Below are 55,576 nucleotides of genomic sequence, written 5' to 3' on the forward strand. Positions count from 1 at the left end.
CTGTCCAAGCTCTGGCGCAATGCCGCGCTGCTGCTGCTGGCCGTGGCCGTGGCGCTGGGGGCGGCCGTGTCCATGAACCGGGAGCTGGCGCCGCTGATGCGCAACAACGTGCACCTGCGCTACATGATGAACCCCATCGCGACGCTGTACTCCACGGGCTCGCTGTTCATCAAGCCGCTGTTCAAGCGCAGCGGCAAGCTCATCTCCATCACCGCCGGCACCGCGCTGGGCACGAGCTACGCGGCGCAGGCCAAGCCGCCGCTGTTCGTGCTGGTGGTGGGCGAGACGGCGCGCGCCGACCACTTCGCGCTGAACGGCTACGCCCGCGACACCACGCCCGAGCTCGCCAGGCGCGGGGTGCTGAGCTACCGCGACGTGCACTCCTGCGGCACCAACACGCTGGCCTCGGTGCCGTGCATGTTCTCGCCGCTGGGCAAGCAGGGCTACGAGTCGCGCAACGACGACTACGAGACCCTGGTCGACGTGCTGCAGGCCGCCGGGCTGGCCGTGTTCTGGCTCGACAACCAGGCCGGCTGCAAGGGCGTGTGCGCGCGCATCCCGAATGCATCGGCCTTCGACGGGCTCGACGCGGCCACCAAGAAGGCGCTGTGCGACGGCGACGAGTGCCTGGACGACGTGATGCTCAAGGGCCTGGACGAGCGCATTGCCGCGCTGCCCGCCGAGCGCCGCGCCAAAGGCGTGGTGCTGGTCATGCACCAGATGGGCAGCCATGGGCCGGCCTACTACAAGCGCTCCGCACCCGACGTGAAGCGCTTCCAGCCCGAGTGCAAGACCAATGCGCTGGCCGAGTGCGGCCATGCCGAGCTGCTCAACGTGTACGACAACTCGATCGTGCAGACCGACCGCTTCCTGGGCCAGACCATCGACTGGCTCAAGGCCCAGTCCAAGAGCTACGACCCGGCGCTGCTGTACGTGAGCGACCACGGCGAGTCGCTCGGCGAGTACGGGCTGTTCCTGCACGGCGTGCCGTACAGCTTCGCGCCCGAGGCGCAGAAGCACGTGCCCATGGTCACGTGGTTCAGCGACGGCATGAACGCGCGGCGCAAGCTCTCGCGCTCGTGCATGGAGGCGGGGCTGGACGCACCGCTCACGCACGACAACCTGTACCACACGGTGCTGGGCGTGATGGACGTGACCACGCCCACCTACAAGCCCGCGCTGGACGCGCTGGCCGCCTGCCGCGCCAAGGGTTGAGCAGGGCCTTGGGCGCTCGGTCCCCCGAGCGCTCGGGCCATGGGGTACCGGCTACTTCTTCTCGCGGGGCAGCCGCCCCATCAGGAAGAACTCGTGGTTCGGCTGCATGCCGCTGAAGCTCGCCAGGCGGTTGCTCAGGCCGAAGAAGGCGGTGATGGCCGCGATGTCCCAGATGTCCTCGTCGTCGAAGCCGTGCGCGTGCAGCGGCGCGAAGTCGCTGTCGTCGATCTCGTGCGAGCGGTCGCAGACCTTCATCGCAAAGTCGAGCATGGCGCGCTGGCGCGGCGTGATGTCGGCCTTGCGGTAGTTCACCGCCACCTGGTCGGCCACCAGCGGCTTCTTCTCGTAGATGCGCAACAGCGCGCCGTGCGCCACCACGCAGTACAGGCACTGGTTGGCCGCGCTGGTGGTGGTGACGATCATCTCGCGGTCGCCCTTGGTGAGCGAGCCTTCTTCCTTGAGCATCAGCGCGTCGTGGTACGCGAAGAAGGCGCGCCATTCGGCCGGGCGGCGCGCCAGGCCCAGGAACACGTTGGGCACGAAGCCCGCCTTCTCCTGCACGGCAAGGATCGCGGTGCGGATGTCCTCGGGCAGGTTCTCGAGTTCGGCGAGCGGGTAGCGGGTGGTCGTCGTCATGGCGTCTCCGGTCTGGTCGTTGATTCGTCGGTTGGCTGAAAGCGCCCTGAAAGCGGTCTGAAAGGCGCGAGGCGGCTTCCATCATAGGCAAGACACTTTCCTACAAGACACGGCGCGCGTGGTCGCGATGATGAAGGCTCGCACAACAACACGCGGCCCGCTGCCGCACACAACGCGATGAAAGACGTGTCGTATTCCGACCGGCGGGGATTCCTGCGCCGGTCCATCGCCATCGTGCCGGCCGCCACGGCCTTCGGCGCCGGTGGCGTCACCGGTGCCGCGCTGGCGCAGACCGCCGCCAAGGCGCCCGCTCCCGCAACCAGCCCCGGCACGCCCAACGCTCCTTACACACCCGTGTACTTCAACGCCACCGAGTGGGCCTTCGTGCAGGCCGCGGTCGCGCGGCTGATTCCGTCCGACGACGCGGGCCCCGGCGCCATCGAGGCGGGCGTGCCCGAGTTCATCGACCGGCAGATGGAAGGCGCCTTCGGCCATGCGGCCACCTGGTACATGCAGGGCCCGTTCATCGAGGTGTCGCCGCTGTTCGGCTACCAGAAGAAGATGCCGCCGCGCGAGGTGTACCGCGCGGGCATTGCCGCCACCGACGCCTACTGCCGCAAGCAGTTCGGCGACAAGCCCTTCGCGCAGCTCGCCGCGGCGCAGCAGGACGACGTGCTCAAGGGCCTGGAGGCCGGCAGCGTCATGCTCGACGGCGTGGGCGCCACCGACTTCTTCGGCTTCCTGTTGCAGAACACCAAGGAGGGCTACTTCAGCGACCCCATCCACGGCGGCAACAAGAACGCCGCGGCGTGGAAGATGATCGGCTTTCCCGGCGCGCGCGCCGACTACGCCGACTGGGTCGACCGGCCCGGCGTCAAGTACAACCTGCCGCCGGTGAGCATCGCCGGGCCGCAGGGCTGAGGGCGCGCACACCATGGCAAACATCAAGAAACCCGGTGTCGACGCGGTGCTGGTCGGCTTCGGCTGGACCGGCGCGATCATGGGCATGGAGCTCACCGCCGCCGGCCTGAAGGTGCTGGCGCTGGAGCGCGGCGAGAACCGCGACACGCAACCCGACTTCGCCTACCCGCGCATCACCGACGAGCTGAGCTACGGCATCCGCGGCAAGCTGTTCCAGAACCTCTCGCGCGAGACCGTGACCATCCGCCACACGCCGGCCGAGATCGCGGTGCCGTACCGGCAGCTCGCGTCCTTCCTGCCCGGCGACGGCGTGGGCGGCGCGGGCGTGCACTGGAACGGCCACCACTGGCGCGCGCTGCCGAGCGACCTGCGCATCCGCAGCCACTACGAAGAGCGCTACGGCAAGAAGTTCATTCCCGAAGGCATGACCATCCAGGACTTCGGCGTGAGCTACGACGAGCTGGAGCCGCACTTCGACCAGTTCGAGAAGATCTGCGGCACCTCGGGCAAGGCCGGCAACATCGGCGGGCAGATCCAGGCCGGCGGCAACCCGTTCGAAGGCGCGCGCGCCAACGAATTCCCGCTGCCGCCGCTGGCCTCCGTCAACAGCGCCCGGCTGTTCGAGAAGGCCGCGCGCGACCTGGGCTACCACCCGTTCCCGCAGGCCGCGGCCAATGCCTCGCGCGCCTACACCAACCCGCACGGCGCGCAGCTCGGGCCGTGCAACTTCTGCGGCTTCTGCGAGCGCTACGGCTGCTACATGTATTCGAAGGCCTCGCCGCAGACCACGCTGCTGCCGGTGCTGATGAAGCGGCCCAACTTCGAGCTGCGCACCAGGTCGCACGTGCTGCGCGTGAACATGTCGCCCGACGGCAAGCGCGCCACCGGCGTGACCTACGTGGACGCCGAAGGCAACGAGGTCGAGCAGCCCGCCGACCTGGTGGTGCTGTGCGCCTACCAGTTCCACAACGTGCGCCTGCTGCTGCTGTCGAACATCGGCAAGAAGTACGACCCGGCCACCGGCGAAGGCGTGGTGGGCCGCAACTACGCCTACCAGCTCAACGGCGGCGCCAGCCTGTTCTTCGACAAGGACCAGCCGATGAACCCCTTCGTCGGCGCGGGCGCCAGCGGCACCGTCATCGACGACTTCGACGGCGACAACTTCGACCACGGCCCGGCGGGCTTCGTGGGCGGCGCCAGCATCAACTGCATCAACACCGGCGGGCGCCCGATCCAGCAGCTGAGCCTGCCGCCCGGCACGCCGAGCTGGGGCGCGGGCTGGAAGAAGGCCGCGAAGGAAAACTACCTCTACCAGGCCGGCGTGGGCAGCCAGGGCTCGGTGATGGCCTACCGCGACAACTACCTCGACCTCGACCCGACCTACAAGGACGTGCACGGCCAGCCGCTGCTGCGCATGACCTTCGACTGGAAGGCCAACGACCTCGCGATGACGCAGTTCATCGGCACCAAGGTCGAGCAGATCGCCAGGGCCATGGGGCCCAAGCAGCTGAAGATGAACTTCCAGAAGGCCGGCGCTCACTACGACGTGCGCTACTACCAGTCGACCCACAACACCGGTGGCGCCCCCATGGGCACCGACCCCTCGACCAGCGCCGTGAACCGCTTCCTGCAGGTGTGGGACGTGCCCAACGTGTTCGTGATGGGCGCCAGCGCCTTCCCGCAGAACTTCGGCTACAACCCGACCGGCATGGTGGGTGCGCTGGCGTACTGGTCGGCCAAGGCCATCCGCGAGCAGTACCTGAAGAACCCGGGAGCGCTGGCATGAGCGCGCGACGCCTGTATGGCGGCGTGGCCGCGGCCGTGGTGCTGCTGTGCGCCGGGGCCTGGGCCGTGGCGCAGAAGGCCGAGGCACCGGCGGCCACACCCGCGGCGGCACCGGCGTCCGCGCCCGTGGCCAATGCAACGCCGGCAGCCGCGCCTGCCGCGCCTGCTGCCCCGGCCGACCCCGTATTGGAGCGCGGCCGCTACCTCGCGCGTGCCGGCGACTGCGTCAGCTGCCACACCGCGCCGGGCAAGCCCGCCTTCGGCGGCGGCCTGCCGATGAAGACGCCGTTCGGGACCATCGTGTCGACCAACATCACGCCCGACCCCGAGGCCGGCATCGGCGCCTACACCGAGGCCGAGTTCGCCCGCGCGCTGCGTGAAGGCGTGGCCCGCGACGGCCACCGCCTGTACCCCGCCATGCCGTACCCGTCGTTCGCCCGCGTGAACGACGAGGACATGCACGCGCTCTTCACCTTCTTTCGCGGCGGCGTGCAGCCTGTCGCGCAGAAGCCGCCGGCCACCGACCTGCCATGGCCCTTCAGCATGCGCGGACTGATGATCGGCTGGAACTGGCTCTACCTCGACAAGGGCGTGTACCAGAGCGACACCGCACGCAGCGCCGAGTGGAACCGCGGCGCCTACCTGGTGCAGGGCCTGGGCCATTGCGGCGACTGCCACACCCCGCGCAGCATGCTCGGCGGCGTGAAGGCGGCCAGCGACAGGAAGGGCGAGCTCTTTCTTTCCGGCGCGGTCATCGACGGCTGGTATGCGCAACCCCTGCGCCACACCGACCGCCCGACCATGGCGCAGTGGTCGTCCGAAGACATCGTGCAGTACCTGCAGACCGGGCGCACCAGCCACACCGCAGCATTCGGCGCGATGGTCGACGTGGTGCAGAACAGCACGCAGCACATGTCCACGCAGGACCTGCAGGCCGTGGCGGCGTACCTGCAGTCGCTGGGCATGAAGGACGATGCGAAGGGTGCGTCTTCCCCGTCGTCTCCGCCATCCCCGTCGTCCCCGTCGTCCCCGTCGTCTCCGCAATCCCCGGCCTCGCTGGTGGCGGCCGCGCCCAAGCACCCGACCGCGCTCGCGTTGCGCAACGGCACCGTCGAAGGCAACAGCGGCGCCATGGTCTACCTGAACAACTGCAACGCTTGCCACCGCTCCGACGGCACCGGCGCGGACAAGACCTTCCCGGCGCTGGCCGGCAACAGCGTGGTGAACGCGAAAGACCCGACCTCGCTGATCCGCCTGGTGCTCGCCGGCTCGGCCATGCCCAGCACCGCCAAGGCGCCATCGCCCATCGCCATGCCCGACTTCGGCTGGCGCCTGAGCGACGCCGACGTGGCCAGCGTGCTGAGTTTCGCGCGCTCGAGCTGGGGCAACCAGGGCGAGGCCGTGACGGCCGCGCAGGTGGCCAAGGTGCGCGACACGGTGAAGCCGGTGGTGGCGAAGAACCCCTGAGGCTGAGGCGCCCGAAGTACGGCGGAGCCCGACGGGGCCCGCCCGCTACTTCAGCGCCTTGCCCGCCGACGCGCCCAACGGCGTGTGCAACTGCGAGGCCACCCATGCGCCGGTGTTGTCGTCGCGCCCCTGCAGCAGGTAGCGCGTGTCGGCCTTGCCGTGGTTCTGCACCGCCAGCGCCGAGAACTTGCCGATGTCGGTCTTCGCATCGCGCAGGCGGTTCACGATCAGCACCTTCTTCGTGTCGGGGAAGTCGGCCATCATGTTCTGGTCGCCTTCGCTGTCGCCCGCCACGAAGCTCGGGCCGTAGCCGTACCTGGAGACCAGGAAGCGCCGGATGTTCTTCGTCTTGCCGGGCCCCTGCGTCTGGTCGTAGCCGCGGCGGAACTCGGGCTGGATCACGCCCTTGGCGTCGCGCTCCAGCTCCATCGCGAGCACGCGCTCGGGCGGGTTGTTGTAGCCGAAGGCCGGGTTCGAGGAGATCTCCTTGATCACGTCGACGAACGAGGCCGAGCACACCCACACGTCGAAGCCCGCGTTGCGGAAAGCCGCATAGAGCTGCTGCATTTCGGGCTGCAGGCGCAGGCCGTTCTTCCAGCTCACAGACACCACGCCCGCGCGGCCCGGCAGCGCGGCCGGCGAGGTCCACTTGACCTTGGCGACCGGCTCCTTCAGCTGCCACGCCACCGTGTCGGCCGTGAGCTTGCGCACCTGCGCCTCGGTCATGCCGACGAAGAGGTACGTCACCCACGGGTAGGCCGTGTCGTGGTCGAAGGTGTCGCCGATGGCTTCGTACAGGTAGCGCACCTTGGTGATGAAGGCGCCGTAGTGCGGGCTCATCGCCACCACCGCCAGCGACTGGTCGCCCTTCAGGCCCTTGTAGTTCTGGTACAGCCACGTGTAGCTGGCGACGATGTCGGGCACCACGCGGTCGATGTTCACGGCCTGGCCGGCCGCGTTGTTGTACGCGGGCAGGAAGTCTTTTTTCGGAATGTTCTTGCGCAGCGCCACCTCGAGCTGCGCGGGCGTGGCGCCGAAGACCAGGTTCTCGAGCTGGTAGATCAGCGAGGCTTCCTCGATGTCGAGGAAGACGCTGGTGTTGTCCCAGTCGAACACCACATACGGCGGCTTGGCCGCGTTGTAGCCGGGGCTGGCCTTGCCCTGGCTGGCGATCAGGCCTTCGATCTGCGCGCGGTTGAACGCGTCCCAGTGGCCCGCATCGAGGCCGGCGCCTTTACCGGACGAGAGGCTGGCGCAGCCGGCGGCGACGAGCGCGGCGGCCATGGGGGTGAGAAGGACGAGACGGCGTTGCATGCGTTCCCTGTAGTTGTGCGTTGTTGAAGAGAGCCACGGAGCGTATGCAACGCCTGTGACAGTTCCGCGCGGAACTACGCATCAGTCGTGCCAGCGCGCTCGGGAGTTGGCATGCGCGGATGCCGACCACAGCACACATGGCGCGTGACGGAAGCTGTATTTGTTGGCGTGAATCGCGACTGCGTGGAGTGCGCGGCGTCTGCAACGCCGGCGCTCTTATCTACAGTGAATGCCCTGTCACTCAAAGCGCCGGCAAGGGCGCAAGCAAGGAGCAACCACACAGCAGCTGCACGAATGAATGAAGAACCGCGTGCCTCGCGGCGGGTTGTCGGTGCTGCTCAAGCAACGATGCAGATGCGAGGTATCAAAGGCGACGGCCGGGGTGTAACTAGCACCCCGGCCGTCTAACCAAAGACGTGCAACAACCTCTAAAGGAACGCACAAAAATGGCTACCAAGACTATAGCCCGGCCTCGCTCGCCCGGACCTTCCCCCGACGGAACCGCAACGGACCCGGCGGACCTCCTCGAAAACACACTCGCCCAACTCGAATCCCTGCTGTGGGTCTGCCACGGCGAAGACATCGACTGGTGCAGCGGTGAAGGGCCCCGGCAACTGGACAACCTACTGTGGCTCGCAGCCGAACTGGCACGCAAGGCCGGCGAGCTGTTTCAGTTGAGCGAGAAGGCGCGACGCAAGGCGCCTGAAACCGGCCCCTGATTGACGGCCGGTTTGACAGGCCGTAGCGGTGCTCGCGGCCTGTCATTTGCGTCATCTCCCATCCGCGCCAAATGGTTCCACGCAAAGCGCGCGGATGGGTACCATCGGCCGGCACCTGACGTTCAGGGGTTCGCTTCGACGCAGTCATGAAAACACTTGGGAGAGATCGATGCCGCCGCTTTTTGACAAGCCGATCGGGCAGCTGGAACCTGATTCGCCATCTGCCTTGCACGACGTTCAGGAGGCGCTTCATGCGCACGCCGCGCGTATTGAAAGCGAGGACTGTTCGGGCACCGCGCTGCTCGTCGGTGCCGAGCTTCTTCGTTGGCACGAAGACATGCACTCGCACCCCACGCTCAAGCTGCTTGGAGGGTTCGTGGTGGACGACCCCGGCATAAGCAACCACCACGTCTTGCTGACCGCCGCGCCGCTCGCCGGCGCGGTTCTGTACCTGAATCACGACGGCGACACGCGTGTGGTCTTTGGGTCGGTTGAGGCGTTTCTTGAGGCGACCAGGCAAGCCCGGGCGAGGGGGGGCGATGTGGAGGAACTTCATCCTCGAATTTCTCCCTCCGCGACCGATCAGGAAGGCCTGACGGCGCTTATCAGGCGGTTGCTCGAATCGCCGGAGGACGAGGATCTTGCTGTGCAGGTTATTCCGTCGCTGGATTTGCTTGATCTGGATTTGCTGCGTGAATCGGCGACGCACGAAAATTTCTTCATTTCCGAGGCTGTTGCCATGGAAATAGAGAAACGGCCTGATGAGAAATTGCGCGAAATTGCAGTGCTGTGCGCGGAACACAAGCATCCGCAAGCAGCGAAGGCTGGAAAAAGAGCATTGGCCGTTGAGGAAAGACGGCGCTTTGAACATGCCGGGCCGTCGCAAAGCTAAGCACTTGGGCCTTCGGCCCATTCAATCGCCTCATTCGTTGCGCCGCTGTAGAAACAGGATTTGAAAAGATCGGCTGAACATGCCCCCATCTTATTTTTTCAAAAGACACATAATGAAGAAAATATTTGTTAAAAGAGCTCTGATTGGTGGATTTTTATTGCTGGCTGGAATGACCTCAATCGCTCAATCCTGGCGGTCAAGTGTTCTGGATCTAAGCTACAAAATCGGAAGACCTACTTTTCCTGCTGCCGCATATAAGAATATCGGTGTTGCCGAATTCAAGGCAGAAGTACGTAAATCTTTCCAGGACTCAGGGTTTTCTTTTGTTTCTTCGGAGGATCGGAAGGATGGCGCAACAATTTTTCAATTCAATTTGAATGTCGACCCGAAGATCGGCTTGAAGCCAAAAATTCTTGTGTCCACAGATGCGCTACTTGATGGCAAAAAAAGATGCAGCCCTTGCTTCCTGCGATTTGCAGAGGTCAGTAATGCGACGGAAATTAAGGAGCTGCCCTGGATGGCGCAATATGATCTGAGTACGCAGCTGGTGACAGCAATCGACAAAGCGTACGTCAATATCGAAGCCCGCGGGCTCAATAATTTGGATCCCGCGTTTGGCTTCAATTACATGGCGCAGTGGGAAGGTGAGAAAAACCTGTTCGGCAACTCCTACGTCGGTATGACCTTGCCGGCTCTCAAAGAGCGAATTTCTCAGGCCTTTCGAAATGCCGGCTTCGTACCCGTTGAACGCGACATCGATCCAAAGGCTCCAACGGTCGATTTGACTTTTATTTTTCCCATAGACCCGGCCAAGGAGGGTGGCGCGGTTTATGAGGTGAGCATCCGCAGTCAATACGATGCGGATGGGCATTGCTACCCCTGCGAGATCAGCGAGTACTACGACCCTTACCAGCAACTTCCTCCAGCGGGTTTGTCTGGCGTTTTGAACCGCGCAACCCTCGAGTCTCGATTTCAGGCTGCCAGAGATAAGGCATATGAAAGTATTCGGGTCGACCTCGAACGCTCCCTGCGGCCCCGCTCCGGGTTTTCAGTGCCAATGAAATCGGCACCCCTTGGATCGACTCGCCCGAAGCCTGTCCCCATGGTCGTGACGTGACAGCTCAGACGCAGCCCGTGTCCGGAAATATCGCGGTCGCATCGCTACGGCTGGAGCGTTGGCTCATCTTTGGCAATTTGTTTGCAGCGCTTTCAGCTGGTGCGCTGGCAGCATGGTCCGCCCCCATGATGCTGGCGATTCTTTATATCGATGTATGGCTGTTTGCCAACCCCCATGTCGTCGCAACCTACACGAGAATCCACGCAATCTCGTCAAGCATTAGAACTCACTGGGTATTGATTTTTGTCGCGCCCATGTTGATATTGGCAGGCCTGACCCTCATTGTTCTTGCATATGAAACGGCCGGGCTGTTTGCCCTTTATTTTGTGATGCAGGCGTTTCACGTTGCCCGCCAAAGCCATGGAATAGCGAAGCGCTTCGATCACCGGCTGCAGATGCCTTATCAAAGGCTGCCGTATTTTCTGATCTATATCTTCCCTGTGTGGGGATACCTGCATCGCAGCGCTCAGGCACCCACCAGTTTTCTGGGATATCCAATCTGGCTGGCTCCTGTCTCGCAGGAGTTGGTGCTTGGAATTTCAATTACGGCCGTCGTCTGTGCATTGTGGTGGCTTGCACGCCTGTGGTGCTGCAAAGGCACGGGGCCGGCAAACGAACTGTTCAACGGCTTTATATTTTCTCATCTATTGGTTTCGTTGGTGGCTTATGTCTGGATTGATGACATTACCGTTGGATGGTTGGTGGTCAATGTTTGGCACAACATTCAATATTTGATTTTTGCGTACCGCCAGCAGCAAAAGAATAGTGGAGTGAAATCAGAGCTCACTTCGACGCAGCGATATTCATCGATTGTTCGCCTGAAGCCTGCAGCAATATTCTTCGGGGTGTGTGCAATTTGCGGGGCTGTGTTGTACGCCATAGCCAGCAGCGTTGGCGAAAGCCTGCTTTGGCTGGGAATTCCTACCATTCTTATCGCGCACTTTGTTTTGAATTTCCATCATTATTTGGCGGACAGCTTGATATGGAAACGCCGTCGCGCTGGCGGCTCGAAGGCTGAAATTACGATGCGGGCTGAGACTCCTAAATTGTCGAGTGCGCGGCAGCGTTGATGGATCTGCCTAATTAAGGATCTTAGGAGAATTGCGGTGAAATTCGAACTTGACGATGGAGAGGAGCGGCACAAATAGGCGCCAGTGATGGCGGGCCACGAACGGCCATTCGCTGGCATCGTCTGATTCGCGATCCAAGACGGCTTTGGTCACCGCTTTGCCATTCGCGTGCTATGAATCCTGAAGCATGGAAGTGCTTCTAAAAGGGCTGTCCCTCGCGCGGGATACCTGTGACGGTGACAGGAGACGGCGCGCGTGTGGCTCGCTTGAAGATCGATGGCGAAATCCCGGTGTGCTCCTTGAAGAAACGGGAGAAGTTTCCCGGAGCGGAAAAGCCCAGGTCGAGCGCGACGTTCGTAAGCTCTCCTCCCTCGCTGACGCGTCGCATTGCCTCTTCGACACGCACCCCGCTCCAGAACACCTGCGGCGTTGTGTGCAACTGGTCGCGGAAGAGTGCGAAGAAATGCGCGCGTGACAGGCCGACCTTGGCAGCGATCTCGTCGATGGTTGTTTTCTCCGAGACATGCGCCCGCATGTGGGCAATGGCCGCGCGAAGACGGTGGTCCAGCATTACCCCGATACCACCCGCTGCGGGCGCTGCTTCTCCACCCGTCGTGGAGGCGGCGATGGCGGCCTCCAGCAGGCGCTCCACCTCCTTGTCGACCTGCTCGCGTCCAGCGCCAGCGGAGATCATCAGGTCCAGCACTCGCCAGCAAGAGCGCCGCAGCGCGTCGCGAATCGGCACGCGCGGAGAGGGAAACCGGAAGCTGCGGTCCTTTGCTTGACCAAGCTCGTCTAGCCAGTCCTTCTTGATCATGAAGACGATGAACAGGCTCGATCCGCTGTCGTCCAAGCGGACCATGTCGTGCGCCTCGAAGGCGTTCACTCCCAACGCCACGCTCTCGCTGTAAGGCACGACTTCCGTGCCGACGTGTGCGCAGGCACGCGCGCCGCCCAGCCAGAGGGCGAGCTGTGTTTCCGAATGCGCGTGCGACACCAGGTTCGCGCTCGCCTCCAGGACGATCGCTGTGCCAAACGCGCCTTCGTGGAGTGCATAGGCTTCCTGCATCTGTGTGCTTCATCGAGGTCGTTTCGTCGATTGTTCCTTTCCACGCACCCGACCGATATGGCGCATCGGGTAAGTCCTTAGAAGCACATCAGACGATTCGATACGCCGTCAGATCGGCCGATAAGCGCATCGGGCTTGCAATTTTTAAAGTTGGCGCACCGCTAAAACTCAGGAGCAAATCTTCATGCGCATCGCCACTTTCACGAGCGGAGGGCACCGCAAGGTCGGTCTCGTCTCCGCCGACGGCAAGACCGTCACCCCGCTGCAACTCACGCAGGCCCAAGCCGACAGCGGCGTGCTGACGCTGATCGAGTCCCTCGCCGAAGGCGGCTCGCTTCCGGACGCCGCCGGTCCCTCCGTCAATCTTGGCGATGTGGTGCTGGATGCGCCGCTTCCCAAGCCGCGCCGCAACCTCTGGTGCGTTGGGCGCAACTACCATGCGCACGCCAAGGAACTGTCGGCCTCGGTGTTCAAGGACAACGCGGCCAAGACCGACGAGTGGCCCATCGTTTTCACCAAGGTGCCCGAGTGCGTGGTGGGCCCGCACGACGATGTGCTCGTGCCCTCGGAGGTTTCCACGCAGATCGACTACGAAGCCGAGTTGGCCGTCGTTATCGGCAAGGGGGGCAAGAACATCACGCGCGCCGCCGCGATGTCACATGTGTTCGGCTACACGGTCGTCAATGACGTGACCGCGCGCGATGTGCAGATGCGCCATGGGCAGTGGGACATGGGCAAGTCTTTTGACACCTTCTGCCCTATGGGCCCGTGGATCGTCACGGCTGACGAGTTCGACGGCACGAAGACGCGGGTGCGTTGCTGGGTCAACGGCGAGCTGCGCCAGGACGGGCCGACGGAGAACATGATCTTCGACATTCCAACGCTGGTCGAAACCATCTCGCGCGGAATAACGCTCTACCCCGGCGACGTCATCGCCACTGGCACGCCGGCCGGCGTCGGCATGGGGATGAGCCCCCCGCGCTACCTGAGTGCTGGCGACGTGGTGCGCGTCGAGATCGACCAGCTCGGTTCCATCGAGAACAAGTTCGTCTGAAGGGTCTCTCATGACGACTCAAGTTCTGAATGACCTCACCGTTGAGGTCGACGGCGAAGGCGACGCACTGTTGTGCATCCACGGGCTCGGCGGCTCGTCGAACAACTGGACACCTGTGCTGCCGGTGCTCGGCGGGTTTCGCCGCATCAGGCCCGACCTGCCGGGCAGCGCGAGGTCACCGCTGCCGGCTGACGGCAAGGCGCTGTCGATCAACAGCTACGTAGACGCGATGACGGAACTGCTCGCTGCGCTCGACATCGGGTCTGTGCACGTGATGGCTCATTCGATGGGCACGATCGTTGCCCAACACTTGGCGCTGCGCCGCCCAGGCACAGTGAAGTCCTTGGCGCTCTTCGGCCCTCTTGTTGCGCCTCCGGACGCCGCGCGCCCCAACATCGCGGCCCGTGCCAACGCGGCGCGGGGTGGTGTGGCGGCCATGCAGGAAATCGCCGATGCCATCGTGAAGGGCGCGACAAGTACGCAGACCAAAGAGCAGCAACCGGCAGTACTCGCTCTGGTGCGCGAAAGCGTCATGCGGCAATCGCCCGAGGGCTACGCCCAAAGCTGTGCAGCTCTCGCCGATGCGCAGTCGGCCGCACTTGAGCGCCTCGATGTACCCACGCTGCTGGTTACTGGCGACCAGGACGGCGTGGCCCCGGAGACCAACGTTCGCGTCATTCAGCAACGCATCGCCGGCAGCCGTCTCGTCGTGCTCGACGGATGTGGCCACTGGACGACTTTCGAGCAGCCGCAGCGCTGCGCGCAAGAACTCGAAGCCTTCTACGCGGCGCTTCACTGAGGCGGCGCAAGACTCCATTTCGACAACCCATGGCCGGCGCCACAAGCCGGAGGAGACAAAGATGACCCGTTTTGCATTCACCAATGTCCGTATCTTCGATGGTTCGGGAGAAGACCCCTACACCGGCGACCTTCTTGTCGAGGGGAAACGCATCGTCGAAGTGGCGCGCTTTCCGAAGCGCGTGAGTACCGACGACGCCCGCGTGATCGACGGAAAAGGCCGTTTCCTCATGCCAGGAATGACCGAGGCGCACACGCACTTCTCGTGGAACGACCAGCCGTCGCTCGCGGCCATCCAGTTCATGCCGCCCGAAGAGCACATGCTCTGGTGCGTGCGCGTTGCCAAGCGCTACCTTGACATGGGCTGGACCTCTGCCATCGGCGCAGCGGCGGCCAAGCCGCGACTGGACGTGGTGCTGCGCAATGCCATCGAAGCAGGAGAGTTCCCCGGCCCGCGCTACCTCGCTGGCAGCCAGGAGATCACCACCATCGGCGCCTTGGGTGACAACACGCTGCCGCATATGAAGTTTGAGGAGCTCAGTTTCGGCCGCGTATGCAGCGGGCCTGAAGAGATCCGGAAGTCGGCTCGCACCTTCATCAAATACGGTGTAGATCACCTGAAGATCAACCTGTCTGGCGAGTACATCGCCGGCCTGCCCGCAGAGATGTCACCGTTCGCGGAAGACGAGGTCGCCATGCTCGCGCAGGAGGCCAAGCGCTACGGCAAACGCATGGCTGCGCACGCGCGTTCGAGCGAGTCGGTCAAGCAGTGCGTACGCCACGGCATTGAGATGGTCTATCACGCCAGCTTTGCAGATGCGCAAGCGCTCGACATGCTCGAAGAGGCGAAGGATCGGCACTTCGTCGCGCCTGGCATCGGCTGGCTCATTCGCACGACCTACAACGCGGCGGAATACGGCATCACCGAAGCCGTCGCGACCCAGATGGGCTACAAGCGCGAGCTCGAGGTTGCCTCTGCATCACTGCGCGAAATGCACAAGCGCGGCATTCGCATCTTGCCCGGCGGTGATTACGGCTTTGCGTGGATGCCACATGGCACCAACGCCAACGATCTGCAATATTTTGTCGACTACATCGGCATGACGCCAAAGGAAGCGTTGATGGCGGCAACACGGCTGGGTGGTCAGATCATGCTGCAGCCCGACGAGCTGGGACAGCTGAAGGCAGGATTTTTGGCAGATATCGTTTTGGTAGACGGTGATCCGCTGCAAGACTTGTCGCTGCTGACAGACCCCTCCAAAGTGCAACTGGTGATGAAGGATGGCGTGATCCACAAGGACTGCGCGACTCCCGTACCCTCGCACGCTGCTCTGCATCTTGAAGGGGGCGACACGCCGTTGCAAGAACAGGGCGTCAAGGAGGCATTGGCGGAGATGCACTGAGGCTTCCCTTGCCGAAGGGTTCGCCGACGAACGCTTCGCCAAATGCAGGGTGGCCGCTTCAGCCGCGTCAAAGGGCGAAGCGCGGGCAACAGGTTTCGAGCGACTCGTACATCCGCTGCGGGGCCCGAAGCAAGCCTCGCAAACTTTCGCAGCACGAATCAAACGAACGCCTACCTTCTGCTAACCCGCGATGCGTTCAGCCTGCTGCTCGATAAACCCGGCCACACGCCGCACCAGCGCGGGCTCCCCACCCGCAGCCGCGACGCCAGCCGCCGCATGCACCGCGACCGTCTCGCCAATGGCAACAATCACTTCTTCCGCCTCCCCAGCCGTCATCCCAAAATGCGGCGCCGCCTCCCGCGCCAGCGCAAGGCTTGAAGCATGCTGCCCCGGAAGAATCGCCAGTTCCTGATACGCCGTATGCCCGCCCAGTTGCATCACCAGGCCAAACGCCGGCGACAACCGCCACAGCCCGTCTTCGCCTCGCAGCGCGCCGTGGTTCTTGACGTGGTCGTCGCTGTTGCCCACCGCCAGGTTGAACACCAGCCGGCGGAACAGTTCGGCCAGGTCGTGCTGCGGCTGGCGTGAGATGCGCCGCAGCAGTTGCGCGAGTTCAACGTAGCTGCCCCGGCTGGATTCATACGGCACGCCGAGCAGCGCCGAGGCGGAGAGGTAGTGAAAGCGCCGCTCGTCGGCCGCCGGGCCCTGGCGGTCGAAGCGCTCGACCAGCAGGGCATGCCCCATCGCAAGCGGCTGCAGCAGGAAGGGCGGCACGTCGATGCCGCAGGCGTCGGCCAGCCAGAGGGTGGCGGCTTCGATCACTTCCACGTCGTGGTCGTCCCCGCGCGACGCGAACTTGGCGATGCAGCGTTTGCCTTCGTGCACAAAGGCCGCCTTGGGGCGGGCACCGCCCAGGCTGCCGCCGCGCAGCAGCAGGTGCATGTCGGGGCCGATCTCCATGCCGGCTTCGACACGCCGGGATGCTTCGGCGAGGGCCTCCAGCGACAGCATTGCTGAAGGCGGTTCTTCGCTCTGGATGGGCAGCGCTTCGGAGAACACCATGGCGCCGATTCGGTCTGCGTTGGTCAGCAGCAGTGCGTTGATGTCGGACGGCGGCTTGCCCTGGCGAATTTCGAGCACCTTGCGGCCCCAGTTGTCGGGCAGCGCATCGCGCAGTGTGAGTGGCATGGCGCCGCCGTCGCGGATGCGGGTCTCCGGCAGCACGAAGGTGGCGTCACGCAGCGGCAGGTGTTCGGGGTTGAGCGGTGCGGCCGCCGGGTCTTCGAGGTAGCGCCGGCCGTAGGCGAACTCGCCGGACTCCATGACGCCGCGGCGCGCGATCTTCATCAGGCCGGCGGGCTGCACGCGCTCGCCGGTGTGGTGCGCGAGGCCGACGTAGACGCGCCGTTCAGCCTGGGCATGTGCGTGGGCAGTGGTGTCGTCAGAAGTCAAGCTCGTCCTCTGCGATCACGCCCGCCGCAGTGCGCGTGGCCGACTTGCGCACACGGCGCTTCGCGGCCAGCCCGGCGGGGGCAGGGGCCACCCTGTCGAGGGAGTCGATTTCTCCGAAGAGCCACAGCGCGTGCGCCAGCAGGCCGATGCTGGTGGTGGCCTTGCCGGATTCAAGTGCACGCAGGGTGTTGGGAGAGCACAGCAAGCGCTCGGCCATTTCGGCAATCGTCCATTCGCGGTGCACCCGGTGCGCGCGAAGGCGCTGGCCCAGGTTTTCAAGGGGCTGGACGGTTTGCGAGGGCAGGGCCGAGAGGCTGTAACTGCTTTTTGGCATTAATAAAATGACTGTTAAACGGCTTAAGAGTCATTTAATTGCGTATTTGTCTATCTTGAAAGCCTACCAGCCCGGCCCAGCTCCGCCTGACCACCCTCATGCTGCGTCAGCAACGCAAGATCGCTCTCGTCTTTCAGCGCCACCCCCGTCAACCCCCTGCGCAATGACTCGCGCATCAGCCATGCCAGCTTGAACGCGGCCGCCTCGTACGCAAGCCCTTCGGGCCGCACGTTCGAGATGCAGTTGCGCTCGGCGTCGTGCCGGCCGCGCTTGGGCGAGTGGGTCAGGTAAATGCCCAGGCTGTCGGGCGAGCTCAGCCCCGGGCGTTCGCCGATGAGCATCACCGAGAGCGCCGCGCCAAACAGTTCGCCCACCTCGTCGGCCAGCGCCACGCGGGCCTGCGTGGCGATGACGACGGGCGCGAAGCTGGTGTCGGGCGGCAGCTGTGCGCGCAAGGCAGCGAGCAGCGGCGCGGCGTGGCGCGCCACGGCGAGCGAGGAGAGGCCGTCGCCGATCACCACGCACACGTCGCAGCCGTAGCGCCTGTCGGCCAGCAGGCGGGTGGCGTCGTCTTCGTCGAGTTGGCGGCCCAGGTCGGGGCGGCGCAGGTAGGTGGTGCGGTCGGCCGCCTGGCTGCGCGCGCGGGCCACTTGCCAGTGCTGCGCGGTCAGCGTGGTGTCGAGGGCATCGACGTCCAGCGCGGCATGGATGGCGTCGCGCGCCATCGCGTGCGCCCAGCCGAAGCGCAGGGTCTCGTCGGTGGGCATGCCGGCACCGGCGCGGCCCAGGGCCAGCCGCGCGGGGGTGGCGGAGCGCCATTGCGCCCAGGGGTTGGGGGTGACGGGGTCGGTCATGACGTGGGTGCGGTCCGTGCCGTCTGCGTCGTCAATGCGGCCAGCCCGCTCATGTCGGCCAGCAGCCGGTTGGAAGAGGGCGGCGCGAGCTGCCCCGCGCCGTCGGTGATCTGCATGCGCTGCAGCCAGGCCTCGAACTCGGGTGCGCGCTTCAGGCCCAGCGTGTCGCGCAGGAACAGCGCGTCGTGGAAGGAGGTGCTCTGGTAGTTGAGCATCACGTCGTCGGCGCCCGGAATGCCCATGATGAAGTTGATGCCCGCCGTGCCCAGCAGCACCAGCAGCGTGTCCATGTCGTCCTGGTCGGCCTCGGCGTGGTTGGTGTAGCAGATGTCGCAGCCGATGGGCAGGCCCAGCAGCTTGCCGCTGAAGTGGTCTTCGAGTCCGGCGCGAATGATCTGCTTGCCGTCGTACAGGTACTCCGGCCCGATGAAGCCGACCACCGTGTTGATGAGGAAGGGTTTGTAGCGCCGCGCCAGCGCATAGGCGCGCACTTCGCAGGTCTGCTGGTCGACGCCGAAGTTGGCGTTGGCCGACAGCGCGCTGCCCTGGCCGGTTTCGAAGTACATGACGTTGTTGCCGATGGTGCCGCGCTTCAGTGACAGCGCCGCCGCGTAGGCCTCGTCGAGCAGCTCGGGCGTCACGCCGAACGAGAGGTTGGCCTTCTCGGTGCCCGCGATCGACTGGAACACGAGGTCCACCGGCGCGCCGGCCTCGGCCAGCTTGAGCGTGTTGGTCACGTGCGTGAGCACGCAGCTCTGCGTGGGAATCTCGAAGCGCTGGATCACCTCGTCGAGCATGTGCAGCAGGCGGCCCAGCACGGGCATGCTGTCGGACGCGGGGTTCAGTCCGATCACCGCGTCGCCCGCGCCGTACAGCAGGCCGTCGAGCGTGGAGGCGGCCACGCCACGCAGGTCGTCGGTCGGGTGGTTGGGCTGCAGGCGCACGGCCAGGTGGCCGGGCAGGCCGATGGTGTCGCGAAAGCGCGTGACCACGCTGCACTTCTTCGCGACCGACACCAGGTCCTGGTTGCGCATGAGCTTGGACACGGCGGCCACCATCTCGGGCGTGAGGCCCGGTGCGAGCGCGCCGAGCGTGGCGGTGGTGGCCGCTTGCGAAAGCAGCCAGTTGCGGAAGTCACCGACCGTGAGGTGCGCCACCGGCGCGAAGGCCTGCGCGTCGTGGCCGTCGATGATGAGGCGCGTGATGTTGTCGCTCTCGTACGGGATCAGCGCCTCGGTGAGGAACTGCCTGAGCGGCGTGTCGGCGAGCACGTGGCGCGCGGCCATGCGCTGCTGCGCGGTGGCCGCGCCGATGCCCGCGAGGTAGTCGCCCGAACGCGCCGGGCTCGCGAAGGCCAGAACCTGCCGAAGGTCTTCGAAGCTGAAGACCTGGCCGGCGATGGTGGTGCGGTACAGCATCTTTTCGGTGTGCGGCTTCGCCTGTCAGGCGCCGGTGGTCGAAGACAGCATCTCGTCGGGCGCGGCGGCCTCGCGCTGCCCCGAGGTCAGCAGGAAGTAGCCGTAGGCCGCGGCCATCAGCACGATGAACAGCAGCGTGAGCATCGCGTTGAACCACACCATCGCGCCCAGGCACACCACGCCCAGGCCCAGCGCAATGGCGGGGAACACGGGGTAGAGGGGCGCGCGGTAGGTGCGCAGCAGCCGGGGCTCGCTGCGGCGCAGCTTGAAGAGCGCGGCCATCGAGATCAGGTACATCACGATGGCGCCGAGCACGGCCATGGTGACGATGTTGGCCGTGAGCGTCTGCCCGCCGAACTGCACCCACTCGTCGCTGAAGATGGCAATGACGCCGATCACGCCGCCGGCCAGCAGCGCGCGGTGCGGCGTGTCGAAGCGCGGGCTCAGGCCGGCGAAGTAGCGCGGCAGGTAGCCCGCGCGCGCCAGCGCGAAGATCTGGCGCGAGTAGCCCATGATGATCCCGTGGAACGACGCGATCAGCCCGAACAGGCCGATCCACACCAGCATGTGCAGCCAGCCGCTGTTCTCGCCCACCACCGCCTTCATGGCCTGCGGCAGCGGGTCGTTGATGTTGGCGAGCTTGCGCCAGTCGCCCACGCCGCCCGCGAAGATCATCACGCCGAAGGCCAGCACCACCAGCGTGACGATGCCCGTGGTGTACGCGATGGGAATGGTGCGGTGCGGGTCGCGCGCCTCTTCGGCGGCCATGGCCGCGCCCTCGATGGCCAGGAAGAACCAGATGGCGAACGGGATCGACGCGAAGATGCCCGAGATGGCCGCGCCGTTCAGCACGCTGCCGCCGGCCCAGCCGTTGGCCGTGAAGTTGGCCAGCGTCCAGCCCGGCGTGACCACGCCCATGAACACCAGCAGCTCGACGATGGCCAGCACCGTCACGAAGAGTTCGAAGGCCGCCGCGATGCCCACGCCGATCCAGTTGAGCCCGATGAAGATCACGTACGCGCCCAGCGCGAACCACTTCGGGTTGATGCCCGGGAACTGCACGTTGAGGTACGCGCCGATGGCCAGCGCGATGGCCGGCGGCGCGAACACGAATTCGATCAGCGTGGCAAAGCCCGCCACGAAGCCGCCGTTGGGGCCGAACGCGCGCCGCGCATAGGCGAAGGGGCCGCCCGCGTGCGGAATGGCGGTGGAGAGTTCGGTGAAGCTGAAGATGAAGGTGGTGTACATGGTCGCCACCAGCACCGTGGCCACCAGGAAGCCGAGCGTGCCGGCGGTGTTCCAGCCGTAGCTCCAACCAAAGTACTCACCCGAGATGACGAGCCCGACCGCGATGCCCCAGAGCTGGAAAGGGCCGAGCACTTTCTTCAGATGGCCGTGGCCTCCCTGTGCGGGGGAGGCGGCCGGCGTGGCGTCTGTGGCGGGCATGGAGCGTCCTCTCTTGGTGGATGGTGACAGTGCACCAGCAGCAAAGCAAGGGCTGTTCCAACGCAGGGACAAGCCGGTGAAAGGCCCCGAATATCCCCTTACAGGCGCGACACGGGCGCTGGCCATAATCGGGGCCTCTCAACCTTCGAGGTGTTTCGTGAAGTCTCTTTTCTGTGCCGCGCTCGTGTCCGTTCTTGCTGTTCCCGCTGCCTTCGCGCAGTCCGCCCCGGTGACCACGCCCAGCGGCCTGATCTACCAGTCGCTCAAGGAAGGCACCGGCGCTTCGCCCGCGGCCACCGACGTGGTCAAGGTGCACTACCGCGGCACCTTCCCCGACACCGGCAAGGAATTCGACAGCTCCTACAAGCGCGGCGAACCCACCGAGTTCCCGCTCAACGGCGTGATCCCGTGCTGGACCGAAGGCGTGCAGAAGATGAAGCCGGGCGGCAAGGCCAAGCTGACCTGCCCGCCGTCGATTGCCTACGGTGCGCGCGGCGCCGGCGGCGTGATTCCGCCGAACGCCACGCTGAACTTCGAAGTGGAGCTGGTGTCGGTCAAGCGCTGAGCTGGCTTGAACTGACTTGAACTGAACTGCGGCCTGGCCCGGCCGCGGGTGGTTCAGATCTGCGCCATGCCGCCGTCGACGAACAGCTCCGCGCCGTTCACGAAGCTGCTGTCGTCCGAGGCCAGGAACACCACGGCCTTGGCGATCTCGTCGGGCGTGCCCACGCGGCCCAGCGGAATGCCTTGCGCCTGGCTTTCGATGAAGCCCGCCACCTGGTCCTTCGTGAGGCCGAGCAGGTCGTAGGCGGGCGTCGGCACCACGCCGGGGCTCACCGCGTTCACGCGGATGCCGGCATCCTTCAGGTCCACCGTCCAGCTGCGCGCAAAGCTGCGCACCGCGGCCTTGGTCGCGCTGTAGACGCTGAAGGCCGGCGTGCCCTTGATGCTGGTGATCGACGCATTGAGCACGATCGACGCGCCCTTTGGCATCAGCGGCAATGCCTTCTGCACCGTGAAGAGCAGGCCGCGCACGTTGGTGTTGAAGATCTTGTCGAAGTGTTCTTCGGTGATCTGTCCCAGCGGCAGCAGGCTGCCGCCGCCGGCATTGGCGAACAGCACGTCCAGGCGCCCCTTCTGTTGCTGGATGGCGGCGTAGAGCCGGTCGAGGTCTTCGAGCTTGGAGACATCGCCGAGCACGCCCGTCACGTTGCGCCCGATGGTCTTCACGGCTGCGTCGAGTTCGGCCTGGCGGCGCCCGGTGATGAACACGTAGGCACCTTCGTCCACGAAGCGCTGTGCCGTGGCCAGGCCGATGCCGCTGGTGCCGCCGGTGACGAGGGCGATCTTGTCGTTGAGCTTGAGGGTCATGATTTCTTCCTTGGTGGTTGTCGATGGAAGGAAGTTTGGGCGCGACCCCCGTGCGGACCAAGAGCCCGCACGCCATTTGTTTATTCACGATTCACCAATAATCCGGCGATGGACCAGATCACCGCCATGCGCGTGTTTGCCCGTGTGGTCGAGGCCGGCACCTTCACCCGCGCCGCCGACTCGCTGCAGATGCCCAAGCCCACCGTGACGAAGCTGGTGCAGCAGCTCGAAACCCGCCTGCGCGTGAAGCTGCTGCAGCGCACCACGCGCCGCGTGACGGTCACGCCCGAGGGCGCGGCCTACTACGAGCGCACCGCGCGCGTGCTGGCGGAGCTGGAAGACATCGAGTCGGACCTGACGAACGCGCAGGCGCATCCGCGCGGGCGCCTGAGGGTGGACATCGGCTCCTCGTTCGCCAACATGATCCTGATCCCGCAGCTGCCGGCGTTCCATGCGCGGTATCCGGAGATCGAACTCGAGATCGGCGTGAGCGACCGGCCGGTGAACCTGGTCGGCGATGCGGTCGACTGCGTGATCCGCGCCGGCGAGCTGACCGACCAGTCGCTGGTGGCGCGCCGCATCGCGACCCTGCGCTTCGTGACCTGCGCGACGCCGGCCTACCTGGAGCGCCACGGCGTGCCGAAGACGCCGGCCGATCTGGGCGACGGCACGCACCGTGTGGTGGGCTACTTCTCGTCGCTGAGCAACCGGCCGATTCCGCTGCGCTACGGGCGTGACGACGAACGCGTCGAGATCCACGGCCATACCGTGGTGGGCGTGAACGAGAGCACCGCGCACCTGACGGCGGTGCTCACCGGCATGGGCGTGGCACAGGTCTTCGACGTGATGGTGGCGTCGCACCTGGAGAGCGGCGCGCTGGTCGAGGTGCTGCAGGGCTGGACGCCGCCGCCGTACCCGCTGCACGTGGTGTACCCGACCAACCGGCACCTGAGCGCCAAGCTGCGCGTGTTCGTCGACTGGGCGGTGGAGCTCTTCGCGCCCTACAACGCGCGTGCAGCGCGTTGAGGGCGACCCGCGCGCAGCGCATCGAGGGCGACCCGCGCGCAGCGCATCGAGGGTGGCCCGCGCGCAGCGCGTCGAGGATCACCCGCGCACGCCGAGGCCGATCACCCCGGCTGGTACTGGTACAGCCAGGTCTCGGTGAGCGTCTGGTCGCCGACCTTCAGGTACATGCGCATGTCGACCGGCTCGTTGCCTTCGGGCGTGAAGTCGAACTGCGCGCGCCAGTGGCCCGGCACGCCGTTGGGCACGGCCTCGGCGAACACGTACGAGAACTTGCCGCGCGCGGCCGTCAGCACCACCTCGGGCTTCACGCCGAAGGGCACGGTGGCCAGCGGCTCGCCGATGAACTCGACCATGAACTTGCGCACGCCCTGCGGACGCGGCTGCCCCGGCTGCCCGCCGCGGCCGATGCGCGTGGCCACGCAGCGTGCGAGCGGTGAAGGAAACGGCTCCTGGTCGGTCCAGTGCAGGCGGTACTGCAGGCTGTAGCTGGAACCCGCCTTGGCTTCGGCCTTGGGCACCCAGAAGGCGACGATGTTGTCGTGGATCTCGTCGTCGGTCGGGATCTCGATGAGCTGCACCGAGCCTTCGCCCCAGTCGCCCAGCGGTTCGATCCACAGGCTCGGGCGCTTCTCGTAGTTCACGCCGTCCTGGTAGTGGTCGAACGCGCGGTCGCGCTGCAGCAGGCCGAAGCCGCGCGGCCGGGTGTCGGCGAAGGCCGAGGCGCGCGTCTGCGTCGGGTTGTTCAGCGGGCGCCAGATGCGCTCGCCCGCGCCGTTCCAGATGGCCAGGCCGTCGGAGTCGTGCACCTCGGGGCGCCAGTCGATGGCGGTGGGCTTGATGGTTTCCGAGTACCAGTACATCGAGGTCAGCGGCACCAGGCCCAGGCGCGACACGTCGCGGCGCAGGAACATGCGCGCGTCGATGTCCATGATCACGGCCTTGTTGCGCTGCATGACGAACTTGAAGACGCCGGTGACGCTCGGCCCCTCGAGCAGCGCGTAGACCGTCATCGAGGTGGTGTTGTTCGCGGCCGGCGTCTCGAAGTAGAAGCGCGTGAAGGTCGGAAATTCTTCCGCCTTGTCGGGCACCGCCACGTCGAGCGCGAGGCCGCGCGCCGACAGGCCGTACTGGTAGAGCTCGCCGATGGCGCGGAAGTACGAGGCGCCCAGAAAGGCGACCCAGTCGTTCTTCTGCCAGTCGAGCTTGCTCTGGTCGCCCAGGCGGCTTTCCTGCAGGCGGAAGCCGGCAAAGCCGGCGCCGGGCGGCAGCGCGCGCGCGGGGCTGTCGGGCGGCATCGAGAAGTACGAGGGGTTGTAGAGCACTTCGCGCGCGAAGGCGTCGCCGTCGGTGTTCTCCAGCACGTGCATGCGCACCGGCGTCTGGAAGAAGCGCCCGAGGTGGAAGAAGGTGACCGGGAACGCGCCGGGGCCGTCGCGAAAGAGGGCGTTGGCGGGGTCGAACTTGATCTTGCCGTGGGCGTCGTAGTCGATGCGGTCGAGCACTTCGGGTGCCAGCGGCGCGGCGGCCACGTAGGGCTTGGCCGCGAGCGTCTTGGCCTGCGCCACCAGCGCGTCGAACGAGAAGGGCGTGGGTTGGCTCAGTTGCAGGCCGTTGGCGGCGAGCGCCTCTTCGGGCAGTCCGAGGGCGGCGAGTGCGGCAGCGGCACCGCCGGCGGCAAGGAAGGATCGGCGATCAAGCATGTGGTTCTTGAGGGTTGCGAATCTTGCGAGTCTGGGGAGAGAGGGGAGAAGCGGAAAGTGGGTGGCCTGCAGGGTCCGCGGGCTTTGAAACCATCGTAATGCAGGCCGCGCCACGGGGATTTTCCTCCGCGACCGGGAACAGCGCCCAGCTTGCGCCCCGCCGCGCCCGCGGCGCGTCAGCCATTCCGCGCACCCCGGGCCGGACAAAGCCGCCAATTTGCGGGATTCCGCGAAATTGTGCGTTTATGTATCGGCCTCGTCGACCGCCTGCAGCGCATACACCGCGTACAGCGGCACGCCGAGCAGCAGCATCACCATCGGCGCGAAGAGCGTGTAGGGCAGGCCGATGCCCTCGAGCACGCGGAAGGTGGTCTCCAGGCGCAGGCGCGGATGGGCCTGCGCCAGCTCGCCGGTGCGGCGGATGCCCCAATGGAACTCCGCGCCCGTCGCGCGCACCGACGGATGTTGCTTCGCCCGGCCCACCGCGAGCCAGCACATCGCGTCGAAGGCCAGCACCGAGCCCGCGGGCGCGCGCTCGCCGAAGGTGGCGAGCACCGCCTGCACCTGCGCGGGCTGCAGGTACATGAACACACCCTCGGTGAACAGGAACACCGGCTGCGCGTTGCGCTTGCGCGGCAGCCCGAGCTGCTCCCACCAGTCGGGCGCGGTGAGGTCGAGCGTGCGCACGTCGTGGCGCTCGTGGGTCTCGGGAATCAGCTCGCGGCGCAGCGCGAGCACCTCGGGCAGGTCGGCGTCGGTCATGCGGGACCTGCCGTCGTCCAGCCACTGGAAGTAGTGGCTCAGGCCGCAGCCCATGTTCACCACGCGCGCGCCCGGGTGCTGCTTGAGGAACTCCTGCGCCAGGCCGCGGAAGCGCCGCGTGCGCGAGAGGATGCCGTAGATGGTGGCCCGGTCTTCCGGCAGCGCCTGCCCGTCGTCGCGGATGCGCTCCAGGATGGCGGCGGCGTAGGCGTCGCCCACGGCCACCTGGGGAAACATCGCATCGCCCGAAGCTCGCGCGGCCAGCGGAATACGCAGGGTGGAAGGAACTGCCGACAGGCCGCGCGCGGGTTTGGGAAGGGTCATGGATGCTCGGAATGGACCAGCCGCCAGTCTGGCCGCTCCGGCATCGGCGGGCAAGTCAGTCTTTGGTTGTGCCGGCCGGCGCATGGCGCGCGTCGACGTAGGCCCAGGCGTGCAGGCCCGAGGCCAGCACGACGCGGTCGCGCCGGTAGTCGTCGACCTCGTAGGCATCGGCATGCGCCAGTTCGGCCGGCGTGATGGCGAAGACGGCACCTTCCACGGCGTCGCCGGGCACATCGCTCGGCGTGACGATGGGGTGGTGCGTCTTGCCGCTGGTCGCGACCACGGCCGGGTCTTGGATGGCGAGCTGCGCGAGCCGGTAGCCGGGCAGGCTGTCGGCGTTGCCGTCGAGCGTGCGGCCGAAGGTGGCGACCTGCACGGCGGGAAGTTGCAGGGTGCCGTAGGAGAACAGTTGCTCGGTTGCTTCGGTCATGGCTCAGTTCGTGACCAGCTCGGCAATGGCCGCTGCGTCGTTCGCAGGCGGCACGTCGTCGGCCATCAGCAGGTCTTCGTAGAACGCGCCGAAGGGCCGCGTGGGGTGCGCGATCTGGATCTCCAGGATCCAGATGCCCGTGGCCGGGCACAGGCCGAAGTCGCCGAGCTTGCCGGCCTGGTAGATCGCATGCGGAAAGTCGCAGACGCGGTGGCCCTTGATGTCGAGGTTCAGCCGCCAGCCCATGGCCTCGGCGCGTTCGGCGGCGTAGGCATAGAGCGCCTGCCCGCTGAGCCGGTCGGCGCGCCAGCGCTCGGCCACGTCCTGCCACAGCACGCGCGCGGCCTCGGCGCAGGCGTGCATCTGCGGGTCGTCGCCCATCACGAAGGTGTCGCCGGCATCTCCCTCGTGGCCTTCCCACACCGGGCCGATGTCGACGAAGAAGATGTCCTGCGCGCCCAGCACGCGATCGGGGTCGGAGGTCTCGCGGAAGATCTTGAGCGTGTCCTCGCCGAAGCGGATGACGATCGGGTGCCAGTTGCGCTCCATGCCCAGCTTCTGCAGCGTGGCCATCGCGAGCTCGTGGGCCTGCGCATGCGTCATGCCGGGGTGCATGCCCGAGGCGATGCGGCTCACCGCGCGCTGCGACAGCGTGCGCGCCGCGCGCATCGCGCCGAGCGAAAACCGGGTGCCCGTGGCTTCGGTGCGGCCGGTGTCAGGTCTTGTCATTGGCAATGTCCAGGTTCAGGTTCGAGTTCAGGTTCAAGGGGTCAGCAGGCTGGCGGAACGGGTCGGCCTGGGTGGCGGCCCGCGGGATTGCGGACGGCACCCACGCGGACCACACCTGCCCCGGCAGCGCGTGGTTGCGCGGCGGCGGTGCCTCGACCACGCTGCCCAGGCTCACGAAGCCCGCGAGGAATTCCTCGGGCTTGACGCCGAGCTCGGCACTCAGGACCGGGTCGAAGCAGCGCTCGCCGCTGAGCATGATGGCGCCGAAGCCGAGCTGGTGCGCGGCATTGAGCAGGTTGCCCAGCGCGGCGCCCGCGCTCAGCCACTGCTCGCGCGCGGGCACCTTGCTGCGCGCGCGGGGCACCACGATGAAGGCCAGCAGCACGGGCGGGCGCGTGGCGTGTTCGCGCGCGCGGCGCAGGTCGGCCGGCGAGGCCAGCGGATCGCGGCGGCGCTTTTCGGCCTCGAAGCGTTCGGCCAGCGCGGCACGCTGCGCCTCGCGAAACTCCACCACGCGCCAGGGATGCAGCCCGCCGTGGTCGGGCGCGCGCAACGCGGCCTGCAGGATCAGGTCGATGTGTTCCGCCCCGGGCCCGGGCGCGCGCAGGCGTTTCGGCGAGACGGAGCGGCGTTCCAGCAGCGGGGCGATGGCGCTTTCCTGTTGCACGGCATGCAGCTCGCGGCGCAGGTCTTCGCCGTGCTGCAGGAAGCTGCGCGCCCAGGCCAGCACCTGTTCGCCCTGCGGCGTGAAGCCCTGAAAGCCGCCTGCGCGCGGGGGTTCGAGCAGTGCGTGGCCGTATTCCTCTTCGAGCGCGCGGATCGCCTCGCTCAGCTCGAGCTGCGAAACCTGGCTGGCCTGTGCGGCGCGCCCGAGGTGCCGCGCCTGCCCGAGCGCGACGAGGCAGCGGAGTTGACTGGTGACCATGGCGTGCGTGTTCTGTGTTCCAACGATGCTTCGCTGTATTTTACGGAGCATAGCGATGAGCTGCGGCATCGCTGCCGGCACGCCCCGCGGGAGGCCGGGGCTTGCGTGCGGTCTTCAGTGCGCCGGGGGCTTGCCGCGTTGCCGCGCGAGGTGGCGGTAGACGGTGCTGCGGTGCACGCCCAGCCGGCGCGCGGCCTTCGCCACGTCGTGGTCGCTGCCCTTGAGGGCTTCGTCGATCGCGTGGCGCGTGATGGCCATCAATGGTTCGGCATGCGGCGGTGCGGCGAAGGTGTTCGCGTTTGCGTCCGCGCACGCCGCTGCGGATGCGGGCGCCGGTGTGCCGAGCAGGTGCGCGGGCAGCATGGCCGCCGTCACCGCATCGCCCGCGTCGGCCAGTGCGACGACGGCGCGCAGCGTGCTGCGCAACTCGCGCACGTTGCCGGGCCAGCGGTAGGCGGCCATCGCCTCGAGCGCGTCGCTCTCCAGCCGCAGGTGCCTGGCCGCGCCGCCCGACTCCATGAACATGCGCGCGATCAGCGCATGCCGGTCGGCGCGCTGGCTCAGCGAGGGCAGCGCCACCGTGAACCCGGCCACGCGGTACATCAGGTCGGCGCGAAAGCGGCCCGCCGCCACCAGCGCGGGCAGGTGGCCATGGGTGGCGCAGACCAGGTCGAAGTCGACCGCCACGCCCTGGCCGCCACCCAGCGGCGTGACCACGCGTTCCTCGAGCACGCGCAGCAGCCGCGTCTGCAGGGCCAGCGGAATCTCCGCGATCTCGTCCAGGAACAGCACGCCGCCGTGGGCCTCGCGGATGCGGCCCGCCATGCCCTTGCGCCGCGCGCCGGTGAAGGCGCCTTCGTCGTAGCCGAACAGCTCCGACTCGATCAGCGTCTCGGGCAGCGAGGCGCAGTCGACCGCCACGAAGGGCCCCGCGGCGCGGCGGCTCGCGGCATGCAGGCGGCGCGAGAACACCTCCTTGCCGCTGCCGGTCTCGCCGTTCACCAGCACCGGCACGCCTTCGTTGAGCACGCGCACGGCCTTGCCGAGCAGCGGCTGCACGGCGTCGGCCTGGGCTGTGGCTTCATGCATGGCAGGCGCTGGCGCATTCGTCGGGGCACGTGCCAACGGCCGGCCCGCGGCGGGTGCATGCGAACGCTCCATCACCGTGGCAATCTGCCGCCCGTCCGGCAGCGTGAGAAGGCTGCGCCGGTGCGCCATGCGCGGCCAGTTCGTGCCCAGGAAAAGCTCGGCGTCCAGGTCGAGCAGGCCGTCCCACGAGCGCCCGAACAGTTCGAGCGCCACGCGGTTGGCCGCGACGATGCGTCCGCCCTCGATCACCATCAGGCCCTCGCGCGCGGTGCCGATCAGCGCCGGGCGCGCGTGGAAGCGCAGTACGTGGCCGCTGGCCTCGGCCAGCAGCATGCGGTGCTCGACCTGTTGCGCCGCCATGCGCACCAGCCCCAGCGCATGCTGGTTCACCCGCACCGTCTCGCCCGAGATGTCGAGCGCGCCGGCCACTTCGCCGCGCCCCGTGAAGATGGGCGCCGCCGCGCAGCCCAGTGCGCCGTTCTGAGCCAGGTAGTGCTCGCCGCCCAGCACCATCAGTGCCTCGCGCTCGGCCAGCGCGGTGCCGATGGCGTTGGTGCCGCGGTTGTGCTCCGACCATTCCACGCCGGGCTGCAGCGCGATGCGCTCGGCCTTGGGCAGGAAGTCGGGGCTGCCGACTTCCTCGAGGATGAGACCGCTCGCGTCCGACAGGATCACCACGCAGCCGTTGCCGGTCGCGTGCTCGGCCAGGCCGTCGAGTTCGGGTTGGGCGCAGTTCAGCAGCCGCATCGCCTGTTCGCGCCGTTCGCGCAGCAGGGCCAGCGCCATCGGCTCGGGGTCGATCGCCTGGTGGTCGACCGGGCGGCTGCGTTGCCACGAGCGCGAGATGTGCGGCGCGATCCAGGGCGCGGGGTCTCGCCCCTGCCCGAAGAAAAGCTCGCGGGCCTGCTCCACTCTGACCGATGGCAACTGCGCTTCGCTCATGCGTGTCTCCGATAGGCGTTTCGCCTTGTGCGACATCCTAGTCGCTATGTTCGCGGGAACATGTCGCAGATTGCGAATGAAAACCCGCTGCGGCAGCCGGTTGCCAAGAAGAAGTACTCAGGGAATGTCCCGATCCGCGCGGGTACGTGGCTTGCGGTTGTCCATGCGGGTCGCCGCACGTCGCGGCGCCACCAACCCTGCAACCCTGCAACCCTGCAACCCTGCACTGGAGACAAAGACATGGACATGCTCGAACCGGGCAAATTCGGTACCGCGGTGCCCTTCAAGAAGCGCTATGGCAACTACATCGGCGGCGAGTGGGTCGCGCCGGTGGACAACCAGTACTTCGAGAACATCACGCCCGTCACCGGCAAGGTCTTCTGCGAGGTGCCGCGCTCCACCGCGGCCGACATCGACCGCGCGCTCGACGCCGCGCACAAGGCCAAGGGCGCCTGGGGGCGCACCTCGACCACGGAGCGCGCGAACATCCTGAACCGCATTGCCGAGCGCATCCAGGAAAACCTGTCCATGCTGGCCGCGGCCGAGACCTGGGACAACGGCAAGCCGATCCGCGAGACCATGGCGGCCGACCTGCCGCTGGCGGTCGACCATTTCCGCTACTTCGCCTCGTGCATCCGTTCGCAGGAAGGCGGCATCAGCGAGATCGACCACGAGACCTTCGCATACCACTTCCATGAGCCCATCGGCGTGGTCGGCCAGATCATTCCGTGGAACTTCCCGATCCTCATGGCCGTATGGAAGCTGGCGCCCGCGCTGGCCGCCGGCAACTGCGTGGTGCTGAAGCCGGCCGAGCAGACTCCGGTGTCGATCCTGGTGATGATGGAACTCATCGGCGACCTGCTGCCGCCGGGCGTGCTGAACGTGGTGAACGGCTTCGGCGTGGAGGCGGGCAAGCCGCTGGCGTCGAGCAACCGCATCGGCAAGATCGCCTTCACCGGCGAAACCACCACCGGCCGGCTGATCTCGCAGTACGCGAGCCAGAACCTGATTCCGGTCACGCTGGAGCTGGGCGGCAAGTCGCCCAACATCTTCTTCGCCGACGTGATGGAGCGCGACGACAGCTTCTTCGACAAGGCGCTCGAGGGCTTCGCCATGTTCGCGCTGAACCAGGGCGAGGTGTGCACCTGCCCGTCGCGCGCGCTGATCCAGGAGTCGATCTACGACCGCTTCATGGAGCGCGCACTGAAGCGCGTGGCCGCCATCAAGCAGGGCAGCCCGCTGGACATGGCCACCATGATCGGCGCGCAGGCCTCCAGCGAGCAGCTCGAGAAGATCCTGTCGTACCTGGACATCGGCAAGCAGGAGGGCGCCAAGGTGCTGATCGGCGGCGAGCGCCAGAAGCTCGAGGGCGACCTGGCCGACGGCTACTACGTGAAGCCGACCGTGTTCCAGGGCCACAACAAGATGCGCATCTTCCAGGAGGAGATCTTCGGCCCGGTGGTGTCGGTCACCACCTTCAAGGACGAGGAAGAGGCGCTGTCGATTGCCAACGACACGCTGTACGGGCTGGGCGCCGGCGTGTGGAGCCGCGACATGAACCGCGCCTTCCGCATGGGCCGCGGCATCCAGGCGGGCCGCGTGTGGACCAACTGCTACCACCACTACCCGGCGCATGCGGCCTTCGGCGGCTACAAGCAATCGGGCATCGGGCGCGAGAACCACAAGATGATGCTCGACCACTACCAGCAGACCAAGAACCTGCTCGTGAGCTACAGCGAGAACAAGCTGGGCTTCTTCTGATGGCGGGCGATGTCCTGCGCGTCACCGCGACCGAAGCCGCGCTCGCGTTGATCGACAGGCTCGCCGCCAGGCACGGCCCGCTGATGTTCCATCAGTCGGGCGGCTGCTGCGACGGCAGCGCGCCCATGTGCTACGGGCGCGAGGAGTTCATCGTGGGCGACTACGACAAGCTGCTGGGCCACATCGGCGGCATGCCGTTCTACATCAGCGGACCGCAGTTCGCGTATTGGCAGCACACGCAGCTGATCATCGACGTGGTGCCGGGGCGCGGGGGCATGTTCTCGCTGGAGGGGCCGGAGGGGGTGCGCTTCCTGACGCGCTCGCGGCTGTTCACTGACGAAGAGTGGGCGGTACTGGCGGCGGAGGAGGCCAGGTAGGCAGACAGGCCCCGGACGTCGGGGCGCGTGCGCCGATAGACTGGCGTGCTCGACATCCAAGGAGCACGCCATGAAGATCAGCGCACGCAACGTCCTGTCCGGCAAGGTCATCGCCATCGTCCGCGGCCCCGTCACGACCGAAGTCACGCTGGAAATCGCGCCGGGCGTGCAGATCGTCTCGACCATCACCAGCAGTTCGGCGCAATCGCTGAACCTTGCGGAAGGTGCCAATGCCTATGCGGTGATCAAGGCGTCGAGCGTGATGGTCGGGACCGACTGAGCATCGAAAAGCTGCTGTCGGAAGGCCTGCCGCGCGATGGGCAGGTCAGGGTAAACAGGCATAAAACAGAAATTGTGCATAAAAATAATTTTGTGCATAATTTCAGCCATGCCCAGTCCTCTCACGCCCGCACCCGCCGTCGACAGCTCCGTTCCGCTTTCCGAGCAGGCCTTTCGCAGCCTGCGGCGCGACGTGCTCGTCGGCCATTTCGAAGCCGGCAGCAAGCTCAAGCTCGATGAACTCCAGGGCCATTACGGCTTTTCCAGCAGCCCGCTGCGCGAGGCGCTGAGCCGGCTCGCGCAGGAGGGCCTGGTGCGCGCCGACGAGCGGCGCGGCTTCCGCGTGGCGCCGATTGCGCTGGACGACCTCAACGACATCACGCACATGCGCCTGATGCTCGACGTGCAGGCGCTGGGCAGCGCCATCGCGCATGGCGACGACGCCTGGGAGGCCGCCATCGTGGCCGCCTTTCACCGCCTCGAGAAGATCGAATCGCGCTTCGGCGACGGTGCCCTCGTGCTCGACGACGAGTGGAGCGAGGTGCACCGCGGCTTCCATCTCTCGCTGCTCGCGGCTTGCGCGTCGGAGCGGCAGCGCATGTGGAGCGCCAGCCTGTTCGACCAGGCCGAGCGCTACCGGCGTTTCTCCGCGCGCCACAGGCAGATCGCGCGGCGCAAGTCCAACGAGCACCGCAAGCTGATGGACGCCACGCTGGCGCGCGACGGCGACACCGCCTGCGCGCTGCTCACGGAGCACATCCAGAGCACGCAACGCAACGTCGAGGCGGCGTTGCGTCGAATGCAGGCCGCGGGCGCCTGACACCGCGCGGGCCTTCGCGCCCGCATGCCTTTCAAAGAACGACAGGAGACAAGACCCATGCTCAAGGTCGATCGACCCACGCCTTCGCATTTCGGCATCTACGTGAGCGACCTGGAGCGGATGGTGGCCTTCTATACCGAGGTGTTCGCGCTCACGGTCACCGACCGGGGCGTGGGCCGCACCTTCAGGAACCAGCTGGTCTTCATGAGTGCCAGCCCGCACCAGCACCACCAGCTGGTGGTGGCGTCGGGTCGCCCGGCGGACGCGGTGTTCAGCACGGTGATGCAGCTGTCGTTCGCGGTGCCGGGCCTGCAGTCGATGCGCGACATCTGGGCGCGAGCGGCGGCGCGCGGCGCCACCGACATTCGCGGCCTCAACCACGGCAATGCGCTGTCGGTCTACATGCTCGACCCCGAGGGCAACATGCTCGAGGTGTACGTCGACACCCCGTTCTACGTGGCACAGCCGCATGGCGATCCGCTCGACCTGTCGAAGAGCGACGACGAGATCATGCGCGAGACCGAAGCCATCTGCCGCAGCGACCCGAGCTTCATGCCGCTTGCGCAGTGGCAGGCGCAGTTCGAGGCCCGCGCGCCGCATGCGGGCGGCTGAAAGCCCCTCGTCCGTTATCGCCTTTCCTCCTTCCTTTCACGCCATCGATCCATCGGAGACCCCATGAAACTTCTGTCGTTCATTCATCTTGGCCGCGAAACCTGGGGCGCCGTGGTCGGCGACCAGGTGGTCGACCTGGGCCGCGCCATGCCGCAGCACGCCACGCTGGCCGACTACATCGGCTCGGGTGACTACCTGCGCGCCGCCGAGCATGTGGAGGGCAAGGCGGGCGATGCGAAGCTGGCCGACATCACCTTCCTGCCCGTGATCCCGCGCCCGGAAAAGATCGTCTGCGCGGTGCGCAACTACATGGACCACCACCAGGAGGTGCTGGCCGCGGGCATGCAGCGCGAGCTGTCGGAACAGCCGCCGATCTTCCTGCGCGTGTGGCGCTCGCAGTGCGCGCACAACCAGCCCATCGTGCGGCCCGACGTGTCGGAGTCGCTCGACTGGGAGGGCGAACTGGCCGTCGTCATCGGCAAGCAGGGCCGCAACATTCCCGAGAGCGAGGCCTATGCGCACGTGGCGGGCTATGCCTGCTACAACGACGCCAGCGTGCGCGAATGGCAGTTTCACGCCAAGCAGATCGCCTCCGGCAAGAACTTCGAATCGACCGGGGGCTTCGGCCCGTGGATGGTCACGGCCGACGAAATTGCACCGGGCCGCGAGCTGAAGCTGGAGGTTCGCCTCAACGGCGAGACGGTGCAGTCCAGCCACACGAGCCACATGATCTTCAGCATTCCGAAGCTCATCGCCTACGCCTCGACCATCTTCACGCTGGTGCCGGGCGACGTCATCGCCACGGGCACGCCTGCCGGCGTGGGCTGGAGCCGCAAGCCGCAGCGCTTCATGAAACCGGGCGACGTGTGCGAGGTCGAGATCGAAGGCATCGGCACGCTGCGCAACCCGATCGCGGCGCAGCAGCACTGACCCTGCCGCAGCACGCACCCTGCGGCAACACCTTCCGGAGACGCGGCGGCACGCACTGCCGCGCCCGGCACAGGCATCGAAAAAATTGGAGACAAACCATGCAACGCAGACATTTCGCGGCGGCGGGGCTCGGCCTGGCCGCAAGCCTGGCACTGCCGGCCCGTGCGCAGGGCTATCCCGAGCGGCCGATCAAGGTCTACCAGGGCTTTGCGGCCGGCGGCAACGCCGACACCATTGCGCGCGTGCTCGGTGCCGAGATGGGCAAGGGCCTGGGCCAGCCCTTCGTGGTGGAGGCCCAGACCGGCGCCGGCGGCACCATTGCCGCGACCACGGTGGCGCGCGCCAAGCCGGACGGCTACACGCTGCTGCTGGCCACCGGCGGGCATGCGGTGGCGGGCGCGCTCTACAGCAAGCTGGCCTACCGGTCGGTGGCGGACTTCGAGATGGTCTCGACGATCACCTTCTTTCCGTTCCTGGTGGTGGTGCGGGCCGACTCGAATCACAAGAGCCTGCGGGAGCTGCTGGCGGCCGCGCGTGCGGCGCCGGGCAGCGTGTCCTACGGCACGGCCGGTATCGGCTCGACGCACCACCTGGCCGGCGAGCTGCTGAGCCGGATGTCGAAGACCGACCTGCTGCACGTGCCGTACCGCGGCGATGCCGCGTCGCTCACGGCGCTGCTCGGCGGCGAGGTGCCCTTCATCATCGCGCCGCCGACCATCGCCATGCCCAACATCAAGGCGGGCAAGCTGCGCGCCGTGGCCACGACCAGCCCGCAACGCTGGCCCGGCTTGCCGGAGGTGCCCACGGTGGCGGAGCAGGGCGTGCCCGGCTACGACGTGCGCTCATGGGCCGGGCTGATGGCGCCGGCCGGCACGCCGCAGGCCATCGTCGAGCGGCTCAACGGCGAGACGCTCAAGGCGTTGCAGGTCGCGTCGGTGAAGTCGCGGCTCGAGGACATGGGCGGCGAGGCGCGCGGTGGCACGCCCGATGAAATGAAGACCATGGTGGCCGCCGAAGTCCAGAAATGGGCGACGCTCGTGGCCGAAGCCAACATACCGAAACAGTGAGAACACCGTCATGTCCCTGATCCAGATCCGCAAGCGCAGCCTCAGCATCGAGACCATCTACCACGAGGGCGGCCCCGCGGCCGACACACCGTTGCGGCTGGCCGCGGCCTGCGCCGTGGTGCGCAACCCGTACGCCGGCCGCTACGAGCCCGACCTGATGCCCTTCATGGCCGAGCTGCGCTCGCTGGGCACGCTGCTCGCGCAGGAACTGGTGGATACGCTGGGCCGCGATAAGGTCGAGGTCTACAGCAAGGCGGCCATCGTCGGCGTGAACGGCGAACTCGAGCACGCGGCCGTGTGGCATGAAGCCGGCGGATGGGCCATGCGCGAGGTGCTGGGCGAACCGAAGGCGATCGTGCCGGCCTCCAAGGCCGTGGCCGCCACGGGCTACCGGCTGATGGTGCCGCTGCACTACATCCACGCGGCCTACGTGCGCAGTCACTACAACAGCATGGAGATCGGCATCCAGGACGCGCCGCGGCCCGACGAGATCCTGTACGCGCTGGTGATGGGAACCGGCGGCCGCGTGCACGCGCGCATCGGCGGGCTGAGCAAGGACAAGGTCGCCGTGCACGACGGCCAACGCTGAAAGGCTCCGCACATGAGCGACATGATGAAAGCGGTGGTGGTGCGCGTGCCCGGCGGGCCGGATGCGCTCGAGCACACCGAGCTGCCGGTGCCGCGGCCCGGCGCGCGGCAGGTGCTGGTGAAGGCGCATGCCATCGGTGCCGGCGGGCCCGACGTGCTCATTCGCAACGGCACCTACAAGTGGATGCCGCCGTTGCCGGCGGTGCCGGGCAACGAGATGGCCGGGGTCGTCGTTGCGGTGGGCGAAGGGGTCGCTGACCTGGCGGTGGGCCAGCGCGTGCTGGTGAGCTCGCGCGAACTGCCAGAGCGCGGCGGGTGCTACGCCGAGTACATCGCCGTGCCGGCCGGCGCACCATTCGTGCTGCCCGAATCCATTTCCTTCGACGACGCGGTGAGCCTGGGCAACTTCCAGCTCGCGCAGGCGATGCTGCAGGGCTGCGGCGGCAGCACGCCGGCGAAGAGCATCCTGGTGCCCGGCGCGGCCGGCGGTGTGGCCACGGCGCTGGTGCAGATCGCGCGGCACCACGGCATGCAGGTGATCGGCACGGCCTCGACGCAGCACAAGCGTGCCTATGCGATGGAGAACGGCGTCAGCGTGCTGGTCGACGGCCAGCCGGCCGAGCTGCCGCTGCAGGTCATGGCGCAGACCGGCGGGCGCGGCGTCGACCTGGCGTTCGACCACGTCGGCAACGAGCTGTTCATGGCCTGCATCCGCTCGCTCGCGCCGTTCGGCACCGCGGTGTCGTACAACATCGCGGGCGGGCCGCCCGCGGGCGACGTGTTCATGGCGCTGCGTGCGCTGCTCAGCCGCAGCCTGGCCGTGCGCACGTTCTCCATCCACACCTTCGACAGCGACCGCGCGCAGCGGCGCGGCTTCATGGACAGCGCCATCGCGCTGATGGCCGCGGGGCACATCCGCGCGCCACGCACCACCGTGATGCCGCTGGGCGAAGTGCGGCGCGCGCACGAGATCCTGGACGCCGGGACCTCGCTCGGCAAGCTCGTGCTGCGGCCCTGACGCGGGCAAGCACCCAGGCCGGTGCAATCGGCCCGGTGCAATTGGCCTGGCGCATTCGGACAACAAAGGAACACACCATGAGCACCCTGGACATCGTCGGCCTCTGCGGCAGCCTTCGCACCGGATCCCTCAACCGGGCCGCACTGAACCTGGCCGGCGCGTCGATGCCGCCGTCGATGGCCATGGAGGTCGCCGAATGGCGCGAGATCCCCGTGTTCGACGCCGACGTGTTCGCCGAGGGCTACCCCGCAGCGGTGCAGGCCTTGCGCGACCGTATCCGCCGCGCCGACGGCCTGGTCATTGCCACGCCGGAATACAACTTCTCGATTCCGGGCGCGTTCAAGAACATGATCGACTGGCTCAGCCGGGGCGAAGACCAGCCCTTCGCGCACAAGCCGGTCGCCATCCTGTCGGCCTCGCCGGGGCCGCTGGGCGGCGCGCGCGTCCAGTACGACCTGCGCCGCGTGATGCTGTTCGTCAACGCGATGGTGCTGGTGAAGCCCGAGGTCTTCATCGCGGGCGCGGCCGCCAAGTTCGACGCGCAAGGGCAATGCACCGACGAGACCACCCGCAAGTTCGTCGGCGACCAGATGAAGGCGTTCGAGAAATGGACCGGGGCGGTGAAGCGGATGGCTTGAGGCTGTCGATCAGCCTGCTCAGGCGTCGCTTGCCGCCACGCCCTGCGCTCCCCACACCTGCGGGTTCGGTGCCCACCGACGATCGGGCTCTCTCTCGAGCAGGGCACAGGCGTAGGCGCCCAGGTCCACCTGGAAGAAATCGGCCGCGGCCTGGGCGCCGCTGTCTTCGCGCGCCGCATTCGATGCGAAGTGCACGAAGGCTTCCCAGTTGCGTCCCATCTGCTCGACCAGGACCCGTGCGAGCTCATAGGACAGCAGGTTGCCGTCGTCCGTCCTGAAGAACGAGTCGCCCGACCAGAACTCCTGGATCTGCGCCTCGCCCCAGAACGCCCGGTGCTTGCGCTTCCATTCCTGGATCGTGTACGGGGAGCGCGGCTCGCCGGTGAGCCTTCGCTCGGTGTTGACGGCCAGCCCCTCGTCCAGCCAGCGCGGCAGCTTCAGGTGAGACAGCGCGCTGTGGGTCATCTCGTGGGCGATGACGGGCTCGATGGCCGCGAGGTCCGCGCGCTTTGCAAGGAAGTGCGCGCACCCCGCATCGACGAACATGCCGCCGCTGAACGCGAACTCGCCGCCGTCGGGGTAGTAGCTGGACACATAGGCGTAGTACGTCTCTTCGTCGTCCACGACCAGCAGGATGCTCTTGGCGTGTGCCTCGAAGTGCGCGACGCCGGCAAGCACGCGCTGGATGCGCTTGCGCGTGGACGCCACGTAGGCCGCCGTTGCGACGGCAACGACGTCTTCGAGCGACGACAGCACGAAGGCGTCGTCCGATTCGAAGAGGCGGAAATCGGGCCCGAGTGCATCCCTGAGATGCAGCAGCCACGCGCGCTTGCCCAGGGCGACAGCGGTGCGCTGGCGGTCCGCGTCGCCCATCGACGACGCCCATGCATCCAGCGCCTGCCAGTCGAGCAAGGGGAGTCCGTCGTAGAGCGCCATGTGATCGCGCAGCGCGAAGCCGGGCCCGTCGCCGAGTGCGATGTGTTCCGGCGCCTCGTCGTGGGTGAAGCCGTCGGGCCATGCGGTGGACGCGGCCTTTGCGGCGCGCGGTTGCCGGGGCAGGTGCGTCCAGGCCAGGAACGCGCCCATGAAAGGGAGAACCCAGACCGTGGCGAGAAGCATGTTTCTTCGCAGCGGGTTGTCGTCGATGGCGCGAATGCGCCTGCTCAGGTACACGTTCATGGCGAGCCATGCGGCGCAGATGCCGGCGATCAGCAGCGTGCTCATGGGGTGGCGCTCTGTGGCTGTTGGCAGCGCGTGGCGGTGCCGTTCGTGGCATGTGGCATTTGTTCTTCTCCGCCGGCCAGCATAGCGGCTGCGTGTGGCGCTACGGCCCGGCCTGGCGCAGCAGATGCGCGGCCAGCAGCTGCGCCGCAGGCGACAGCACGGCGCCCGTCTTCGTCGCCATCAGCAAGCGCCGCGTGGCCCATGCGTCGCTGAGCCGCACGACTTTCAGGTCGAGCGCCGCCACCTGCGCCTTGCAGGCCGCCAGCGGCACCACGCCGATGCCGAGGTTGGCCGCGATCATGTGGCACATCGCGTCGAAGCTGCGCACCTGCACGCGCAGGCGCATCGGAATGCCGGCCTGCTCGGCGGCGCGCGATGTGAGTTCGAGCAACGAGCTGCTGCGGTTCAGCCCCACGAACTCGTGCGCGAGGCAGGCCTTGAAGCCGACCTGCTTCGCACGGCTGCGCGCCAGCGGATGCTGCTTCGCGCACAGCACGACGAGCTCGTCGGTCTGGAACGGCGCCACGTCGAGCCCGTAGGCCGGCGTGTTCTCGGCGAACACGCCGACGTCGGCCAGGCCGTCGACCAGCGCACGCACGATGTCGCCGCTGAGCTGCTCCTCGACCTCCACGCGGATGTCCGGGTGCTGGCCCAGGAAGGTCGCGAGCGTGGCTGGCAGGAACTCGGTCAGCGCCGACATGTTGGCCCACAGCCGCACGTGGCCGCGCACGCCGCTGGAGTAGTCGTTGAGCTCGTTGCTGAACTGCTCGAAACCCTGGAAGAGCCGCATCGCATGCTGCATGGCCACATGCCCCGCGGGCGTGAGCGCGATGCCTTGCGCGCTGCGCTCGAGCAGCTTCGATCCGGCGGCGGCCTCGAAGTCCGACAACCGGCGGCTCGCCGCCGAAAGCGCGAGGTGGCACGCCTGCGCGCCCTTGGTGATGCTGCCCGACTGCGCCACCGCGCAGAACAGGCGCAGCGTCACGAAGTCGACGCGGGCGGGGTTGATGGAGTGGGCCATCGGCGGATTCTAGGGAGCGCGCAAGTGTCGAAAGTCACCATCCGGGTTGGAAGGAAAACAAAAGGGTTCGTTGACATGTTATGTCGGCAAACCTATAGTGAACCCCACAAAAGAATGTTGCGCTTCCATCGGTAGTCAACCACAAGGAGAGGTATGCAATCACTGCTCGATCAACTCAAGGGACTGGATGTGCTGGCCGGCGCAGAGATGGGCGGGCTGCCCGTGCAGCTGCAGCCCATTCCGGGCCGCACGCCGGTGATCCAGGTGAGCATCGAGGGACGCGACGAGCTGCCGATCTTCGTCACCAGTTCGGACATGCAGATCATCTGCATCTGCTACCTCTGGACCGAGGAAGAAGTGAAGCCCGAGCGCCGCACCGAGCTGCTCGAATCGCTGCTCGACCTGAACCCTTCGGTGCCGCTGTCGTCCTTCGGGCGTGTCGACGGCCGCTACGTACTCACCGGCGCGCTGGGCCGTGACGCCAGCGTGCAGGACATCGCACGCGAGGTTGCCGTTCTCAGCGACAACGCGCTCGATGCGCTCGACGCCCTGTCCGAATTCCTGAACTAAGCGGAGATCATCATGACAGTCATCAAGAAGCTGGTCACCTTGCTGCGCGGCAGCGCGCGCGAAATCGGCGAGAGCGTGGTCGACAGCAATGCCACACGCATCTACGAGCAGGAAATCATCGACGCCAAGCACAGCATCGAGAAGGCCAAGGGCGACCTCACGGGCGTGATGGCCAAGGAGATGCAGTCGGCCCGCGAAATCGAGCGCCTGAAGAACGAGGTGTCGCGCTACGAAGGCCTGGCGCTGGAGGCGCTCAACAAGACGCAGGAAGGCCTGGCACTCGACGTGGCTTCCAAGGTCGGCCTGCTCGAGCAGGAGCTCGAGGAGCAGGCCAAGGCGCACGCGTCCTACGCGCTGCAGGTGGCCAAGCTCAAGGAGTTGATCAAGTCGGCCGAGGCGCGCATCCGCGAGCACGAGCGCGAGATCAACATCGCCAAGACCACCGAGAGCGTGTACCGCGCCACGCAGTCGATCTCCGAGAACATCGGCAGCGGCGGCTCGCGCCTGGCCAATGCGCGGGAATCGCTGGAGCGCATCCGCGCGCGGCACGAAGACCTGTCCGACCGCATGACGGCCAGCCAGCAGCTGGACAACGAGTTCGGCCACGGCGCGCTCGAGAAGAAGCTGGCCGCCGCGGGCATCGGCAACGACGCCGACCGCACGGGCAAGGTGATGGAGCGCATCCGCGCGCGCCAGGCCAGCCCCGCGAACGCCGCCAATGCCAACGGCGCCGCTGCCGGCACAGGGACCGGAGCCCCATAACATGCGCGCCAAGCCGGTCCGCTGGCAGGGCTCCGACGAGGCGATACGCGCCGTCCAGGTGGCGTTCGACGTGGAAGAGGCCGTGCTCGAGGCCGTGCGCAGCGCGGCGTTCGAGCAGCACGTGTCCACGTCGGACCAGATCCGGCAGGTGCTGGGCCTTGCGACCACCTCGAAGCCGAAGCGGCCGCGCCTCACGGTCTCGCTGAGCGCGGCCGACTATGAATTCCTGGCCCAGCGCTACGGCCTGGCCGCCGACGACCGCCTGGCCATCAAGGAGAGGGCCACGCGCGACCTGATCGCTTTTGCAGGAGATGCAGAAGATGCCGCAGGGGGTGCAGGGAGTGCGCCCGCGGCGAGTGGAAAGAAGAACACCGGCACAGGGAAGCCGGGACGCGGCAAGTAGAACAACAAACAACAACCCGTACGCGGGAGGATCAATGGGCAATTTCATGGGAGCGGTGACGGGGTACCCCACCGCGATCTACACGGTGCTGCTGGGCGTCGTGGTGATCTACTGGGTGCTCGCGATGCTCGGCATGGTCGACATCGAACACAGCGGCCTGGACATCGACGTTCACATGCACACGCATGCCGACGGCGACGCCAGCGACATCGGCCACCTCGCCAGCTACGTGGTGGCCTTCGGCCTGAACGGCGTGCCGTTCTCGGTGGCCGTGAGCCTGCTGGTGCTCGTCTCATGGACGGTGTGCTGCCTCGGCGGCGAATGGCTGCTGCCGCTCGTGCCCACCCTGCCGCTGCAGCTGCTGGCCGGCACGGTGCTGCTGGTGGCCAGCGCGGTCATCGCCATTCCCGTCACCGCGGTGACCATCCGGCCGCTGCGCGGCCTGTTCGTGAGCCACACGGCCGTGACCAACGCCGCGCTGGTCGGCCAGCTCTGCCGCGTCGTCACCGGCGTGGTCAACGAGAAGGACGGCCGCGCCGAGGTGGCGCGCCGCGGCGCGAGCCTGAACATCCGCGTGTGGGCCGCCACGCCCAACACGCTCAAGCGGGGATCGCAGGCGCTGATCGTCGAATACGACGAGGTGGCCGGCCGCTACCTCGTTGCCGCGCGCGACGACCTCGTCGCCTGAGCAAGCCCGCTCGAGCGCGCCTTGCCGGCGCGCCGCACCGTTCACCTGTTTCTTTCGCTCTCAAAGCAATTCTGGAGAAAAAATGGAGCCCATCATCTTCGCCATCGTCATATTGGCCGTCGTCATCCTCGGCCTGTTCGCGATGTTCGCCAAGTTCTATCGCAAGATCGAACAGGGCCACGCCCTCATCGTGAACACGCTGCGCGCGGAGCCCGAGGTGACCTTCACCGGGCGCATGGTCTACCCGATCATCCACAAGGCCGAGCTGATGGACATCTCGGTCAAGACGATCGAGATCGACCGCTCGGGCAACGAAGGCCTGATCTGCCGCGACAACATCCGCGCGGACATCAAGGTGAAGTTCTTCGTGCGCGTGAACAAGACGGCCGACGACGTGCTGAAGGTGGCGCAGGGCATCGGCTGCGCGCGCGCCTCCAACCACGAGACGCTCGAGGAGCTGTTCTCGGCCAAGTTCTCCGAAGCGCTGAAGACGGTGGGCAAGTCGATGGAGTTCGTCGACCTGTACCAGGCGCGCGACGGCTTCCGCGACCAGATCATCAGCCAGATCGGCAACGACCTCTCGGGCTACGTGCTCGAAGACGCGGCCATCGACTTCCTCGAACAGACGCCGCTGTCGGAGCTCGACTCGAACAACATCCTCGATGCGCAGGGCATCAAGAAGATCACCGAGCTCACGGCGGTCGAGCACGTGCGCACCAACGAGCTGCGCCGCAACGAGGAAATGCAGATCAAGAAGAAGAACGTCGAGACGCAGGAAGCCATGCTCGAGCTCGAGCGCCAGCAGGCTGACGCCACCGCGCGCCAGCAGCGCGAGATTGCCAGCGTGCGTGCCCGCGAGGAAGCCGAGACGGCGAAGATCCAGGCCGAGGAGCGCACCAAGTCCGAAACCGCGCGCCTGGTCGCCGAGCAGTCGGTGTCGGTGCAGCAGGAGAACGTGCAGCGCGAGAAGGAAGTGGCCGAGAACAACCGCAAGCGCGCCGTGGCCGTCGAGGAAGAAAAGGTCATCCGCGCCCGCGACCTGGAGATCGTCGACCGCGAGAAGGAAGTGACACTGCAGCGCATCGAGAAGGACAAGGCCGTCGAAGTGCAGAAGAAGGCGATTGCCGACGTGATCCGCGAACGCATCGTGGTCGAGCGCACGGTGGCCGAGCAGGAAGAAGCGATCAAGGAACTGCGCGTGGTGGCCGAGGCCGAGCGCACCAAGAAGGCCGTCGTGATCATGGCCGAAGGCCAGGCCGACGAGAAGATGGTGCTCGACGTGAAGGCCGCCGAGACGCAGGAAAAGCGCGCGCGCCACAAGGCCGCCGAAGAGCTCACGCTGGCCGACGCCAAGCTGAAGGTGGCCGAGCGCGACGCCGAATCGAAGAAGCGCGAAGCCGAAGGCGTGGAAGCCATCTCGGCCGCGCCGGGCCTGGCGGCCGCCAAGGTCGAGATTGCGACCGCGCAAGCCAGGCTCGCGAGCTTCGAGGCCGAAGCCTCGGGCAAGGAGAAGCTGGGCCTGGCCGAAGTGCACATCCGCTCCGCCGATGCCGACGCCATCCTCAAGGCCGGCCAGGCCGACGCGCAGGTCATCGAGGCCCGTTCGCAGGCGGAAGCCAGCGGCATGCGCGCCAAGTTCGAGGCCGAGGCCTCGGGCAAGGAAAAGCTCGGCCTCGCCGAAGTCAACGTGCGCACGGCCGACGCCGAGGCCACGCTCAAGTCGGGCCAGGCCGATGCGCAGGTCATCGAGGCGCGCTTCGGTGCCGAGGCCAAGGGCCTGCACGAGAAGTTCGAGGCGATGAAGTCCATGAGCCCCGAAACCCGCGACCACGAGGAGTTCCGCATGCGCCTGGAGAAGTCGCACATCGAGACCCTCAAGGGCATCGACGCGCAGACCGCCATCGCCAAGGAACAGGCCGAGGTGCTGGGCACCGCGCTGGCCAACGCCAAGATCGACATCGTGGGCGGGCAGGGCGACTACTTCGACAGCTTCGTGCGCTCGCTGTCGGTGGGCAAGGGCATCGACGGCGTCATTTCCAAGAGCAACGCGCTGCAGGTGGCCTTCAAGGACCAGCTGTCGGGCGAGCGCGACGTGGTGAAGGACCTGCGCGACATCGTCGGCGCACTGGGCACCTCGTCGGGCGAGATCCAGAACCTGAGCGTGGCCGCGTTGATGAACAAGATCGCCAGCGACGGCAGCGAAAGCCAGAAGAACGCCCTGCAGAACCTGATCTCCACCTTCCGCAACTGAACCGGGGGCGCCCGATGAACCCGAACCTGAAGTGCAGTTGCTCGGCCCACGCGGCGATGCGGCCCGTGGCGCTGGCCGAGGCGTTGCTCGCGGTGGAGTGCGGCGATTGCGGCGGCATGCTGGTGGCCATGGACGACTGGCGCGCCTGGAAGGCCGGCGACGAGACCCGCGTGCCGCACGCGGTCGATGACGAGGTGATCGAGGTGTTCGACGCCGCGTCGGTGCGCCATTGCCCCGAGTGCGACCGCCTGATGCAGCGGCTGCGCGTGAGCGCCGGGCCCGACTTTCGCATCGACCGTTGCGTGGCCTGCCAGAACCTGTGGTTCGACAAGGGCGAGTGGCGCGCCATCGTGAGCCGCGGCCTGGCGGGGCGGCTCGACGAGCTGCTCTCCGACGGCTGGCAGCGCCGCCTGCAGACCGAGGAAGTGCGCGAGGTGCGCATTGCCGCGCTGCGACGGCGCTACGGCAACGACTGCATCGACGAGCTGGACCGCATCCGCGCCTGGCTCGACACCCAGCCCCACCGCGACGAACTGCTCGCACTGCTGCGCGCGGACTGAGCGCGCCGACCTATGCAACCAACGCAAGAATCGGGCACACCGCCCGGCGCCCAGGCGCAGTCCGACCCGACCGAAGCCCTGGTCTCCGGCAGCGGCAGCTACGACCTGCTGAAGAAGCGGCTCGAGACCCAGGGCGAAGGCCTGCTGAAGAAGACGCAGGCGCTCAACGAGCAGCGGCTGGCCGAGTTCGGCCGCTCCGACCAGACGCTGGTGCTGCGCACCCGCGCGCGCACCGAGAACAACGCGGTGGCGCGCGACCTGGTGCGCATCGGTGACCTGCTGCTGTTCGGCTACAACGTGTTCATCGGCCTGCGCAAGGAGACCACCGTCGGCGACGTGTTCGGCCTGTACCGGCTGGTGTCGCCGGGCGAGGCCGGGCAGGGCGCCGACAGCGACGAGCTGCAGCCGGTGCCGCTGGCCGGCAGCTTCCTGGAAGACGCGCGCTTCGCCTCCGACTTCCGCGAGCTGTACGCCTACTACAAGCAGGCCACGCTGCTGCAGCTGCGCGTGACGCAGGACAAGCTGCTCGCGGCCTTCCAGATCGGCCAGCAGGTCACCGACGTGCGCGTGTTCCGCTGGGCCATCGAGCGCGACGGGCGCATCAGCTACATCGACAACCGCGGCGAGCGCGACATCGCCCTGCCCGCGAGCCACGACTTCGAATGGACCGTGGCCACGCGCGAAGACCACGTGGGCGGCAAGCACCCGCACATCAACGTGCTCGACACCGTGTTCGTCGAGACGCTGGGCGGCGACCTCACGATCAAGATCGAGAACAACACCGAGACCGGGCTGGGCATCTACAGCGAGCCGGTGGAAGACCGCAGCCAGTCGCTGACCGACGCCGAGATCGCGTGGGCCAAGCTGGGCATGCTGATATTGCTGCGCGTGAAGCCGTACCGCGAGCAGGTCACGCGCTACCTGGTGTTCAACATCCGCACGCAGCAGGTGGAGCGCATCGACGCCATCGGCGGTTCGTGCGTGCAGCTGCCGGAAGACCACGGCATCATCTTCCCGGGCGGCTACTACCTGCAGTCGGGCGAGCACAAGCGCTTCGACCTGCCCGCCGAGATGGTGGAGAACCTGCGCTTCAAGCGCATGCTGCGCTCGCCCAACGGCGAAGACGTGGCCTACATCTTCTACGACCCGAAGCCGGGCCGCTACGCGCTGTTCAACTACAACCTGATCGACAAGAAGCTCGCCACGCCGATCATCGCCAACGGCTACGCGCGCTTTGCCGACGGCCGCATCCTGGTGTTCCACGACAACGACAGCGAGCCGACGCGCGTGCACCCGATGCAGTTGTGGCAGACGCCGTTCGCGAGCGAAGAGCACGTGAGCGCGCAGCCGCCCGCGACCGGCTTCTTCGGCAAGATCGGCAACGCCGAGCTGGTGCGCGGCGTGAGCGACCTGATGGGCATTGCGCGCGCGGTGCGCGAACAGGCACCGACCAAGGCGGCCTACGAAGACCTGATTCGCCAGTGCACCCGCGTGAGCGACGCCTACTTCTGGCTCGAGGCGCCCGAGGCCGCCGGCCTCATGGCCGAGCTGCGCAGCATCAGCGAGGTGGCGCGCAGCACGCTGGCCGAGTTCGAGAAGGTCGACACCATCCGCCGCGACACCGCGCGTGCGCTGGCGCGCGCCGAAGACGAGCAGCACGCGCTGCTGGTCGACATTGCCAGCACCATCTGGCGCGCGCCCGACGACTTCGTGAAGGCGCTGGGCCGGCTGCGCGAGCGCCGCGGCGCGCTGCAGATGCTCAAGGAACTGCGCTACGCCGACCTGCCGCGCATCGCCGCGATGGACGCCGCGCTGGAGACCGAGCAGCAGCGCATCGGCGAGCGCGCCATGCAGTTCCTGGCGGCCGACACGGCCTTTGCCGGGCAGCGCCAGGCGCTGGACAAGCTGGCGCTCGACCTGCCCAACCTGGCCACGTCGCCGGCGCTGGGCCAGCTGCTGGCCACGCTCGACGAGCAGGCCGCCGGGCTCGACCTGCTGACCGAGCAGCTCGGCAGCCTGCCGGGGGGCGACGCGGTCATCCGCACGTCGATCCTCGACCGCATCTCGCTGATCTACGCCGACATCAACCGCATGCGCGCCGATGCGCGCGCGCGGCGCAAGTCGCTCGGCGCCACGGAGGCGCGCGCGGAGTTCGGCGCGCAGTTCAAGCTCTTCAGCCAGGCGGTGGAAAACGCGCTGGAGTTCGCCGACACGCCCGAGAAGTGCGACGACGCGCTCACGCGCCTGCTGGCCCAGCTGGAAGAAATCGAAGGCCGCTTCGCCGAGCAGGAAGACTTCCTGGCCGACATCGCCGAGAAGCGCGAGAACGTGTATGAAGCGCTCTCGGCCCGGCGCCAGAGCCTGGTGGAGGCCCGCCAGCGCCGCGCGCAGGGCGTGGTCAACGCGGCCGGGCGCATCCTGGACGGCATTCCGCGGCGCATTGCGCAGCTGGGCGAGCTGACCCAGGTGCACAGCTACTTCGCGGCCGACCCGATGATCGGCAAGCTGCACACGCTGATTGCCGACCTGCGCTCGCTGGGCGCGGCCGTGCCGGCCGACGAGCTCGACACGCGGCTGAAGACCGCGCGCGACCAGGCGTTGCGCGCGGTGCGCGACAAGCGCGAGCTGGTGAGCGAGGGTGGCGACACGCTGCGCCTGGGCCGCCACGCCTTCACCGTGCACCGCCAGCCGGTCGACCTGACGCTGGTGGCGCGCGAAGAGGGCATGGCCTACCAGGTGACGGGCACCGACTACCAGAGCCCGGTGGACGACGAGCGGCTGCGCGCGCTGCAGGTGTACTGGAACCAGTCGCTGGTGTCGGAAACGCGCGAGCTCTCGCGCGCCGAATACCTTGCCGGCCGGTTGCTGGAGGCGCTGCTCGACGGCAAGGCCGAGCGCAGCTGGGCCGACGTGCGCACGCTGCTGGCCGAAGACCCGCTGCACCCGCAGCTGCTGGAAATGGTGCGCCGCTTCGCCGCCGCGCGCTACCAGGAGGGCTACCAGAAGGGCATTCACGACGACGACGCGCTGCGCCTGCTGGGCGCGCTGGTCACCATGCAGGACCAGGCCGGCCTGCTGGCCTGGGGGCCTACCGAGCGCGCGCTGGCCTTGCTCTACTGGCAGCACGGCCACCTGATCGCGCACCGCGAATCGCTGTTGCGGCGCGCGCGCGCGGCGCTGCAGATGCAGGAGCTGTTCGGCCGGCGCGATGCGCTCGCGCAGCTCGAAGCCGACACCGCACGCTCGCTGCAGCACTTCGCGCGCGAGGTGCTGCCCGACCTGTTGCCGCTCGCCGAGTCGGCCGACGACGAAGCGCGCGAGGCCCACAAGGGCCGCGTGGCCACCTTGTGCGACCAGGCCGCGGCCTACCTCGTGCGCGAACTGGCGGCGCATGCGGGCGAGACCTGGGTGGTTTCCGGCGCGGGCGAAGACCTGGCCGCCGCGCTGCTGCGCGAGCTCGAGCGCGGCGGCCGCCGCGAAGCCTGGCAGGCCGACCTCGACGCCGCGCCGCCGGCGGAGCGCTGGCGGCTGGCGCGCGACTGGGTGCATGCCTATGCCGTTCACCAGGCGCCGCAGTCGGCCGACTGGATCGACGATGCCGCCAGCGTGCTGGCGATGCCGCTGCAGCGCACGCGCGTCAACGTGGCGCTCGACCAGGCCGTGGAAGGCCTGCGCGGCGAGCATGCGCGCGTGGCCGACGGCCGCATGACGTTGAACCTCAACGACTTCTGGCGCCGCTTCCTGTTCCACGTGCAGCACGCGGTGCCGGGCTACGAGGCATTGCAGCGCCTGCGCCACGAGCTGCTGGAGCGCGAGAAGGGCCGCCTGAAGCTGGGCCAGTTCCAGGCCAAGCCGCTGTCCACCTTCGTGCGCAACCGGCTGATCGACGAGCTCTACCTGCCCATCATTGGCGACAACCTCGCCAAGCAGATCGGTTCTTCCGGCGAAGGCAGCCGCACCGACCGCATGGGCCTGCTGCTGCTGATCTCGCCGCCGGGCTACGGCAAGACCACGCTCATGGAGTACGTGGCCGACCGCCTGGGCCTGATCTTCGTGCGCATCAACTGCCCCGCGCTGGGCCACGGCGTGACGGCCATCGACCCGGCCAATGCGCCCAACAGCGCGGCACGCCAGGAACTCGAGAAGCTCAACCTGGGCCTGGCGATGGGCAGCAACGTGATGCTGTACCTGGACGACATCCAGCACACGAGCCCGGAGTTCCTGCAGAAGTTCATTGCGCTGGCCGACGGCACGCGCCGCATCGAGGGCGTGTGGAACGGCGAGCCACGCAGCTACGACATGCGCGGCAAGCGCTTCGCGATCGTGATGGCGGGCAACCCTTACACCGAGTCGGGCGACGTGTTCAAGATCCCGGACATGCTGGCCAACCGGGCCGACATCTACAACCTGGGCGACGTGCTCTCGGGCCGCGAGGCGGCCTTCGCGCTGTCGTACATCGAGAACAGCCTGACCTCGAACCCCACGCTGATGCCATTGGCGTCGCGCGACCCGAAGGACGTGCAGCTGCTGGTGCAGATGGCGCAGGGCCACGAGGTGCCGAGCAGCGCGCTGTCGCACGCCTACAGCGCGGTCGAGCTCGAGGAGATCAAGGCGCTGCTGCTGCGCCTGTTCCGGGCGCGCGACCTGCTGCTGAAGGTGAATCTCGCGTACATCGAGTCGGCCGCGCAGCAGGAGACCTACCGCGTCGCGCCGCCGTTCAAGCTGCAGGGCAGCTACCGCAACATGACCAAGCTGGCGGGCAAGATCACCGCGCTGATGCGCGACGACGAGCTCGACGCGCTGCTGCGCGACCACTACCGCGGCGAGGCCCAGACGCTGACCACCGGCGCCGAGGAAAACCTGCTGCGCCTGGCCCAGCTGCTCGGCAGCCCGACGCCCGAGGAAGCCGCGCGCTGGAAGGAGATCTGCGACGAGTTCGTGCGCCAGCGCAAGCTGGGCGGCGGCGATGTGGACGGCAGCCAGCGCATTGCGAGCAGCATGCTCGACGTGGCGCGCGCGGTCGATGCATTGAAGCCCGAGCCGGTGGCACCCGCCGAAGGCCCGAGCGACAGCCAGCGCCTGGCCGACGCGATGCTGCAGATCGCCGTGACCTACCGCGAGCTGATCCTGCCGCTGGTGACGGCCACCGAGCGCCGGCTCGAGCTCGACCGCTCGATCACCCAGGACATGGAGCGCCTGGCCGCCGAGGTGAACGCCACGCGCACCGCGCCGCGGCGCACGCCCAAGCCCGACAAGGACCAATGACATGTCCGCGCTGCCCTCGACCCCCGCCACAGAACCGCCGCCGGCGTTGCCCGAGCTGCTCGCGCAGCTCGACGCCACCTTGGCCGACGCGCGCCTGAGCGACGACGAGCGCCGTGTGCTGGTGCACACGCTGCGCGAGGCCTCGCCGCCGGAGGACGGCCTGCGCCAGCTGCGCAACCGGGCCTTCGACCTGGTGCGCGCGCGCACCGCCGACCCGGAGCAGCTGTCGCTGCTGAAATGGCTCGAAGGCGTGGTCCGCGCCATCGACACCGGCCGCTCGCCCGACAACGCGGTGGTGCGCTCGCAAGCCTTCTTCAGCCCCGGCACGGCCTGCCTGCAGGCCATCCGGCAGCAGCTGCGCGCGGCCAAACGCTCGATCGACCTCTGCGTGTTCACGCTGTCCGACGACCGCATCACCGCCGAGGTGCTGGCCGCGCACCGGCGCGGCGTGTCGCTGCGCTGCATCTCCGACAACGACAAGGAGTTCGACCTGGGCAGCGACATCGGCCAGTTGCGCGCCGCCGGCATTCCGGTCGCGGTGGACCGCACCGACGCGCACATGCACCACAAGTTCGCCATCTTCGACGGCATGCGCCTGCTCAACGGCAGCTACAACTGGACGCGCAGCGCCTGCGATTTCAACGAAGAGAACCTGGTGCTGACCAACGACCCTTCGCTCGTTCGCCGCTTCGCCGACGAATTCGACACCTTGTGGAAAGAACTGCAGGCCCCCCGATGACCCGACGGATCGACTACGACTGGGAGCTGCCGCCCGAGCTGCAGCAGCGCCTGGGCACCTCCAGCTACGGCGCGCAGCGCGTGCTCCACGAAGCGGGGCACCTCATGGTGATCCTGCACGAGCCGCCTGCCGGCACCGGTGCGGAGCGCAAGAACGCCGTGTTCCTGCGCAAGCCCGACGGGGCGTGGCTGCACAAGGGCAGCAACCCGGGCGAGCGGGCGCTGCAGAAGCTGCTCGAAAGCTACCGCGCGGCGCTGAGCGCCTTCGAGATCCGGCACGAGGCGGCCGACAACTCCGAGGCGCTGTTCCAGATCCTCGGGCCGCTCATTCCGCTGTCGCGCGCCGCGTCGAACATGCAGACCGCGCTGCAGGCCGCGCGCGAGGCGGTGCCTGAAGACGCGCTCATCACCGACATGCGCGACCGCGCGGTCGAGATCGCGCGCGGCATCGAGCTGCTGCTGGCCGACACGCGCATGTCGCTGGACTACCGGCTCGCGCACGCGGCCGAGCAGCAGGCGCACGCGGCCATGGAAGTGAGCCGCGCGCAGCACAAGCTCAACACCATCGCGGCGCTGACCTTCCCGCTGATGGCCATCGGCGCGGCCTTCGGCATGAACCTGCACAGCGGCATGGAAAGCCTGCCGGGCTGGGTGTACTGGGCGATCTTCGGCGCGGGGCTCTTCATGGGCTTGCTGCTGCGCGGATGGGTCAAGGCGCCGGAGCCGCTGCCGCCTGCGGCGAAGCCCGGGCTGCCCCGGAAGAAGTAAGCCGAAGGGCAGCGCACCCAACCGAACCAAACCGTGCCGGGCCTTCGCGTTCTGCGAAGGCCTGCTGCCGTCAAAGCAATTCCGCGCCGCGCCGTCTGTTCCTAGAGTTGGGCCCAACCCAACATGGAGACAGACGCGGACATGAATGCACTCGAAGGCCTGAAGGTGCTGGAGCTCGGCCAACTCATTGCCGGGCCCTTTGCCGGCAAGACGCTCGCGGAGTTCGGCGCCGACGTCATCAAGATCGAGCCGGCCGGCGTCGGCGATCCGTTGCGCAAGTGGCGGCTGCTGCGCGACGGCACGTCGGTGTGGTGGGAAGTGCAGTCGCGCAACAAGCGCTCGGTGTGCCTCGACCTGCGCAGCACAGAAGGCCAGGAGGCCGTGCGGGCCCTGGCGCTCGAGGCCGACGTGCTCATCGAGAACTTCAAGCCCGGCACGCTCGAAGGCTGGGGCCTGGGCTGGGAACAGCTGCACGCGCTGAACCCGCGGCTCATCATGCTGCGCATCTCGGGCTACGGCCAGACCGGCCCCTACCGCGACAAGCCCGGCTTCGGCGTGCTCGGCGAATCGATGGGCGGGCTGCGCTACCTGAGCGGCGAACCGGGCCGGGTGCCGGTGCGCGTGGGGGTGTCGCTGGGCGACACGCTGGCGGCGCTGCATGGCGTGATCGGCGTGCTGACCGCGCTGCACCACCGCACGGCGCATGGCGGCGAAGGGCAGTTCATCGACGTGGCGCTGTACGAGTCGGTGTTCAACGTGATGGAAAGCCTGCTGCCCGAGTACGCCGCCTTCGGCGCGGTGCGCGAGCGGGCCGGCAGCGCCTTGCCCGGCATCGCGCCGACCAACGCCTACCGGTGCAGCGACGGCCACTACGTGCTGGTGGCCGGCAACGGCGACAGCATCTTCCGGCGGCTGATGCGGGCCATCGGGCGCGAAGACCTCGAGCGTGACGAGCAACTGAAGCACAACGACGGCCGCGTGCTGCGCGTGGCAGAGATCGATGCGGCCATCGAGGCGTGGACGCTGCCGCGCAGCCGCGACGAGGTGCTGGCCGTGCTCGACGCGGCCGGCGTGCCGGTCGGGCGCATCTACACCGTGGCCGACATCGCGAGCGACCCGCAGTACCTGGCGCGCGAAATGATCGTCGAGGCCCCGGCGTCGGACGGCACCACGCTGAAGGTGCCCGGCGTGGTGCCCAAGCTCAGTGCCACGCCGGGCCGCATCGCGCACCCCGCGCCGCGGCTGGGCGAACACAGCGGCGACCTGCAGGCCGGCGGATGGCCCGCGCGGCGCGATGAGCGGGAGGCCGCATGAAGACCGGCCACGGCACGCGGCTGTACATCAACGAGGTCGCCACGCGCGACGGCTTCCAGATGGAAAGCCGCTTCATCCCGACCGACGACAAGGTCGCGCTGGTCGACCGGCTCGGCACGCTGGGCTACGCGAAGATCGAAGTGACCTCGTTCACGTCGGCCAAGGCCATTCCCGCGCTGCGCGACGGCGAAGAAGTGATGCACCGCATCGCGCGCCGCCCCGGCGTGGTCTACACCGCGCTGGTGCCGAACCTGCGCGGCGCACAGCGCGCGCTGGAAAGCCGCATCGACGAGTTCAACATCGTCATGTCGGTGAGCGAGACGCACAACCTCGCCAACCTGCGCATGACGCGGGAGCAGTCGTTCGCGCAACTGGCCGGCGTGATCGCGCTGGCGAAGCAGGCGGGCGTGCCGGTGAACGTGTCGCTGTCGTGCGTGTTCGGCTGCCCGATGGAGGGCGAGGTGGCAGGGGACGGCGTGCGGGGCTGGATCGACCGCTTCGCGGCGCTCGAGGTGCAGGGTGTGACGCTGTGCGACACCACGGGCATGGCGCACCCGACGCAGGTGCAAGCCATCTGCGAGAGCGCGATCGCCATGTGCCCGTCGATGGACTGGACGGCGCACTTCCACAACACGCGCGGCATGGGCCTCGTCAACACGGTGGCCGCCGTCGAGGCCGGCATCCGGCGGCTCGACATGTCGCTCGGCGGCATCGGCGGTTGCCCCTACGCACCCGGCGCCACCGGCAACGTGGCGACCGAAGACGTGGTGCACATGCTGCAGTGCATGGGCTACGACACCGGCATGGACCTGGACGGCCTGATTGCCGCGGCGGCCGAGTTGCAGTCGCTGGTGCGGCACGACCTGCCGGGCCAGGTGTCGCGCGCGGGGCATCGCCTGACGCGGCATGCGCCGCCCGCGGATTTCAACGACACCGTGGCGCGTGCCCGCGCGCGCGAACTGCAACGGCAGATGGAGGCTCGCCCATGATCGATCACCTGGACCACCTGGTGCTGACCACCGCCGACGAGGCCGCCTGCATCCGTTTCTATGTCGAGGCGATGGGCATGTCGCTGGAGAGCTTCGGCGCCGGCCGCAAGGCGTTTCGCTTCGGCAACCAGAAGATCAACCTGCACCTGAAGGGCCACGAGTTCGAGCCCAAGGCGCAATGGCCCACGCCGGGCTCGCTCGACCTGTGCTTCATCGCCAGCGTGCCGCTGGAGGCCGTGATCGCGCGCTTGAAGGACAAGGGCGTGCCCGTAGTCGAAGGCCCGGTGATGCGCACCGGCGCCACCTCGCGCATCCGCTCGGTCTACGTGCGCGACCCCGACCGGAACCTGATCGAGATCTCGGAGCTCGCGCCCTGACGGGCCGGGGAATTCGGGCAGACCCCAGGACAAACCAACGGAGACAAACCATGAAACCCGCTCACCGCTTCATCGCGCTCGGCCTGGCATGGGCGGCCTGCGCCGCCAGTGTCAATGCCAATGCTGATACCTGGCCTTCCAGGCCCATCACCTTCGTCGTGCCCACCGCGCCGGCCGGCTCCACCGACATCATGGCCCGCCTGGTCGGCGAGCCGCTGCAGCGCGCGCTGGGCCAGCCCGTGGTGGTCGACAACCGGCCCGGTGCCAGCGGCAACATCGGCGCCGAGTTCGTGG

53 protein-coding genes (1 of these 53 cut by a window edge) are annotated in these 55,576 nt (G+C 67.4%); 36 read left to right on the forward strand and 17 right to left on the reverse strand.

Translation table 11 applies throughout. From position 1 onward, the window contains the following. The coding region (locus tag BM013_RS35540) for a phosphoethanolamine transferase (RefSeq protein WP_093134466.1) at positions 1-1,215 on the forward strand (1,215 nt) is incomplete at its 5' end. Positions 1,216-1,266: 51 nt separating this feature from the next. Here BM013_RS35540 and BM013_RS35545 read toward each other — a convergent pair. Continuing rightward, a complete protein-coding gene (locus BM013_RS35545; protein ID WP_093134212.1) occupies positions 1,267-1,851 on the reverse strand; it encodes a peroxidase-related enzyme in 585 nt (194 codons plus the stop codon). Between the two features lie 177 nt (positions 1,852-2,028). Here BM013_RS35545 and BM013_RS35550 point away from each other — a divergent pair, with 177 nt between their 5' ends. Genes BM013_RS35550 through BM013_RS35560 form a run of 3 tightly spaced genes read left to right on the forward strand, consistent with a single transcriptional unit; the run spans position 2,029 to position 6,024 of the window. After that, positions 2,029-2,772 carry a gluconate 2-dehydrogenase subunit 3 family protein gene (locus tag BM013_RS35550; protein ID WP_093134214.1) on the forward strand — a complete coding sequence of 248 codons (744 nt, stop codon included), beginning with the start codon at positions 2,029-2,031 and terminating at the stop codon, positions 2,770-2,772. 13 nt (positions 2,773-2,785) lie between these two features. Beyond that, entirely contained in the window at positions 2,786-4,558 is a 1,773-nt protein-coding gene (locus tag BM013_RS35555; protein WP_093134217.1) for a GMC family oxidoreductase, read from the forward strand. Next, positions 4,555-6,024 (forward strand): cytochrome c, encoded by a 1,470-nt coding sequence (locus BM013_RS35560; RefSeq protein WP_093134220.1) that lies wholly within the window; start codon positions 4,555-4,557, stop codon positions 6,022-6,024. Before BM013_RS35555 ends, BM013_RS35560 begins: the two co-directional genes overlap by 4 nt. Before the next feature lie 45 nt (positions 6,025-6,069). Here the strand turns inward: BM013_RS35560 and BM013_RS35565 are convergent, their stop codons facing one another. After that, positions 6,070-7,338: an HAD family hydrolase gene (locus BM013_RS35565; RefSeq protein WP_093134223.1), complete on the reverse strand. Its 1,269-nt coding sequence runs from the start codon at positions 7,336-7,338 to the stop codon at positions 6,070-6,072. A 446-nt stretch (positions 7,339-7,784) separates the two neighbouring features. On the opposite strand from BM013_RS35565, the gene BM013_RS35570 reads away from it, so the two are divergent. The 4 genes from BM013_RS35570 (at position 7,785) to BM013_RS35585 (ending at position 11,136) form a co-directional block, all read left to right on the forward strand. After that, entirely contained in the window at positions 7,785-8,057 is a 273-nt protein-coding gene (locus BM013_RS35570; protein ID WP_093134226.1) for a hypothetical protein, read from the forward strand. Positions 8,058-8,226: 169 nt separating this feature from the next. Further along, entirely contained in the window at positions 8,227-8,949 is a 723-nt protein-coding gene (locus BM013_RS35575) for a hypothetical protein (RefSeq protein WP_093134228.1), read from the forward strand. A gap of 112 nt (positions 8,950-9,061) precedes the next feature. Continuing rightward, positions 9,062-10,066: a hypothetical protein gene (locus BM013_RS35580; protein WP_256221844.1), complete on the forward strand. Its 1,005-nt coding sequence runs from the start codon at positions 9,062-9,064 to the stop codon at positions 10,064-10,066. Continuing rightward, a complete protein-coding gene (locus BM013_RS35585) occupies positions 10,063-11,136 on the forward strand; it encodes a hypothetical protein (protein WP_093134231.1) in 1,074 nt (357 codons plus the stop codon). Before BM013_RS35580 ends, BM013_RS35585 begins: the two co-directional genes overlap by 4 nt. 199 nt (positions 11,137-11,335) lie before the next feature. On the opposite strand, the gene BM013_RS35590 is transcribed toward BM013_RS35585, so the two are convergent. Then, entirely contained in the window at positions 11,336-12,205 is an 870-nt protein-coding gene (locus BM013_RS35590; protein ID WP_093134234.1) for a helix-turn-helix domain-containing protein, read from the reverse strand. Between the two features lie 184 nt (positions 12,206-12,389). On the opposite strand from BM013_RS35590, the gene BM013_RS35595 reads away from it, so the two are divergent. The 3 genes from BM013_RS35595 (at position 12,390) to BM013_RS35605 (ending at position 15,460) form a co-directional block, all read left to right on the forward strand. After that, positions 12,390-13,259, forward strand: a complete 870-nt coding sequence (locus BM013_RS35595; RefSeq protein WP_093134236.1) for a fumarylacetoacetate hydrolase family protein — start codon at positions 12,390-12,392, stop codon at positions 13,257-13,259. A 10-nt stretch (positions 13,260-13,269) separates the two neighbouring features. Next, positions 13,270-14,058 (forward strand): alpha/beta fold hydrolase, encoded by a 789-nt coding sequence (locus BM013_RS35600; protein WP_093134239.1) that lies wholly within the window; start codon positions 13,270-13,272, stop codon positions 14,056-14,058. Positions 14,059-14,119: 61 nt separating this feature from the next. Further along, positions 14,120-15,460, forward strand: a complete 1,341-nt coding sequence (locus tag BM013_RS35605; RefSeq protein WP_093134241.1) for a metal-dependent hydrolase family protein — start codon at positions 14,120-14,122, stop codon at positions 15,458-15,460. A gap of 180 nt (positions 15,461-15,640) precedes the next feature. Here BM013_RS35605 and BM013_RS35610 read toward each other — a convergent pair whose 3' ends face one another. From BM013_RS35610 to eat, 5 genes are all read right to left on the reverse strand, one after another. Further along, on the reverse strand, positions 15,641-16,825 hold the full coding sequence (locus BM013_RS35610) for a type II toxin-antitoxin system HipA family toxin (protein ID WP_256221845.1): 1,185 nt from the start codon (positions 16,823-16,825) through the stop codon (positions 15,641-15,643). Between the two features lie 76 nt (positions 16,826-16,901). Next, on the reverse strand, positions 16,902-17,246 hold the full coding sequence (locus tag BM013_RS35615; protein WP_093134247.1) for a helix-turn-helix domain-containing protein: 345 nt from the start codon (positions 17,244-17,246) through the stop codon (positions 16,902-16,904). Positions 17,247-17,296: 50 nt separating this feature from the next. Continuing rightward, a complete protein-coding gene (eutC, locus tag BM013_RS35620; RefSeq protein ID WP_093134250.1) occupies positions 17,297-18,100 on the reverse strand; it encodes an ethanolamine ammonia-lyase subunit EutC in 804 nt (267 codons plus the stop codon). Then, positions 18,097-19,518, reverse strand: a complete 1,422-nt coding sequence (locus BM013_RS35625) for an ethanolamine ammonia-lyase subunit EutB (protein ID WP_093134251.1) — start codon at positions 19,516-19,518, stop codon at positions 18,097-18,099. Before BM013_RS35625 ends, eutC begins: the two co-directional genes overlap by 4 nt. 24 nt (positions 19,519-19,542) lie before the next feature. Further along, positions 19,543-20,964 carry an ethanolamine permease gene (gene eat, locus BM013_RS35630; protein WP_093134254.1) on the reverse strand — a complete coding sequence of 474 codons (1,422 nt, stop codon included), beginning with the start codon at positions 20,962-20,964 and terminating at the stop codon, positions 19,543-19,545. Positions 20,965-21,121: 157 nt separating this feature from the next. On the opposite strand from eat, the gene BM013_RS35635 reads away from it, so the two are divergent. Further along, positions 21,122-21,529, forward strand: coding sequence for an FKBP-type peptidyl-prolyl cis-trans isomerase (locus BM013_RS35635; RefSeq protein ID WP_093134257.1), 408 nt, complete (start codon positions 21,122-21,124; stop codon positions 21,527-21,529). 53 nt (positions 21,530-21,582) lie between these two features. On the opposite strand, the gene BM013_RS35640 is transcribed toward BM013_RS35635, so the two are convergent. Then, positions 21,583-22,335 (reverse strand): glucose 1-dehydrogenase, encoded by a 753-nt coding sequence (locus BM013_RS35640; protein ID WP_093134260.1) that lies wholly within the window; start codon positions 22,333-22,335, stop codon positions 21,583-21,585. Between the two features lie 108 nt (positions 22,336-22,443). Here BM013_RS35640 and BM013_RS35645 point away from each other — a divergent pair, with 108 nt between their 5' ends. Further along, the gene (locus tag BM013_RS35645) at positions 22,444-23,361 is read left to right on the forward strand and encodes a LysR family transcriptional regulator (protein ID WP_093134263.1); all 918 of its coding nucleotides are present in this window, start codon (positions 22,444-22,446) and stop codon (positions 23,359-23,361) included. 101 nt (positions 23,362-23,462) lie between these two features. On the opposite strand, the gene BM013_RS35650 is transcribed toward BM013_RS35645, so the two are convergent. The 6 genes from BM013_RS35650 to BM013_RS35675 all read right to left on the reverse strand — a co-directional run bounded on the left by BM013_RS35650 (position 23,463) and on the right by BM013_RS35675 (position 30,262). Continuing rightward, a complete protein-coding gene (locus BM013_RS35650; protein WP_093134265.1) occupies positions 23,463-25,061 on the reverse strand; it encodes an OpgD/OpgG family glucan biosynthesis protein in 1,599 nt (532 codons plus the stop codon). A 243-nt stretch (positions 25,062-25,304) separates the two neighbouring features. After that, positions 25,305-26,147 (reverse strand): class I SAM-dependent methyltransferase, encoded by an 843-nt coding sequence (locus tag BM013_RS35655; RefSeq protein WP_093134268.1) that lies wholly within the window; start codon positions 26,145-26,147, stop codon positions 25,305-25,307. Between the two features lie 55 nt (positions 26,148-26,202). Further along, positions 26,203-26,577, reverse strand: coding sequence for a gamma-glutamylcyclotransferase family protein (locus BM013_RS35660; protein ID WP_093134269.1), 375 nt, complete (start codon positions 26,575-26,577; stop codon positions 26,203-26,205). A gap of 3 nt (positions 26,578-26,580) precedes the next feature. Then, the gene (locus BM013_RS35665) at positions 26,581-27,306 is read right to left on the reverse strand and encodes a M24 family metallopeptidase (protein WP_093134272.1); all 726 of its coding nucleotides are present in this window, start codon (positions 27,304-27,306) and stop codon (positions 26,581-26,583) included. Further along, entirely contained in the window at positions 27,293-28,231 is a 939-nt protein-coding gene (locus tag BM013_RS35670; RefSeq protein ID WP_093134274.1) for a nitroreductase, read from the reverse strand. The genes BM013_RS35665 and BM013_RS35670 overlap by 14 nt, the downstream gene beginning before the upstream one ends. A gap of 114 nt (positions 28,232-28,345) precedes the next feature. Continuing rightward, positions 28,346-30,262 carry a sigma-54-dependent Fis family transcriptional regulator gene (locus tag BM013_RS35675; protein WP_093134277.1) on the reverse strand — a complete coding sequence of 639 codons (1,917 nt, stop codon included), beginning with the start codon at positions 30,260-30,262 and terminating at the stop codon, positions 28,346-28,348. A 240-nt stretch (positions 30,263-30,502) separates the two neighbouring features. On the opposite strand from BM013_RS35675, the gene adh reads away from it, so the two are divergent. From adh to BM013_RS35725, 10 genes are all read left to right on the forward strand, one after another. Further along, positions 30,503-32,023 (forward strand): aldehyde dehydrogenase, encoded by a 1,521-nt coding sequence (gene adh / locus BM013_RS35680; protein ID WP_093134280.1) that lies wholly within the window; start codon positions 30,503-30,505, stop codon positions 32,021-32,023. Beyond that, on the forward strand, positions 32,023-32,400 hold the full coding sequence (locus tag BM013_RS35685; RefSeq protein WP_093134282.1) for a DUF779 domain-containing protein: 378 nt from the start codon (positions 32,023-32,025) through the stop codon (positions 32,398-32,400). The genes adh and BM013_RS35685 overlap by 1 nt, the downstream gene beginning before the upstream one ends. A gap of 70 nt (positions 32,401-32,470) precedes the next feature. Beyond that, on the forward strand, positions 32,471-32,680 hold the full coding sequence (locus BM013_RS35690) for a TOBE domain-containing protein (RefSeq protein ID WP_093134285.1): 210 nt from the start codon (positions 32,471-32,473) through the stop codon (positions 32,678-32,680). A gap of 108 nt (positions 32,681-32,788) precedes the next feature. Then, positions 32,789-33,499, forward strand: a complete 711-nt coding sequence (locus tag BM013_RS35695) for a GntR family transcriptional regulator (protein WP_093134287.1) — start codon at positions 32,789-32,791, stop codon at positions 33,497-33,499. A gap of 57 nt (positions 33,500-33,556) precedes the next feature. Then, positions 33,557-34,111: a VOC family protein gene (locus BM013_RS35700; RefSeq protein WP_093134290.1), complete on the forward strand. Its 555-nt coding sequence runs from the start codon at positions 33,557-33,559 to the stop codon at positions 34,109-34,111. Between the two features lie 63 nt (positions 34,112-34,174). Beyond that, on the forward strand, positions 34,175-35,041 hold the full coding sequence (locus BM013_RS35705; RefSeq protein WP_093134293.1) for a fumarylacetoacetate hydrolase family protein: 867 nt from the start codon (positions 34,175-34,177) through the stop codon (positions 35,039-35,041). 98 nt (positions 35,042-35,139) lie between these two features. Then, positions 35,140-36,108, forward strand: coding sequence for a tripartite tricarboxylate transporter substrate binding protein (locus BM013_RS35710; RefSeq protein ID WP_093134295.1), 969 nt, complete (start codon positions 35,140-35,142; stop codon positions 36,106-36,108). A gap of 10 nt (positions 36,109-36,118) precedes the next feature. Continuing rightward, positions 36,119-36,697 carry an amino acid synthesis family protein gene (locus tag BM013_RS35715; RefSeq protein ID WP_093134298.1) on the forward strand — a complete coding sequence of 193 codons (579 nt, stop codon included), beginning with the start codon at positions 36,119-36,121 and terminating at the stop codon, positions 36,695-36,697. Between the two features lie 12 nt (positions 36,698-36,709). Continuing rightward, the gene (locus tag BM013_RS35720; RefSeq protein WP_093134300.1) at positions 36,710-37,714 is read left to right on the forward strand and encodes a zinc-dependent alcohol dehydrogenase family protein; all 1,005 of its coding nucleotides are present in this window, start codon (positions 36,710-36,712) and stop codon (positions 37,712-37,714) included. Positions 37,715-37,791: 77 nt separating this feature from the next. After that, positions 37,792-38,352 carry an NADPH-dependent FMN reductase gene (locus BM013_RS35725; RefSeq protein WP_256221846.1) on the forward strand — a complete coding sequence of 187 codons (561 nt, stop codon included), beginning with the start codon at positions 37,792-37,794 and terminating at the stop codon, positions 38,350-38,352. 18 nt (positions 38,353-38,370) lie between these two features. Here the strand turns inward: BM013_RS35725 and BM013_RS35730 are convergent, their stop codons facing one another. After that, a complete protein-coding gene (locus tag BM013_RS35730; protein ID WP_093134303.1) occupies positions 38,371-39,576 on the reverse strand; it encodes a hypothetical protein in 1,206 nt (401 codons plus the stop codon). Positions 39,577-39,676: 100 nt separating this feature from the next. Next, positions 39,677-40,597 (reverse strand): LysR family transcriptional regulator, encoded by a 921-nt coding sequence (locus BM013_RS35735; protein WP_093134305.1) that lies wholly within the window; start codon positions 40,595-40,597, stop codon positions 39,677-39,679. A 153-nt stretch (positions 40,598-40,750) separates the two neighbouring features. Between BM013_RS35735 and BM013_RS35740 the strand changes: the two genes are divergently transcribed. The 13 genes from BM013_RS35740 to BM013_RS35800 all read left to right on the forward strand — a co-directional run. Beyond that, complete coding sequence (locus tag BM013_RS35740) at positions 40,751-41,167, forward strand: YjfI family protein (protein ID WP_093134308.1); 417 nt, start codon at positions 40,751-40,753, stop codon at positions 41,165-41,167. Positions 41,168-41,179: 12 nt separating this feature from the next. Continuing rightward, positions 41,180-41,929: a PspA/IM30 family protein gene (locus BM013_RS35745; protein ID WP_093134311.1), complete on the forward strand. Its 750-nt coding sequence runs from the start codon at positions 41,180-41,182 to the stop codon at positions 41,927-41,929. Between the two features lies 1 nt (position 41,930). Continuing rightward, positions 41,931-42,332 (forward strand): hypothetical protein, encoded by a 402-nt coding sequence (locus tag BM013_RS35750; protein WP_093134313.1) that lies wholly within the window; start codon positions 41,931-41,933, stop codon positions 42,330-42,332. A 34-nt stretch (positions 42,333-42,366) separates the two neighbouring features. Continuing rightward, on the forward strand, positions 42,367-43,020 hold the full coding sequence (locus BM013_RS35755; protein ID WP_093134317.1) for a ubiquinone biosynthesis protein: 654 nt from the start codon (positions 42,367-42,369) through the stop codon (positions 43,018-43,020). A gap of 82 nt (positions 43,021-43,102) precedes the next feature. Beyond that, positions 43,103-45,271 (forward strand): hypothetical protein, encoded by a 2,169-nt coding sequence (locus tag BM013_RS35760; RefSeq protein ID WP_093134319.1) that lies wholly within the window; start codon positions 43,103-43,105, stop codon positions 45,269-45,271. 14 nt (positions 45,272-45,285) lie between these two features. Continuing rightward, positions 45,286-45,831, forward strand: a complete 546-nt coding sequence (locus tag BM013_RS35765) for a TFIIB-type zinc ribbon-containing protein (RefSeq protein WP_093134322.1) — start codon at positions 45,286-45,288, stop codon at positions 45,829-45,831. A 12-nt stretch (positions 45,832-45,843) separates the two neighbouring features. Beyond that, complete coding sequence (locus BM013_RS35770) at positions 45,844-51,096, forward strand: DNA repair ATPase (RefSeq protein WP_093134324.1); 5,253 nt, start codon at positions 45,844-45,846, stop codon at positions 51,094-51,096. A 1-nt stretch (position 51,097) separates the two neighbouring features. Further along, on the forward strand, positions 51,098-51,835 hold the full coding sequence (locus tag BM013_RS35775) for a phospholipase D-like domain-containing protein (protein ID WP_093134327.1): 738 nt from the start codon (positions 51,098-51,100) through the stop codon (positions 51,833-51,835). After that, a complete protein-coding gene (locus tag BM013_RS35780; protein WP_093134329.1) occupies positions 51,832-52,602 on the forward strand; it encodes a hypothetical protein in 771 nt (256 codons plus the stop codon). Before BM013_RS35775 ends, BM013_RS35780 begins: the two co-directional genes overlap by 4 nt. 141 nt (positions 52,603-52,743) lie before the next feature. Further along, positions 52,744-53,916: a CaiB/BaiF CoA transferase family protein gene (locus tag BM013_RS35785; protein ID WP_093134332.1), complete on the forward strand. Its 1,173-nt coding sequence runs from the start codon at positions 52,744-52,746 to the stop codon at positions 53,914-53,916. Continuing rightward, complete coding sequence (locus BM013_RS35790; protein ID WP_093134334.1) at positions 53,913-54,905, forward strand: hydroxymethylglutaryl-CoA lyase; 993 nt, start codon at positions 53,913-53,915, stop codon at positions 54,903-54,905. Before BM013_RS35785 ends, BM013_RS35790 begins: the two co-directional genes overlap by 4 nt. Then, entirely contained in the window at positions 54,902-55,282 is a 381-nt protein-coding gene (locus tag BM013_RS35795; RefSeq protein WP_093134337.1) for a VOC family protein, read from the forward strand. Before BM013_RS35790 ends, BM013_RS35795 begins: the two co-directional genes overlap by 4 nt. 50 nt (positions 55,283-55,332) lie before the next feature. Beyond that, positions 55,333-55,576 carry the 5' end (the start) of a Bug family tripartite tricarboxylate transporter substrate binding protein gene (locus tag BM013_RS35800; protein ID WP_093134340.1) on the forward strand. The gene runs 734 nt beyond the window's last position, so only the first 244 of its 978 coding nucleotides appear in the window; its start codon is at positions 55,333-55,335; its stop codon lies off the right edge, out of view.

The sequence above is a fragment of the Variovorax sp. OK605 genome (genome assembly GCF_900115445.1).
GTDB lineage: Bacteria > Pseudomonadota > Gammaproteobacteria > Burkholderiales > Burkholderiaceae_C > Variovorax.

What these genes read in the sequence shown, in the direction of transcription:
- BM013_RS35545 (WP_093134212.1), bottom strand. Translation starts at nt 1,851, where the DNA reads ATGACGACGACCACCCGCTACCCGCTCGCCGAACTCGAGAACCTGCCC.
- BM013_RS35550 (WP_093134214.1), top strand. Translation starts at nt 2,029, where the DNA reads ATGAAAGACGTGTCGTATTCCGACCGGCGGGGATTCCTGCGCCGGTCC.
- BM013_RS35555 (WP_093134217.1), top strand. Translation starts at nt 2,786, where the DNA reads ATGGCAAACATCAAGAAACCCGGTGTCGACGCGGTGCTGGTCGGCTTC.
- BM013_RS35560 (WP_093134220.1), top strand. Translation starts at nt 4,555, where the DNA reads ATGAGCGCGCGACGCCTGTATGGCGGCGTGGCCGCGGCCGTGGTGCTG.
- BM013_RS35565 (WP_093134223.1), bottom strand. Translation starts at nt 7,338, where the DNA reads ATGCAACGCCGTCTCGTCCTTCTCACCCCCATGGCCGCCGCGCTCGTC.
- BM013_RS35570 (WP_093134226.1), top strand. Translation starts at nt 7,785, where the DNA reads ATGGCTACCAAGACTATAGCCCGGCCTCGCTCGCCCGGACCTTCCCCC.
- BM013_RS35575 (WP_093134228.1), top strand. Translation starts at nt 8,227, where the DNA reads ATGCCGCCGCTTTTTGACAAGCCGATCGGGCAGCTGGAACCTGATTCG.
- BM013_RS35580 (WP_256221844.1), top strand. Translation starts at nt 9,062, where the DNA reads ATGAAGAAAATATTTGTTAAAAGAGCTCTGATTGGTGGATTTTTATTG.
- BM013_RS35590 (WP_093134234.1), bottom strand. Translation starts at nt 12,205, where the DNA reads ATGCAGGAAGCCTATGCACTCCACGAAGGCGCGTTTGGCACAGCGATC.
- BM013_RS35595 (WP_093134236.1), top strand. Translation starts at nt 12,390, where the DNA reads ATGCGCATCGCCACTTTCACGAGCGGAGGGCACCGCAAGGTCGGTCTC.
- BM013_RS35600 (WP_093134239.1), top strand. Translation starts at nt 13,270, where the DNA reads ATGACGACTCAAGTTCTGAATGACCTCACCGTTGAGGTCGACGGCGAA.
- BM013_RS35605 (WP_093134241.1), top strand. Translation starts at nt 14,120, where the DNA reads ATGACCCGTTTTGCATTCACCAATGTCCGTATCTTCGATGGTTCGGGA.
- BM013_RS35615 (WP_093134247.1), bottom strand. Translation starts at nt 17,246, where the DNA reads ATGCCAAAAAGCAGTTACAGCCTCTCGGCCCTGCCCTCGCAAACCGTC.
- eutC (WP_093134250.1), bottom strand. Translation starts at nt 18,100, where the DNA reads ATGACCGACCCCGTCACCCCCAACCCCTGGGCGCAATGGCGCTCCGCC.
- BM013_RS35625 (WP_093134251.1), bottom strand. Translation starts at nt 19,518, where the DNA reads ATGCTGTACCGCACCACCATCGCCGGCCAGGTCTTCAGCTTCGAAGAC.
- eat (WP_093134254.1), bottom strand. Translation starts at nt 20,964, where the DNA reads ATGCCCGCCACAGACGCCACGCCGGCCGCCTCCCCCGCACAGGGAGGC.
- BM013_RS35640 (WP_093134260.1), bottom strand. Translation starts at nt 22,335, where the DNA reads ATGACCCTCAAGCTCAACGACAAGATCGCCCTCGTCACCGGCGGCACC.
- BM013_RS35645 (WP_093134263.1), top strand. Translation starts at nt 22,444, where the DNA reads ATGGACCAGATCACCGCCATGCGCGTGTTTGCCCGTGTGGTCGAGGCC.
- BM013_RS35650 (WP_093134265.1), bottom strand. Translation starts at nt 25,061, where the DNA reads ATGCTTGATCGCCGATCCTTCCTTGCCGCCGGCGGTGCCGCTGCCGCA.
- BM013_RS35655 (WP_093134268.1), bottom strand. Translation starts at nt 26,147, where the DNA reads ATGACCCTTCCCAAACCCGCGCGCGGCCTGTCGGCAGTTCCTTCCACC.
- BM013_RS35660 (WP_093134269.1), bottom strand. Translation starts at nt 26,577, where the DNA reads ATGACCGAAGCAACCGAGCAACTGTTCTCCTACGGCACCCTGCAACTT.
- BM013_RS35665 (WP_093134272.1), bottom strand. Translation starts at nt 27,306, where the DNA reads ATGACAAGACCTGACACCGGCCGCACCGAAGCCACGGGCACCCGGTTT.
- BM013_RS35670 (WP_093134274.1), bottom strand. Translation starts at nt 28,231, where the DNA reads ATGGTCACCAGTCAACTCCGCTGCCTCGTCGCGCTCGGGCAGGCGCGG.
- BM013_RS35675 (WP_093134277.1), bottom strand. Translation starts at nt 30,262, where the DNA reads ATGAGCGAAGCGCAGTTGCCATCGGTCAGAGTGGAGCAGGCCCGCGAG.
- adh (WP_093134280.1), top strand. Translation starts at nt 30,503, where the DNA reads ATGGACATGCTCGAACCGGGCAAATTCGGTACCGCGGTGCCCTTCAAG.
- BM013_RS35685 (WP_093134282.1), top strand. Translation starts at nt 32,023, where the DNA reads ATGGCGGGCGATGTCCTGCGCGTCACCGCGACCGAAGCCGCGCTCGCG.
- BM013_RS35690 (WP_093134285.1), top strand. Translation starts at nt 32,471, where the DNA reads ATGAAGATCAGCGCACGCAACGTCCTGTCCGGCAAGGTCATCGCCATC.
- BM013_RS35695 (WP_093134287.1), top strand. Translation starts at nt 32,789, where the DNA reads ATGCCCAGTCCTCTCACGCCCGCACCCGCCGTCGACAGCTCCGTTCCG.
- BM013_RS35700 (WP_093134290.1), top strand. Translation starts at nt 33,557, where the DNA reads ATGCTCAAGGTCGATCGACCCACGCCTTCGCATTTCGGCATCTACGTG.
- BM013_RS35705 (WP_093134293.1), top strand. Translation starts at nt 34,175, where the DNA reads ATGAAACTTCTGTCGTTCATTCATCTTGGCCGCGAAACCTGGGGCGCC.
- BM013_RS35710 (WP_093134295.1), top strand. Translation starts at nt 35,140, where the DNA reads ATGCAACGCAGACATTTCGCGGCGGCGGGGCTCGGCCTGGCCGCAAGC.
- BM013_RS35715 (WP_093134298.1), top strand. Translation starts at nt 36,119, where the DNA reads ATGTCCCTGATCCAGATCCGCAAGCGCAGCCTCAGCATCGAGACCATC.
- BM013_RS35720 (WP_093134300.1), top strand. Translation starts at nt 36,710, where the DNA reads ATGAGCGACATGATGAAAGCGGTGGTGGTGCGCGTGCCCGGCGGGCCG.
- BM013_RS35725 (WP_256221846.1), top strand. Translation starts at nt 37,792, where the DNA reads ATGAGCACCCTGGACATCGTCGGCCTCTGCGGCAGCCTTCGCACCGGA.
- BM013_RS35730 (WP_093134303.1), bottom strand. Translation starts at nt 39,576, where the DNA reads ATGAGCACGCTGCTGATCGCCGGCATCTGCGCCGCATGGCTCGCCATG.
- BM013_RS35735 (WP_093134305.1), bottom strand. Translation starts at nt 40,597, where the DNA reads ATGGCCCACTCCATCAACCCCGCCCGCGTCGACTTCGTGACGCTGCGC.
- BM013_RS35740 (WP_093134308.1), top strand. Translation starts at nt 40,751, where the DNA reads ATGCAATCACTGCTCGATCAACTCAAGGGACTGGATGTGCTGGCCGGC.
- BM013_RS35745 (WP_093134311.1), top strand. Translation starts at nt 41,180, where the DNA reads ATGACAGTCATCAAGAAGCTGGTCACCTTGCTGCGCGGCAGCGCGCGC.
- BM013_RS35750 (WP_093134313.1), top strand. Translation starts at nt 41,931, where the DNA reads ATGCGCGCCAAGCCGGTCCGCTGGCAGGGCTCCGACGAGGCGATACGC.
- BM013_RS35755 (WP_093134317.1), top strand. Translation starts at nt 42,367, where the DNA reads ATGGGCAATTTCATGGGAGCGGTGACGGGGTACCCCACCGCGATCTAC.
- BM013_RS35760 (WP_093134319.1), top strand. Translation starts at nt 43,103, where the DNA reads ATGGAGCCCATCATCTTCGCCATCGTCATATTGGCCGTCGTCATCCTC.
- BM013_RS35765 (WP_093134322.1), top strand. Translation starts at nt 45,286, where the DNA reads ATGAACCCGAACCTGAAGTGCAGTTGCTCGGCCCACGCGGCGATGCGG.
- BM013_RS35770 (WP_093134324.1), top strand. Translation starts at nt 45,844, where the DNA reads ATGCAACCAACGCAAGAATCGGGCACACCGCCCGGCGCCCAGGCGCAG.
- BM013_RS35775 (WP_093134327.1), top strand. Translation starts at nt 51,098, where the DNA reads ATGTCCGCGCTGCCCTCGACCCCCGCCACAGAACCGCCGCCGGCGTTG.
- BM013_RS35780 (WP_093134329.1), top strand. Translation starts at nt 51,832, where the DNA reads ATGACCCGACGGATCGACTACGACTGGGAGCTGCCGCCCGAGCTGCAG.
- BM013_RS35785 (WP_093134332.1), top strand. Translation starts at nt 52,744, where the DNA reads ATGAATGCACTCGAAGGCCTGAAGGTGCTGGAGCTCGGCCAACTCATT.
- BM013_RS35790 (WP_093134334.1), top strand. Translation starts at nt 53,913, where the DNA reads ATGAAGACCGGCCACGGCACGCGGCTGTACATCAACGAGGTCGCCACG.
- BM013_RS35795 (WP_093134337.1), top strand. Translation starts at nt 54,902, where the DNA reads ATGATCGATCACCTGGACCACCTGGTGCTGACCACCGCCGACGAGGCC.